Origin of the sequence: Pseudomonas sp. HR96, from assembly GCF_034059295.1 — a bacterium.
Classification (GTDB): domain Bacteria; phylum Pseudomonadota; class Gammaproteobacteria; order Pseudomonadales; family Pseudomonadaceae; genus Aquipseudomonas.
The window spans coordinates 57,672-112,275 of record NZ_CP139141.1; the positions used below are offsets into that span (position 1 = coordinate 57,672).

The following is a 54,604-nucleotide window of genomic DNA, read 5'->3' on the forward strand; positions in this document are numbered from 1 at the left end:
CCGGCCTGGTAGTCAGGCCCCGGGGTGTAGACCAGCTTCCAGTTCGGGTTGCCGGTGTCCTGACTCAGCGGCGCCAGGGCGGCCGGGTTGCCGGTCTGGTACAGCGTCTGCGTCGGGCCATTGGCGAACTGTTGCTGCAACTGCCATTGGCCAGCTTGCGGCGGCAGGCTGGACAGCGCGTGCAGCAGGCGCTGCAGGTCGAACACCAGCAGCACGCTGCCGATCACCGACTGGTCGACCGGGTCGTGCACCGCCGCCACGCTGTACACCAGCCAGCGCTGGCCCACCTGCGCGGCTTCGGCCGGTGGGTTCTCGCCGTTTTCCGCGCGGCGCAGCTGGTCGAGGGCGGCGAAGCTGACCGGGGCCGGACCGGCGGCGTTCTGCTCGGCCTGGCCGCGCAGATTGACCCGTGCATCGACCAGGCCATCCCAGACGCGCAGGGAATCCTGCGCCGCTTCCAGCTGGGCGCGGTCCTTGGCCTGCACCGCGCGCAACACCAGCGGGGCGCGGGCGGCAGCCTGGGTGTCGGCGCTCAGCTGGCTGACGGCCTGGCGCAGGCTGCTGGCCTGGCCCAGCGCCAGCGATTGCGCCAGCTGGCTGCGGTATTCCTTTTGCGAGGGCGGCGGCAGCCCCAGCCACACCAGGGCGGCGGCGACGAGCAGCCCGGCAAGCATGACCAGCAGCCCGGGCCTGGAGATCGACGAGGCGGCGGACGGTTCGGCCGGCTTGCCATCGGAGCCTTCCTGCCCCGGTTTACTGCTGCGAGTGAAACCTTTCACGTAGCGTCTCCGCGTCGTTCATCCTGAAAGTCTGGCCGTTACAGCCGGGCTGCCGTCATCGCGTCTCTCAGTGGCTGCCGGAGTGACCGAAGCCGCCGGTGCCGCGCTGGCTCTCGTCGAAGTTCTCGACCAGTTCGAAGTGCGCCTGCACGACGGGAACCAGCACCAGTTGGGCAATGCGCTCGCCCACGGCCAGCTTGAAGGCGGTCTGCCCGCGGTTCCAGCACGAGACCATCAACTCGCCCTGGTAGTCGGAGTCGATCAGGCCGACCAGGTTGCCCAGCACGATGCCATGCTTGTGGCCCAGCCCCGAGCGCGGCAGGATCAGCGCCGCCAGGCCCGGATCGCCGATGTACACCGACAGCCCGGTAGGAATCAGCAGGGTCTGGCCCGGTTCCAGGAGGGTTTCCTCGGGCAGCATGGCGCGCAGGTCAAGGCCGGCCGACCCCGGTGTGGCGTAGGTGGGCAGGGGAAATTCGGCGCCGAGGCGCGGGTCGAGAATCTTTGCTTGGAGAGCGTGCATGGATGAGTTCAAACCTGTTCACGCCTGATTCAGGCGTTGTGCGATGAATGAGATCAGCTGGCGGGCGATCTTGCCCTTGCTGGTCTGGGCGAAGACCGTGGCTTGCAGCTGGCGGTCGATGACGCTGCAGGCGTTGTCTTCGCTGTTGAAACCGATGCTGGGGTTGGCCACGTCGTTGGCGACGATCAGGTCCAGGTTCTTGTCCTTGAGCTTGCGCGCGGCGTAGTCGAGCAGGTGCTCGGTTTCGGCGGCGAAGCCGACGCTGAACGGGCGATCCGAACGGGTGGCGATGGTCGCCAGAATATCTGGATTACGGACCATTTGCAGCAAAAGGCCATCACCGCTGGTGGGGTCTTTTTTCAACTTCTGCGGGGCCACCACCTCGGGACGGTAATCGGCGACGGCCGCCGAGGCGATGAATACGTCACAGGGTATTGCCGCCTCGCAGGCCGCCAGCATGTCCCGTGCGCTGACCACGTCGATACGGGTCACTCGGTCCGGGGTGGCCAGATGCACCGGGCCGGTGATCAAGGTGACCTTGGCGCCCGCCTCCACGGCGGCCTCGGCCAGGGCGAAGCCCATCTTGCCGGAGCTGTGGTTGGTGATGTAGCGCACCGGGTCGATGTTTTCCTGGGTCGGGCCCGCCGTGATCAGCACGTGCTTGCCGGTCAGCGCCAGGTGCTGGAAGCACTCGGCCGCCAGCAGCGCCAACTCGGTGGGCTCGAGCATGCGGCCCAGGCCGATGTCGCCACAGGCCTGGCTGCCTGCGCCCGGGCCGAACACCTTGAGATTGCGCTGTTGCAGCAGCTCGAGGTTGGCCTGGGTGGCCGGGTCGCGCCACATGGCCTGGTTCATCGCCGGCGCCAGCGCCACGGTCGCGTCGGTGGCCAGTACCAGAGTGGTCAGCAGGTCGCCCGCCAGGCCCTGTGCCAGGCGGGCGATCAGGTCGGCAGTGGCCGGGGCGATCAACACCAGGTCGGCCCAGCGTGCCAGCTCGATGTGGCCCATCGCGGCTTCCGCCGCCGGGTCGAGCAGGTCCAGGTGCACAGGGTGCCCGGACAGCGCCTGCATGGTCAGCGGGGTAATGAATTCGGCGCCGCCGCGGGTCATCACCACGCGCACTTCGGCACCCTGTTCCAGGAGTCGGCGAACCAGCTCGGCACTCTTGTAGGCCGCGATACCGCCGCCGACGCCGAGAACGATGCGTTTTCGATACAGCCGCTGCATAGGCCTGCCTTTGTATTCAATGGACGCGCGACGGCGACGACGCTTCCCCAGGCCGGGATCACCGCGCAAAAAGATGGGCTAAGATAGCACCAGCGACCGCGAGGGAACAGCGGCGCCCACTCACATGGAGGTGTTATGAGTATTCGAGACTGGCCAGTGGCCGAACGGCCCCGCGAGAAGCTCCTGCAACAGGGCGCGGCAAGCCTTTCCGATGCCGAGTTGCTGGCGATCTTCCTGCGCACCGGAGTCCATGGCAAAAGCGCTGTGGACCTGGCGCGACACCTGCTGGGCCGTTTCGGCAGCCTGCGCGGGTTACTCGAAGCCGGCGCGGCGGATTGCGCCAAGGAGCTGGGCCTGGGCCCGGCCAAGTTCGCCCAATTGCAGGCCGTGCTGGAAATGGGCCGCCGCCACCTGGCCGAGCGCGTGCGCCGCGACAGCGCTCTGGAGAGCCCGGGGCTGGTGCGCGACTACCTCAAATCCATGCTGCGCCACGAACACCACGAAGTGTTCGGCTGCCTGTTTCTCGACAGCAAGCATCGGGTCCTGTGTTTCGAGGCGCTGTTCCATGGCTCCATCGACAGCGCCAGCGTCTACCCACGCCAAGTGGTCAAGCGCGCGCTGGCGCACAACGCGGCGGCCTTGATCCTCTGCCATAACCACCCTTCGGGGGTCGCCGAGCCGAGCCAGGCCGACCGGGTGCTGACCCGGCGGCTGAAGGAGGCACTGGCGGTCATCGATGTGCGCGTGCTCGATCACATCATCGTCGGTGAGGGGGACCCGCTGTCGATGATGGAGTATGGCTGGCTATAGCTCACTTCTGGACCGTGACTCGAGCAAAATCCTGGCGCCCGAATGGGCTCACTTCATAGCCCTGTACCCCCTTGCGAGCCAGCACGGCGGCGGTCGGGTGGGCCAGCGGCAACCACAGGGCCTGCTGCTGGATCAGCGCCTGCGCCTGCTGGTAAAGCTTGCTGCGCTCGGCCTGACTGGCGCCGGCCTTGCCCTGGGTAATCAGCTTGTCCAGGGTCGGGTCGCAGTAGCGGGCGAAGTTGGTGCCCGACTGCACGGCCGCGCAGGAAAACTGCGGCGAGAGGAAGTTGTCCGGGTCCCCGTTGTCGCCGGCCCAGCCCATGAACAGCAGATCATGCTCGCCCGCCTTGGCGCGGCGAATCAGCTCGCCCCACTCGATGACGCGGACCTGCGCCTTGATGCCGACCTGGGCCAGGTCCGCCTGCAGCATCTGCGCGCCGAGGCTCGGATTGGGGTTGAGCAGGCTGCCCGAAGGGCGGGTCCAGATGGTGGTGTTGAAGCCGTCCTTGAGCCCGACCTTGGCCAGCAGCGCCTTGGCCTTGGCTGGATCGTGGGCGTAGCCGGGCAGGTCCTTGGCGTAGCTCCAGGTGTTGGGCGGGTAGGGCCCGCTGGCGGCCTCGGCAGTGCCTTCGAAAACCGCCTTGAGGTAGTTGTCCTTGTCGAAGGCCAGGTTGATCGCCTGGCGCACTTCGGGCTTGTCCAGCGGCGCATGCTGCGAGTTGATGGCGACGAAGGCGGTCATGAAGGCCGGGGTCTTGATCGCCTGGATATCCTTGTCGTCCGCCACCGAGGCGATATCCAGCGGCTTGGGCGACAGGGTAATCTGGCATTCGTTGGCACGCAGCTTCTGCAGGCGCACGGTGGGGTCCGGCGTGATCGCGAACAGCAGCGGGTCGACGGCCGGCTTGCCGGCGAAGTAGTCGGGGTTGGCCTTGTAGCGCACCACGGCGTCCTTCTGAAAGCGCACGAACACGAACGGTCCAGTGCCGATCGGCTGGGCGTTGAGTTTTTCCGGGGTGCCGGCCTTGAGCAGCTGATCGGCATACTCGGCCGAGTAGATCGAGGCGAAGCCCATGCTCAGAGTGGCCAGGAAGGTTGAATCGGCGTGGTCCAGGGTAAAGCGCACGGTCAGCGGGTCAGGCGCCTCGACCTTCTTGATCAGGCTCGGCAGCTGCATCGACTGGGCATGGGGAAACCCGCTCTGCGCGACCTTGTGCCAGGGGTTGGCCGGGTCGAGCATGCGCTCGAAGGTAAAGACCACGTCGCTGGCCGCCAGGGTGCGGCTGGGTTTGAAATAGTCGGTGCTGTCAAATTTCACCCCCGGGTGCAACTTGAACTCGTAGGTCAGGCCGTCGGCCGACACGCTCCATTTATCCGCCAGGCTGGGCACCACCTTGCCCTGACCGACATTGAACTCCACCAGGCGATTCATCAGCACGTCCGCCGAAGCGTTGGTGGTGGTCAGGGAGTTGTACTGCACCACGTCGAAGCCTTCCGGGCTGGCCTCGGTGCACACCGTCAGTGGCGCGGCCTGGGCGAAAACGGGAAGCAGCAACGGAGCGAGCAACAGCGGCAAAGTAGCAAGACGCATGGGAAGATTCCTTGGCTAGATCGAGGCCCATCTGCCGGCGCAGTCTGGTAGATTCCTAACCCTAGAGCGCATTGGCGCAAATGACTATCCCCTTTTTTACAATTTCCACGACGAGCGGCTGTCCCGGCTGCCTGCCCAGCCCTGCTGGGGCCAGCGCTGGGCTGCAGGACCTGGCAACAGCCGAATGCAATGCGGCTGTTGTTGTGCCCGGGTCTTTCTGGTATAAAGCAGCGCTCTTTTCTAGGGCCCGGTTCCTTTGCTCCACGGCGAGGCCGGTAAGACCCTGAAGAAACGCGGCGCCGTGCGCCAAATGACTGAGAGATAAGCGGCCAACCCATGCCGGGTTGGGCATGTGGTTTTAGAGGGCTGAGGCATGTCGAGAGTCTGTCAAGTTACCGGTAAGGGTCCGGTAACTGGGAATAACATTTCCCACGCAAACAACAAAACCCGTCGTCGTTTCCTGCCGAACCTGCAGCATCACCGCTTCTGGGTCGAGTCCGAGAAGCGTTTCGTGCGCCTGCGCGTTTCCGCCAAGGGCATGCGTATCATCGACAAGCGCGGCATTGATGTCGTGCTGGCCGAAATCCGTCGCGATGGCGGCAAGGTTTAAGGAGCTAAGTCATGCGTGAATTGATTCGTTTGATCTCGAGCGCCGGTACTGGTCACTTCTACACTACCGACAAGAACAAGCGTACTACCCCGGACAAAATCGAGATCAAGAAATATGATCCGGTTGTTCGCAAGCACGTGATCTACAAGGAAGGCAAAATCAAGTAATTGATTTTGGCGACCGCTGCGACACAAAAAGGCCCTTCTCGCGAGAGAAGGGCCTTTTTTATTGGATTGAGGCTGGCTGTGCCCAAGCCTCAGTTGAAGGCGAAGCCATAGATATGGCCAGCACCGTCAACCTGGATGTGCACGCGTTCAGGGTTGTAATCCTTGGTGGACATCTCGTTGGGCCCGACCACCAGCTTGCGCCCGGTGGTCGTAGTGATGTAGGTCTTCAGCGTATCGGCGTATGGCTTGCCGATCATGTGCTGCAGGCTTTCGAGGACTTCTTCGTTGGTCATGGTGGCTCTCCTTGAGCGCTGGTCGTCCGGATGGACGGCCCCATTCTTGCGCCGGCGAAGTCGCCCTGTACGCTACATAACGCTCACTTCTGCTCGAAGGTGACGTAGATCTTGCGGGTCGGCTCCAGCACTTCCCAAGTGCCACTGAAACCGGCCGGAATCACGAAGCGGTCGCCGGCGCGCAGGGTCTTGGCGCCGCCCTCGCGGTCGCGCAGCACCGACACACCCTGGACGATCTCGCAGTACTCATGCTCGCTGTACGACACTGTCCACTGGCCGACCTCGGCTTCCCAGACGCCGGCATTCATCTGCCCGCAAGGGCTGCCATAGTGGTTGTACAGGGCCTGGGCGGGCGCCCCCTTGAGCACTTTCTCCGGCGCCGGGCTGTAACGCTCGGGTTCGACCTGGTTGACGGCAAAATCCACAATCTGTTCGATACTCATACACCTGCCCCTGGTTGGCTGTTAGCTGTTTAATAAAACACACATATCACGACCGAATGCCGCTTACTGTCAAATATATTTGAAACCTGCCGGCACCTGGTTTAGGGTTGCCGGATGCGTCGAGCTCGTTCGACCACAGCCTTTTCGTTCGCGCTGCCTGAACCGCGGCGCCAAACACCTCACTGGAGATTCGCGATGAGCAACCTGACCCGTGCCGACTGGGACCAACGTGCCCAGCAACTGAAAGTGGAAGGCCGCGCTTTCATCGACGGCGAGTACACCGCCGCTGTATCCGGTGCCACCTTCGAATGTATCAGCCCGGTGGACGGCCGCCACCTGGCCAATGTGGCCAGCTGTGACGCCGAGGACGCCCAGCGCGCCGTGGTCAGTGCCCGTGCCGCCTTCGAAGCCGGTGCCTGGTCGCGCCTGGCGCCGGCCAAGCGCAAGGCGGTGATGATTCGCTTCGCCGACCTGCTGATGGACAACGCCGAAGAGCTGGCCCTGCTGGAGACCCTGGACATGGGCAAGCCGATCAGCGACTCGCTGAATATCGACGTGCCCGGTGCCGCCAACGCCCTGCGCTGGAGTGGCGAGGCGATCGACAAGATCTACGACGAGGTCGCCGCCACCCCGCACGACCAGCTGGGCCTGGTGACGCGTGAAGCGGTGGGCGTGGTCGGCGCCATCGTGCCGTGGAACTTCCCGTTGATGATGGCCTGCTGGAAGCTCGGCCCGGCACTCTCCACCGGCAACAGCGTGATTCTCAAGCCATCGGAAAAATCCCCGCTGACCGCCATCCGCGTGGCTCAGCTGGCCATCGAAGCCGGCATTCCCAAAGGCGTGCTCAACGTCCTGCCGGGCTACGGCCACACCGTGGGCAAGGCCCTGGCCCTGCACATGGACATCGACACCGTGGTGTTCACCGGCTCGAGCAAGATCGCCAAGCAGCTGATGATCTATGCGGGCGAGTCGAACATGAAGCGCGTCTGGCTGGAAGCCGGCGGCAAGAGCCCGAACATCGTCTTCGCCGACGCTGCCGACCTGCAGGCCGCCGCCGAGTCGGCGGCCAGCGCCATCGCCTTCAACCAGGGCGAGGTGTGCACTGCCGGTTCGCGCCTGCTGGTGGAGCGCTCGATCAAGGACAAATTTTTGCCGCTGGTAGTCGAGGCCCTCAAGGGCTGGAAACCTGGCAACCCGCTGGACCCCGACACCACCGTGGGCGCCCTGGTGGACACCCAACAGATGAATACCGTGCTGTCCTACATCAAGGCTGGCCATGACGGCGGCGCCAACCTGGTGACCGGCGGCAAGCGCATCCTCGAGGAGACCGGCGGCACCTACGTCGAACCGACCATCTTCGACGGCGTCGACAACGCCATGCGCATCGCCCAGGAGGAGATCTTCGGCCCAGTACTGTCGGTGATCACCTTCGACAGCGCCGAAGAAGCCATCCGCATCGCCAACGACACCCCCTATGGCCTGGCGGCAGCAGTATGGACCGCCGACATCTCCAAGGCGCACCTGACCGCCAAGGCGCTGCGCGCCGGCAGCGTGTGGGTCAACCAGTACGACGGCGGCGACATGACCGCGCCGTTCGGTGGCTTCAAGCAGTCGGGCAACGGCCGCGACAAGTCGCTGCACGCTTTCGACAAGTACACCGAGCTCAAAGCGACCTGGATCAAACTCTAAGCTTCACCACCCGGTCACACGTGGTGTCATGCAGCCGGGCTTTCCCATGGAAAGCCCGGCTGTTTCGTCTTGGCAGCAGGAGTCTGTTAATGCGTTGGGGTACCTATTTCGCCGTGCTCAGTGCCGTATTGAGTGTCGGCCTGGCGCTGGGCGTGAGCATGCCGCTGGTGTCGTTGCGGCTCGAAGCCTGGGGCTACGGCCCGTTCGCCATTGGCGTGATGGCGGCGATGCCGGCCATCGGCGTGTTGTGCGGCGCCGGGCTGTCGAGCCGACTGGCCGCGTTTTTCGGCAGCGCGGCGTTGATGCGCCTGTGCCTCTGGGCCGGCGCGCTGTCGATCGGCCTGCTGGCGCTGCTGCCTAGCTATGCGCTGTGGCTGCTGCTCAGGCTGCTGATCGGCAGCGTGCTGACCATCGTCTTCATCCTCGGCGAAAGCTGGATCAACCAGTTGCTGATCGAACGCTGGCGCGGTCGGCTGGTGGCCCTGTATGGCAGTACCTACGCCCTGAGCCAGCTGGCCGGCCCGTTGCTGCTGGGCGCGCTGGGCACCGACAGCGACTACGGCTTCTGGGCAGGCGCCGGCCTGCTGGTGCTTTCACCCTTGTTGCTGCTGGGCCGCAGCGGTGCGCCGCGCACGCAATCGGCGCATGTATCGCTGAGCGACCTGGCGGGCTTCTGCCGCGGCCTGCCGGTGATTGCATGGGCCATCGCCCTGTTCGCCGCGTTCGAGGCGATGATCCTCACGCTGCTGCCGATCTACTGCGTCAACCAGGGCTACAGTGCCTCGGTGGCGCTGTACATGGTCAGCGCGGTGGTGGTGGGCGATGCCCTGCTGCAACTGCCGATCGGCGCGCTGGCCGACCGCATGTCGCGGCGTACCCTGTTCAGTGGCTGCGCCGTGCTGCTGTTGCTTTCCAGCCTGGCCGTACCGCTGTTGATCGACACGCCGCTGATCTGGCCGCTGTGGGTGGTGTTCGGTGCCAGTGCCGGGGGGCTGTTCACCCTGTCGCTGGTGCTGATCGGCGAGCGCTACCGTGATGACGCGCTGGTGCGCGCCAACGCCCACGTGGCGCAGCTGTGGGGCGTGGGCTGCCTGATCGGGCCGCTGGCGGCGGGGGCCGGGAGCCAATGGCTGACCGGCCACGCGCTGCCACTGTTCATGGCCGCCGGGGCACTGGGCCTGGTGTTGCTGGCAAGGCGCCGTGGGGAGCTGGTGCCGGCGCTGTCTTGAGCGGCACCGGCCTGAGCACCTGTGTCATATCCGCCCACTCACGGCATGTTGTTGAGGACCTGCAGAATCGCCGCGCTTTCGGCGTCCGGCTGGCCATCGTACAGGCGAGCGCGGAAATGCATCTGGAAGGCGCCGAGCACGCGTTGGGTGGTCAGGTCCAGCACACCGCTCTGCGGCACGTTGTAGCCCAGGCGCGCCAGCTGCTGCTGATACCAGCCGATGCTCGGCGGATTGACGTCAAAGCGCGCTTTCTGCTGCGCCACGGCGGCCGGCGCTGGCCAGATGCCCAGGCCGGCATCGGCCAGGCGCTTCCAGGGAAACAAGGGCCCGGGATCGAGCTTGCGCAGGGGGGCGATGTCGCTGTGGCCGATGATGTTGCGCGGCGGGATGTGATGACGCTTGGCAATGTCCGCCACCAAGGCGATCAGCGCCTGGATCTGCGCCTCGGAGTAGGGGTACCAGACTCGCCCGGCCGGCGTGTCGCGGTAGCCCGGGTTGACGATTTCTATGCCGATGGAACTTGAATTGAGCCAGGTGCGCCCTTGCCACTGGCTCTCGCCGGCGTGCCAGGCACGCTGGTTTTCATCCACCAGCTGGTAGACGGTGGCACGCTGGTCGCCGATCAGGTAGTGCGAGCTGACCTCACCGTGGGTCAGCAACGCCAGCGAGCGGGCCTCGGAGGCCGAGGTGTAGTGCAGGATGATGTACTGCGCGCGGCTGTCCTGGTTGACCGAAGGATGCTCGTGATTGATTTTCAACCCGGTGGCACAGCCAGCCAGCATCAAGGACAGCAGCAGGGAAACGATAACTCTCATGGACGAACAGCTCGGCGCGGCGGGCAGGAATGCAACATTGTAACATCAAGCGCCGCCCCGCACAGGCATGCGCCGCCATGACGACGGTGCTGATCACCCGGCCTCGATGCGATTGCGGCCGTTATCCTTGGCGCGGTACAACGCCTGATCGGCGCGTTTGAGCACCAGATCACTGTTTTCCCCGACCTTGAACGCAGTGACGCCCATGGAAACGGTGATCGTCACCCGTTGCCCCTTGAAATGAAATGGGCAAGCTGCCACTGCCACGCGCAGGCCTTCAAGCAGCGCGGCGCCCTCCGTCCACTGGGTGGCGGGCATCAGCAGGACGAATTCCTCGCCACCGAAACGGGCAATGAAATCTTCCGGGCGCAGGCGCTTGCGCAGCTGCGTGGCGATGATCTTCAGCACTTTGTCGCCGGCCAGGTGGCCGTAGTTGTCGTTGATCGATTTGAAATGGTCGAGGTCGAGGATGCCCACCAGCAGGCCGCGATCATGGCTGGCTTGGCTGGCGATCTCGTGCTCCAGACGCTCCGACCAGGCGGCGCGATTGGGCAGGCCGGTGAGCGGGTCGATGAGGGCCTTCTGCCGCTGTTCTTCGAGGTGCACGCGGTAGTCCTGCGCCTCGCGCTCCATGCTGACCACACGCTCGGACAGACTCTGCAACCGCGCGGCGATCTCCTGCTCGCGCTGGTCACGCTGTTGCTGGTGGGCGTCCATGGTACCGAGCAGGCCCTCGAGGCGGTGCTCCAATACGGCCTTGAGGCTGTCGACGTCGGCGGCACCGGCCACGCTGCTCTGCAGGCCGCCGACTTGTTCGCGCAGCTGTGTGTCCAGCTCTCGGGCAGCGCTGCGGTTGTCGGCGTGGCCTTCGCTGGCAGCTTGCAGGTTGCCCTGAAAAGCGTCCAGCCGCTCGTTGAGCTGCTGCAGGTAGCTTTCGAACTCGTGCTGGCCGCTGTCGTTGATGGCCAGGGTCAGCACGGCCAGGTCGTCCAGAATCGGCAGCAGTTCGTACCAGTTCAGCCCGTGCTCCAGGCGCAGGCGCATCGAGTCGGCCTGGGGCTGATGGCGCTCAGGCAGGCTGAGGTTGTCGAGCAGCCCCAACAGGGTGTCTTCGATGTGGCTGGCGACCGAGCTGTAGGAGGGCTCGGGCGACTCGGGCAGGGCGTAGAGCACATCGTGCTCGGCATCTTCCGGGTCGATGGCGGCGATTGCCTCAGCCATCACCGGCGGCAGCGGCAGGCTGTCGAGATAGACCGGCGCAGCGGGCCGCGCCGCCGCGACCGGCTCGGCAGGCGCGAGGGCAGGGGGCTCTACAAGTGCGGTGGCGATCGGCTCGGCAGCCTCGGCCGGCTGGGGGGCTGGGGCTGGGGCTGGGGCTGAAGTGTGTTCAGGTGCCGGCGGCGCCGGCTCGTCCAGCGGTTGCGCACTGGCGACGGGCGTTTCATCAGGCACGGGCGCGACGTGCAGCGTCTGGACCGGTTCCGGCCTGGCCTCTGCGGGCTGGGGTTGTGATGGCTCGGGCGCTATCGGACCGGGCGCCGCCTCGCTCTCGTCGAATTCGTCTGCCGCTCCAGCGGTCGCAACAATGGCGGCGTCGGCGGGCGGCGCTGCTGCCGGCTGTTCGTCAGGGCCACCGAACAGCCGCTGCAGCAGCCCCGGCCTGGCAGCCTGTGCCGGCTTTTCGACCAGGGTCAGGGCCTGACTCTGCAAGGCACTGAGCTCGGTGAGCAGCAGCGGGATTTCCCGGGACTGGGCAGCCCGCTCCTCGACTTGTTTGGCGAACTTCTTCAGCGGTCCGCGCACCTCGCGCGGCAGTGCCAGGCCTTGCAACTGCGCAACCAGGGCATTGAGCGCGGAGCCGATCTGGCTGCCCCGGGTTTCGCGGCGCTGCTCGGAGTCGAGCACGGCCTTCTCCAGGCGCGGCAGCAATGCCGACAGCTTGGCGTCCATCTCGTCGGTGCGCACCACCTCGCGCATTTCCTTCATGCACTGGTCGACCGCACGATCATTGCCTTCGGCCGCCAGCGTGCTGCGCACCAGGCCACGGCGTAGCAAGTCGACCCGCGCGTTGAAGCGCCGTTCGAGTTTTTCCTGCTGTTCGAGGCTTTTCAGGTACTTCTCTTTCCAGCGCTCGGCTTCTTCGCTCATGCCAGGGGTCCGGTCGGTATGGGGCTGGGCACCGGCAGCGTATCGGCAACAAGCGCATCAGGCAGGCGGATTTCCACCGCCACCGGCAGGTGATCGGAAATCGGCTGAGCCAGTACCTGGACCCGCTCCAGGGTCAGGCTGGGGCTGAGCAGAATGTGATCGAGGCAGCGCTGCGGGCGCCAGCTGGGAAACGTCGCCTCGACCTGTGGCGCCAGCAGCCCGAGGTCGCGCAGCGGCGAGGACAGCAGCAGGTCGTTGGCATGGGTGTTCATGTCGCCCATGAGAATCTGATGGCGATAACCGCCGATCAGCTGGCGAATGTAGGCCAACTGCAAATTGCGTGTCTTGGTGCCCAGGGCCAGATGCATCATCACCACCGCCAGGGCGTTGTCACCCTCGCCGAAGCGCACCAGGATCGCCCCGCGCCCAGGAGGGCCGGGCAGCGGGTGATCTTCGATGGAGGTAGGCCGCAGGCGGCTGAGCACACCGTTGCTGTGCTGGGCGAGACGCCCCAGGTTGCGGTTGAGCTGCTGGTACCAGAACGGGAAACCGCCGAGGTGGGCCAGGTGCTCGACCTGATTGACGTAGCCGGAGCGATGGCTGCCGCCGTCGACCTCCTGCAGGGCCACCAGGTCGAAGTCCTGCAGCAGCCGGCCGATCTTCTGCAGGTTGCCGGCGCGCCCCAGGTGCGGCAGCAGGTGCTGCCAGCTGCGGGTCAGGTAATGGCGGTAGCTTTCGGTGCTGTTGCCGACCTGGATGTTGAAGCTGAGCAGGCGCAGCCGCCCTTCATGGGCGAGCCCGCCCGCCTGGCAAGTCTCGTTGACCTGCGGGTCGTGCAGGCCGACGACTCGTTGCGATCTCCAGCGCTGCATGCCCTTGCTCCGTTTACTGAGCGGCGCCCCCTTTGTTGGCGGCGCGCTCCTTGGCGATCAATTGATCGGCAACGTTGAGTGCCTGTTCCTCGCCACCGGCGGAGCCGACGTCAAAGCGGTATTTGCCGTTGACGATCAGGGTTGGAACGCCCTGGATGCCGTATTTTTGAGCCAACTGCTTGTCGTGGGCCACTTTGCCAGTCACCGCGAAAGAGTTGTAGGTTGCAAGGAACTCGGCCTTGTCGACACCCTTGTCACTTAGGTAATCGGCCAGCTCCTCGGGAGTCTTGAACATTTTGTGCTGTTTGTGGATGGCGTCGAACACGGCGGTGTGTACCTGCTTCTCCACGCCCATGACTTCGAGGGTTTCGAACATCTGCCCGTGAACGTCCCAGATGCCGCCGAACATGGCCGGAATGCGCTTGAAGTTGACGTCGGCCGGCAGTTTGGCGACCCATGGGTTGATCACCGGCTCGAAGGCGTAGCAGTGCGGGCAGCCATACCAGAACATCTCCACCACTTCGATCTTGCCTGGCTCGGAGACCGGCACTGCAGGCGTGATCTCAGTGTAGGTCTTGCCAGCCTCCAGGGGCACGTCGGCAGCCTGGGCTGTCATCCCGAACACACTGGCGGCAACCAGAGCGGCGCTGAGAATCAGATTACGCATGCTTTACTCCTGAGCAGATAGGGATCGCCTTGGCGCGAACCACGATGGGACTCGGCAGCCAAGGTTGAGTTCGCTAGTGTAACGGCAGTGGCGTTAAAATTGCGCTGACCGGCGGTGGCAATTCGGGGCCAGCGGGCAAATTTCACGTTGCAGGACATGTCCGGCAAGCGGTCAGCCACACACATGCGGCAGGGCATCATATACTTGGCCTTTTACGACGCCACGGCAGTCGCGCCCCTACCGGATATCCCATGCAAGTCAAAAACCCGATTCTTGGTCTGTGCCAGCAGGCTACCTTTTCGCTCAGCGCCGCCAAGGTCGAGCAATGCCCGGACGACGAAGGCTTTGAAGTGGCCTTCGCCGGGCGTTCCAACGCCGGCAAGTCGAGCGCGCTGAACACCCTGACCCACGCCAGCCTGGCGCGCACCTCGAAAACCCCGGGGCGCACCCAGTTGCTCAACTTCTTCGCCCTGGACGACCAACGCCGCCTGGTCGACTTGCCTGGTTACGGCTACGCCAAGGTGCCGATCCCGCTCAAGCTGCACTGGCAGCGCCACCTGGAGGCCTATCTGGGCAGCCGGGAGAGTCTCAAGGGGTTGATCCTGATGATGGACATTCGCCATCCGATGACCGACTTCGACGTGCTGATGCTCGACTGGTCGATCGCCAGCCACATGCCGATGCACATTCTGCTGACCAAGGCCGACAAACTGACCTATGGCGCGGCCAAGAACACCCTGCTCAAGGTCCAGGCCGAGATCCGCAAGGGCTGGGGCGATGCCGTTTCCATCCAGCTGTTTTCCGCGCCCAAGCGCATGGGCCTGGAAGACGCCTATGCAGTGCTGGCCCGCTGGATGGACCTGCCGGATAAAGTCGAGGCAGCGGCGCAGGGCGAGTAGACGCCAGGCAAAAAAAACCCCGGACTTCATGTGGGGAGGGGAAGTCTGGGGCTCAAGTTCCGAACCACCAGGGGCGGGGGTTCGGATATCTGCCAACACTTAACACAACATAGGAGCATCGAACGGCTTGCTCAGCCATTCGTGACATCAGAGTCGGTTTTCAGGGGTTAAGTTCCTGATCGAACTGACGTTTCATGTCAGCCTCAGGGTTGTTTATGTAACTGGATGTTGGGGGCGTGGCGTTCCCCGCCCCCAACATCCTCAATGCGCTTCGTCCCAGTTGTTGCCCACACCCACCTCGACCAGCAATGGCACGTCCAGCTGCGCCGCCCCGCTCATGTGCGGGCGGATCTGCGCGCTAACCTGCTCGACCAGCTCTTCGCGCACTTCCAGCACCAGTTCGTCGTGGACCTGAAGGATGACCCGCGCGTCCAGCGAGGAGAGGCCAAGCCAGCCGTCGACCGCGACCATGGCGCGCTTGATGATGTCCGCTGCGGTGCCCTGCATCGGCGCATTGATCGCCGTGCGCTCGGCGCCCTTGCGCAGCGCCGGGTTCTTCGCGTTGATGTCCGGCACGTACAGGCGCCGGCCGAACAGGGTTTCGACGAAGCCCTGCTCGGCGGCCTGGGCGCGGGTGCGCTCCATGTAGTCGAGCACCCCGGGGTAGCGAGTGAAGTAGCGGTCAATGTAGTCCTGGGACTGCTTGCGGTCGACCCCCAGCTGTTTGGCCAGCCCGAACGCACTCATGCCGTAGATCAAGCCGAAGTTGATCGCCTTGGCGCTACGGCGCTGGTCGGTGGTCACGGCCTCCAGTTCGACGCCAAAGACCTCGGCGGCGGTGGCGCGGTGCACGTCCAGGTCATTGCGGAAGGCATGCAGCAGGCCCTCGTCCTGGGCCAGGTGGGCCATGATGCGCAGCTCGATCTGCGAATAGTCCGCCGCCAGCAGCTTGTAGCCCGGCGGCGCGACAAAGGCCTGGCGAATGCGCCGGCCCTCGGCGGTGCGGATCGGGATGTTCTGCAGGTTCGGGTCGCTGGAGGACAGCCGGCCGGTGGCTGTCACCGCCTGATGATAGGACGTATGGATGCGCCCGGTGCGCGGGTTGATCTGCTCCGGCAGGCGGTCGGTGTAGGTGCTTTTGAGCTTGCTCATGGAGCGATACTGCATGAGCACCTTGGGCAGCGGGTAGTCCTGTTCGGCCAGCTCGGCCAACACCGCTTCGGCGGTGGAGGCCTGGCCTTTGGCGGTCTTGCTGATGATCGGCAGGCCGAGCTTCTCGTAGAGGATCACCCCCAGCTGTTTGGGTGAGCCGAGGTTGAACTCCTCGCCGGCGATTTCGAAAGCCTCGCGCTCGAGGGCGACCATCTTCTCGCCCAGCTCGACGCTCTGTATACCGAGCAGCTTGGCATCCACCAGCGCGCCCTGGCGTTCGATCTTTGCCAGCACCGGCACCAGTGGCATTTCGATGCCGTCGAGCACCGAGTCGAGTGTCGGGATCGCCGCCAGCTTGCCCTGGAACAGCTGATGCAGGCGCAGCGTCACGTCGGCATCCTCGGCGGCGTAAGGACCGGCCTGCTCCAGGGAGATCTGGTCGAAGGTCAGCTGCTTGGCGCCCTTGCCGGCGATGTCCTCGAACTTCACCGTGGTGTGGTTCAGATACTTGTAGGCCAGGCTGTCCATGTCGTGGCGGGTGGCAGTGGAGTCCAGCACGTAGGACTCGAGCATGGTGTCGAACTTCACGCCCTGCACGCGGATGGCGTTGTCCGGGTCACCGCCGATGGCGCAATTGGCGAGGATGTTGATGTCGTATTTGGCGTTCTGGCCAATCTTCGCTTTCAGCGGATCTTCCAGCAGCGGCTTGAGCGCCAGCAGCACCTGGTCGCGGTCCAACTGCTCCGGCACGCCCATATAGGAGTGGGTCAGCGGGATATAGCAGGCCTCGTGGGCCGCTACAGCGAAGGACAGGCCGACCAGTTGCGCGCGTTGGGCGTCCAGGCCGGTGGTCTCGGTGTCGAAGGCGAACAGGTCGGCCTGGCGCAGCTTCTCCAGCCAGACGTCGAAACGCGCCTGATCGAGCACGGTTTCGTAGTTGACGGGCACCTCGACGATCGGCTCGACCTCGGCGATGACCTCGCCTTCACGCTTGGCCTCGCGCTGAACATCGTCGACCCAGCTGCGAAATTCCAGATCAGTGTAGAGCTCGAGCAGCGCCTGGTGATCCGGCTCGGCGCACATCAGCTGGTCGACCTGCACGTCCAGCGGCACGTCGATCTTGATGGTGGCCAGTTCGTAGGACATGAACGCCGCTGCGCGGTGCTCCTCGAGCTTGGCCGCCAGGTTCTTCGCGCCACGAATCGGCAGGGCAGCCACCTTGTCGAGGTTGGCGTAGAGTTCGGCGAGGCCGCCGCCGATGCCCACCAGAAGGCCCACGGCGGTTTTTTCACCCACGCCCGGCACGCCGGGGATGTTGTCGACCTTGTCGCCCATCAATGCCAGGTAGTCGATGATGTGCTCTGGGCCGACACCGAACTTTTCCTTCACCCCGGCGATGTCCAGCACGCTGCCGGTCATGGTGTTGACCAGGGTGATGTGGCCATCGACCAGCTGCGCCATGTCCTTGTCGCCGGTGGAAATCACCACCGGACGGTCGGCAGCGGCACTGCTGCGCGCCAGGGTGCCGATGACGTCGTCGGCCTCGACGTTGTCGACGCACAGCAACGGGTAGCCGAGGGCCCTGACGGCGGCATGCAGCGGCTCGATCTGCACGCGCAGGTCGTCGGGCATGCTCGGGCGGTTGGCCTTGTACTCGGCGAACAGCTCGTCGCGAAAGGTCCCGCCCTTGGCGTCGAAGACTACCGCGAACGGGCTGTCGGGGTACTGCCGGCGCAGGCTCTTGAGCATGTTCAGCACGCCCTTCACCGCACCGGTGGGCATGCCCTTGGAGTTGGCCAACGGCGGCAGGGCGTGGAACGCCCGGTACAGATAGGACGAACCGTCCACCAGAACGAGGGGTGCGTGGCTCATGTGCAGAATCAACCTTTTCGCTGGGCCCGGCGGTAGAATGGCCGGATCATTGACGACAAAGGGACAAGGTTATCATGCGATCAGGCAATCGCTGTCCCGATGATCGCGACTGGCGCAGTGGGAAATTTGCCCCTGGAAGATGGCTTTCCCACATTTTTCTTCAACCGGGCTCCGCCGACGGCGGCGCCAGTATGGGCACTCTTCGAACATGTCTGTGTTTACTCCGCTGACCCGGCCGCAGCTTGAAACCTTCATCGCGCCCTATGGCCTGGGCCGTCTGCGTGATTTCCAGGGGATTGCCGCTGGCACCGAGAACAGCAATTTCTTCGTCAGCCTGGAGCACGGCGAGTACGTGCTGACCCTGGTGGAGCGCGGCCCGGTGCAGGACCTGCCGTTCTTCGTCGAGCTGCTCGAAGTGCTGCACCAGGCCAACCTGCCGGTGCCCTATGCGCTGCCGACCACCGACGGCCAGGCCCTGCGCGAGCTGGCCGGCAAGCCGGCGCTGTTGCAACCGCGGCTGGCCGGCAAGCACATCAGCCAGCCCAACAGCCAGCACTGCGCCCAGGTCGGCGACCTGCTCGGGCACATCCACACCGCCACCCGCGAGCAGATCCTCGAGCGCAGGACCGACCGCGGCCTGGACTGGATGCTGGAAGAAGGGCGCAAGGTCGGCGCGCAGTTGAGCACCAGCGCCAACGCATTGCTGACGGCCGCGCTGGCCGAGATCGAGCAGCACAAGGCGCGCATCCTCGCGCTGCCGCGGGCCAACCTGCATGGCGATCTGTTTCGCGACAATGTGCTGTTCGAAGGCACGCACCTGACCGGCGTCATCGATTTCTACAATGCCTGCTCGGGGCCGATGCTGTATGACCTGGCAATCACCGTGAACGACTGGTGCAGCAGCGCCGACGGCGCGCTGGATGCACCCCGGGCGCGGGCGCTGCTGGGCGCCTACGCGACCTTCCGGCCGTTCACTGCCGCCGAGGCCGAGCTGTGGCCGGTGATGCTGCGCGTGGCGTGCGTCAGGTTCTGGGTCTCGCGGCTGATCGCGGCCCAGGCATTCGCCGGGATGGACGTGCTGATCCACGACCCGGCGCAGTTCGAAGAGAGGCTGGCGCGGCGCCAGGCGGTGAATGTGGCTCTGCCATTTGCGCTGTAAGGTCAGGATGGGTTACAGCGACTCCAGGCAGCCCGCCAGATCATTGCCCAGCTTCTCGATGAGCAGCTCATAACCGGTCGAGGTGGCTTCGTTGTAGCCGCCCAAGGCATCCAGCTCGGCCAGTTTCACCGGCAGGCCGGCAGTCAAGGTCTCGGCCAGGCGTGGGCGCATCGGTGGTTCGCTGAACACGCAGGTCTTGCCTGCTTCCTGCAGGCGCGCGCGCATGGCCGCGACGTGCTGGGCACCCGGCTGGACTTCGGCGGCGACACTGAACACGCCGGTGTGCTTGAGCCCGTAGGCGTCCTCGAAATAATCGAAAGCCTCGTGGAAGACGAAATACGGCTTGCCCTTGATCGCATCGACGCGCGCCTGTATGCGGCTGTCGACGCCATCGAGGCGGTCGCCGAAGGCCTTGGCGTTGCTCTGGTAGCGCGCCGCGTTGGCCGGGTCGGCCGCAGCAAGGTCGGCGGCCATGCGCGCGGCGATCACCCGCGCATTGAACGTCGACAGCCACAAGTGCGCATCCAGCGAACCTGGGCGGTGATCGTGGTCGTGCTCGTCCGCATCATCCGCATGCGACTGGCTGTCCTGGGCAAAACGTCGCAGCTTGAGGCCAGGCAAGTCCTGCACCGCCACGGTGGTCTTGCTGCGGGTTTTCAACACCCGCGGCAGGAATCCTTCCATGTCCGGACCGATCCAGTACAGCAGGTCGACTTCGCCGACCTTGCGCACATCGGACGGCCGCAGCGCGTAGTTATGCGGCGAAGCGCCCGGTGGCAGCAACACATCGGCAGTGCCCACACCGTCCTCGACGGCAGCCGCTATCAGCTGCAACGGCTTGATGCTGGTGAGCACCGTGACTTGGGCCTGGGCAGGCAGGGCTGCGGCCATGCTGAGCAAAAAACCGACCGAAAGGGCTGAAAGACGAGTCACGGCGACCACTCTGATGGGTTGGAAACAGGTAATATAATAACGTCTCCAAAGGAAGCCGTCTCCGCTCATGACTCTTACGCCACTGGCCAGCCGTCCTCACGACCACTCCCACTGCGTGCACAGCGCCCTGTCCGAGGCCGATGTGATCTGCGCGCGCCAGGGGCTGCGCCTGACCGCACTGCGCCGCCGCGTGCTGGAGCTGGTGTGGCAGAGCCATAAGCCGCTGGGTGCCTATGACATCCTAGCCGTGCTGAGCGAGGAAGACGGCCGCCGCGCGGCGCCGCCGACCGTGTACCGGGCGCTGGATTTCCTCCTGGAAAACGGCCTGGTCCACCGGATCGCCTCACTCAACGCCTTCATGGGCTGCAACCGCCCGGAGCATGCCCACCAGGGCCAGTTCCTGATCTGCCGCAACTGCCATGTGGCGGTCGAGCTGGAAGACAAGGCCATCAGCAGCGCCATCGTCGAGGGCGCTCAACAGGTCGGCTTCAGCGTCGAGGCGCAGACCGTGGAAATCGTCGGCCTGTGCGCCAACTGCCGGAGCACGGCATGAGCGACGCGCTGATTCGCCTGGAGCGGGTCAATGTCACGCTGGCCGGGCAGAACATTCTCAGCGACATCCAGCTGAGCGTACGCCCAGGCGAGATCGTCACCCTGATCGGCCCCAACGGCGCCGGCAAGACCACCCTGGTGCGCGCCGTGCTCGGCCTGTTGCAACCCGACAGCGGCAGCGTCTGGCGCCAGCCGAAGCTGCGCATCGGCTACATGCCGCAGAAGCTGCACGTCGACCCGACCCTGCCGCTCTCAGTGCTGCGCTTTCTGCGTCTGGTACCCGGGGTCGATCGCTCGCGGGCGCTGGCGGCCCTGGCTGAAGTCGGTGCCGAACAGGTGATCGACAGCCCGGTGCAGATGATCTCCGGCGGCGAGATGCAACGCGTGCTGCTGGCCCGTGCGCTGCTGCGCGAGCCGCAACTGCTGGTGCTCGACGAGCCGGTACAGGGCGTCGACGTGGCCGGCCAGGCCGAGCTGTACGGGCTGATCACACGGCTGCGCGACCGTCACGGCTGCGGCGTGCTGATGGTCTCCCACGACCTGCACCTGGTGATGAGCACCACCGACAACGTGGTCTGCCTGAACCGCCACGTGTGCTGTTCCGGGCATCCCGAGCAGGTCAGCGGCGACCCGGCCTTCGTCGAGTTGTTCGGCAGCCACGCGCCGAACCTCGCCGTGTACCACCACCATCACGACCACGCCCACGACCTGCATGGCGCGGTCGTCGCCGACGCCCCGGCGCGGCTCAAGCCCTACACACCTCACGTCCACGGAGACGACTGCACGCATGGCTGATTTCCTGTTGTATGCCCTGCTTGCAGGCCTGGCGTTGGCGATAGTGGCCGGGCCCCTCGGCTCGTTCGTGGTGTGGCGGCGCATGGCCTACTTTGGCGACACCTTGTCGCATGCCGCGCTGCTCGGCGTGGCGCTGGGTTTTCTGCTCAACGTCAGCCCGACCCTGGCGGTCACCGTCGGCTGCCTGCTGCTGGCCATTGTCCTGGTGACCCTGCAGAACCGCCAGCCACTGGCCTCGGACACCTTGCTGGGCATTCTGGCGCCGAGCACCCTGTCGCTAGGGTTGGTGGCCTTGAGCTTCATGCACGACGTGCGCATCGACCTGATGGCCTATCTGTTCGGCGACCTGCTGGCCATCAGCCCGACCGACCTCTACTGGATTCTCGGTGGCAGCGCCGTGGTGCTGGCGTTGGTACTGAGCCTGTGGCGGCCATTGCTGGCGATCACCGTGCACGAGGAATTGGCGCGGGTCGAGGGGCTGCCGGTGGCGACCCTGCGCATGACCCTGATGCTGCTGATCGCCATTGTCATTGCCGTGGCCATGAAGATCGTCGGCGTGCTGCTGATCACCTCGCTGCTGATCATCCCTGCCGCTGCGGCCCAGCGCCACGCCCGCTCGCCGGAGCAGATGGCCCTGGGCGCCAGCCTGCTGGGGGTCATCGCCGTGTGCGGCGGCCTGGCACTGTCCTGGTTCAAGGACACCCCGGCCGGCCCCTCCATCGTGGTTTGCGCCGCCTTGCTGTTCCTGCTCAGCTTCGCCCTGCCACGGCGCTGAGCGCACTATATGGCGCCGGTCGGGTCTGTTTGGGCGAGGGATATTTTCCCGGGGCCCGTGCGGGTGTAGACTTGCACGTTTTTTGGGCAAACAGAGAGTTGCAGGAATGAAGCCGTTCGCCTCCCGTTATCTGCTCCTTGCCGTGTTTTCCGTGCTGATCTGCGCATGCCAGAGCAAGCCGGTGGAGCCCGCGCCGGCGCCCGCGCCCGACGCGTGGCAGCAGCTGCAGCAGAACATCGCCAGCAACGAGCTGGCCACCGCCGAGGACCAGCTGAATGCGCTACAGGCGCAATCGGCAGATGACCCGCGCCTTGAACCCTTGCAGCGCCAGCTGGCCGAGGCCTATCTGGAGCGCAGCAAGGTGGTGCTGCAAAAAGGTGACGTCAACGCCGCCGCCACGGCCCTGAGCCGCGCCCGTGCCTTGATGCCCAAGGCGCCGGCGCTCACCGGCGGTGTCAATGGCGCCATCGCCCAGGCGCGCAAGGCCGAACTGGACAAGACCGAAGCGGCCCTCAAGCGCGCCGAGTCACGCCCTCCGGCCAAGGTGCTCGACCCCAGCGTGTCGGTTTCCTACATTCCACTGGTCATGACCAGCGGCCCACAGCTGCGCGCGCAGATGGGCGATATCGCCACCGACGTGGTGAATTACCAATGCGATGTGATCGTGCAAGTGGCGCAGCCCGGGGAGTATCGGCGGTTGGCCAAGCTGTTGAAAGCGCGAGTGGATGGCATCCAGCCTGACCTGCAATGGAAAATCGGCCGCCGTGTAGAACACGGACAGCCGACTCAGGTAATACTGATTCCACGGCCGCTGTAAAAGCTGCGACCAAGGCGCGCGGGACCGGGCAAACCCGGCCCCGCCAACCCATCAGGCTGGAATGGCCTTGGCCTTCGGCTCACGAGCCCACACCCGATGCTGGGCAATGACGGCGATAAAGGCCTTGTGGGCCTTCGCATCGTCGCCAATGATCAGCCCGGCGTCCGCCTCCAGATGCAGCGTATCAAGCAGGGTCTTGGCATCGCTGCTGGCACCGATCGCCTTGAGGTGCTTGTAGGCCTCAAGCAGGAAGTGCAGCGCCACGCCGTTGCCGCTCAGCGCTTGGACCGAAGCCTTGCCGCCTGGTACCCACACCGCATCGAACGCAATCGACGGCATGCCTTCAGCCGAGGCATCCACGGGCAGCGATTGGCCGTCGGCGGTCTTCACCGGTGCCGAAGTCGGGCCCAGCACCTTCACATGCGCGCCTTCGGCCTGGATGGCCTTCTTCAACGCATCCACTGCTGCTGCATCGACGCCATCGGCGACCAGCACGGCAATCTTGCGGGTCTTGATGTCGCCCGACAGCAGGTTGACCTGGCTCAGCGCTGGCGAAGCCTTGAGCGTCATGGACGGCGTTTCCACAGTGCCAGCTTTCGGCACGGGCAGGCCGAGGTTGGTGGCCACGCGTGCAGCCAGCTCCAGGTCGATGTTGGCGAGGATCTCGTTGACCTGACGGGCACGGATGTATTCGCGGTCGACTTTACCCAGCTCGAAGCTGTAGGCGGCGATGATGTGTTCCTTCTCCGGAGTGCTCATGCTCTGGAAAAACAGCCGCGCCTGGGAGAAGTGGTCGTTGAACGACTCGCTGCGCTGACGGATCTTGTGCGCCTCGATGCGCTCCGGGTAGCTCTCGAAGCCGCCATCAACCGGGCCTGGTGGCGTTTCCTTGGGCCAGCCACCATCGATCGAGTTGGGCTCGTAGGAAGCGCGACCCTTGGCGATGGTCATGCGGTGCGCCGCATCACGCTGGTTGTTGTGGTTCGGCGCGACCGGCCGGTTGATCGGCAACTCGTGGAAGTTCGGCCCGCCAAGACGGCTGATCTGCGTGTCGGTGTAGGAGAACAGACGGCCCTGCAGCAGCGGGTCGTTGGAGAAGTCCAGGCCGGGCACGATATGGCCAGGGCAGAAGGCGACCTGCTCGGTCTCGGCAAAGTAGTTGTCCGGGTTGCGGTTGAGCACCATGCGTCCCAGCGGGGTGACGGGCACCAGCTCCTCGGGGATGATCTTGGTCGGGTCGAGGATGTCGAACTCGAACTTGTGCTCGTCTTCCTCCGGCACGATCTGCACGCCGAATTCCCACTCGGGGTAGTCGCCCATCTCGATCGATTCCCAGAGGTCACGACGGTGGTAGTCGGTGTCCTTGCCCGCGAGCTTCTGCGCCTCGTCCCACAGCAGCGAGCAGACGCCCTGCTTGGGCTTCCAGTGGAACTTGACGAAGGTGCCTTTGCCTTCGGCATTGACGAAGCGGAAGGTGTGGATGCCGAAGCCCTGCATGGTGCGCAGGCTTTTCGGGATGGCCCGGTCGGACATCGCCCAGATCACCATATGCGCCGATTCGGGCTGCAGCGAGACGTAGTCCCAGAAGGTGTCGTGGGCGGAGCCGCCGGTAGGGATCTCGTTATGCGGCTCGGGTTTGACCGCGTGCACGAAGTCCGGAAATTTGATCGCGTCCTGGATGAAGAACACCGGCATGTTGTTGCCGACCAGGTCGAAGTTGCCTTCGTCGGTGTAGAACTTCACAGCGAAGCCGCGCACGTCGCGCACGGTGTCACCCGAACCGCGCGGGCCCTGCACGGTGGAGAAGCGGACGAACACCGGGGTTTTCTTCGCCGGGTCCTGCAGGAAGCCGGCCTTGGTCAGCGCGGCGTGCGATTCGTAGGTTTCGAAATAGCCGTGGGCGGCAGTGCCGCGGGCATGGACGATACGCTCGGGAATGCGCTCGTGGTCAAAATGCGTGATCTTCTCGCGCATGATGAAGTCTTCAAGCAGCGACGGCCCGCGAGCACCCACTTTCAAGGTGTTCTGGTTGTCGCTGATCTTCACGCCCTGGTTGGTGCGCAGGGCCTGGCCAGTGGCGTCGGAGCGGAACTGCTCGAGGCTGTCGGTCTTGGCATTATGGTTGGCGCGGTCCGGGGTGTCGGTGCCGGCGGCCTGGCTTGGGGTGTTGGCAGGTGGCTTGGTCTTCATCGAGATCATTCCTCATTCAGTGCGGCTGCCCCGTTTATATGGGCTCGTTTGGCGATCCCCCGAGCACGGTCCGGGGACGACGGATGCCTACAAGTGACTGGTGCTGCGTGGCAGCCGTTCCTTTTTTTTGCGCCGCACATACCGCGACTGCGCTAGCCGTCGCAGCACCGGGTGGGGTCCGCTCGCGGTCCTTATGTCGAAAACACAGGCAAGTGACCAAATAAATGCTAAAAGCCTCCAATACGACAGGCTAAAATGCGCGCCCGGCCAAACGCCGAGCCCTTTTTCATTGCGCCCCACAAGGTTCGCTACGTGATCGAGTTTCAACAGGTACACAAGACCTACCGGGTTGCCGGTAAGGAAATCCCCGCCCTGCACCCGACCTCCTTCAAGGTCGAAAACGGTCAGGTCTTTGGTTTGATCGGCCACTCCGGCGCCGGCAAAAGCACCTTGCTGCGCCTGATCAATCGCCTGGAAGCCCCCAGCGGCGGGCGCATCATCGTCGACGGCGAAGACGTCACGGCGTTCGACGCCCAGCACCTGCGGCGCTTCCGCCAGCAGGTCGGGATGATCTTCCAGCACTTCAACCTGCTGGCCTCGAAAACCGTGGCCGACAACGTGGCACTGCCGTTGAGCCTGGCCGGCGAGTTGTCGCGCAAGGAAATCGACCGGCGCGTGGCCGAACTGCTGCAACGCGTCGGCCTGTCCGACCACGCCCGCAAATACCCGGCACAGTTGTCCGGCGGGCAGAAGCAGCGGGTGGGCATCGCCCGCGCGCTGTCCACCAACCCCAAGGTGCTGCTGTGCGACGAGGCGACCAGCGCCCTCGACCCGCAGACCACCGCCTCGGTCCTGCAGCTGCTGGCCGAGATCAACCGCGAGCTGAAGCTGACCATCGTGCTCATCACCCATGAAATGGATGTGATCCGCCGCGTGTGCGACCAGGTCGCCGTGATGGACGCCGGCGTGATCGTCGAGCAGGGCCCGGTGGCCCAGGTGTTTCTGCACCCCGAGCACCCGACCACCAAACGCTTCGTCCAGGAAGACGAGCAGATCGACGAAAGCTCCCAGCGCGACGACTTCGCCCATGTACCCGGGCGCATCGTGCGCCTGACCTTCCAGGGCGACGCCACCTATGCGCCGCTGCTGGGCACCGTGGCCCGCGAGACCGGCGTGGACTACAGCATCCTGGCCGGACGTATCGACCGGATCAAGGACACGCCTTATGGCCAACTGACCCTGGCGGTCACCGGCGGCGACATGGAGGCGGCGTTTGCCCGCTTCACCGCAGCCGACGTGCACATGGAGGTACTGCGCTGATGGACCTGCTCAACTACTTCGCCAATGTCGACTGGAGCGAGATCTGGCAGGCCAGCCTCGACACCGGTGTCATGCTCGGCGCCTCGCTGCTGTTCACCATCCTCCTGGGGTTGCCGTTGGGGGTGCTGCTGTTCGTCTGCGGGCCGCGTCAGCTGTTCGAGGAAAAGCGCCTGTACGCCTTGCTGGCCCTGTGCGTGAACGTGCTGCGTTCGCTGCCCTTCATCATTCTGCTGATCGTGTTGATCCCGGTGACCGTGCTGATCACCGGCACCTCACTGGGCGTGGCCGGCGCCATCCCGCCGCTGGTCATCGGCACCACGCCATTCTTTGCCCGCCTGGTGGAAACCGCGCTACGCGAAGTCGACCGCGGCATCATCGAGGCCACCCAGTCGATGGGCGCGACGCCCTGGCAGATCATCGTCCGCGCGCTGCTGCCCGAAGCCCTGCCGGGCATCATTGCCGCCATCACCGTGACCTCCATCACCCTGGTCTCCTACACGGCCATGGCCGGCGTGGTCGGGGCAGGGGGGCTGGGCGACCTGTCGATCCGCTTCGGCTACCAGCGCTTCCAGACCGACGTCATGGTGGTCACGGTGATCATCCTGGTGGTGCTGGTGCAGGTGCTGCAAACCATTGGTGACAAATTGGTTGTGCACTTTTCGCGCAAGTAAGCGTTCTTAATCAACGAAGGGCCCGCCTCCGACAAGGGCCCTCATCAGGAGCCCATTCAATGAAACGCCTTTTCGCCGCCCTGGCCGCTGTGGTCGCCTTCAGCGCCCAGGCCAACGACACGCTGACCGTCGCCGCCACCGCCGTACCCCACGCCGAAATCCTCGAGTTCGTCAAACCGACCCTGGCCAAGGAAGGCGTCGACCTTCAGGTCAAGGTCTTCACCGACTACGTGCAGCCCAACGTGCAGGTCGCGGAAAAACGCCTGGATGCCAACTTCTTCCAGCACCAGCCGTACCTGACCGAATTCAACAAGAACAAGGGCACCGACCTGGTAGCTGTCGCCGGCGTGCACCTCGAACCCCTGGGCGCCTACTCGAGCAAGTACAAGAAGCTTGACGAGCTGCCAGGGGGCGCCACCGTGGTGATCCCCAACGACGCCACCAACGGCGGTCGCGCACTGCTGTTGCTGGAGAAGGCTGGGCTGATCAAGCTCAAGGACAGCAGCAACATCCTCTCCACGGTCAAGGACATCGCCGAGAACCCCAAGGACCTGAAAATCCGCGAACTGGAAGCCGCCACCCTGCCGCGGGTGCTGACCCAGGTCGACCTGGCGCTGATCAACACCAACTACGCCCTGGACGCGAAGCTGGACCCGAACAAGGACGCGCTGATCATCGAAGGCGGTGAATCGCCTTATGTGAACATCCTGGTGGCCCGCCCGGACAACAAGGATTCGGACGCCATGCAGAAACTGGTCGCGGCGCTGCACAGCCCGCAAACCCGCCAGTTCATCACCGACAAGTACAAGGGCGCGGTGGTGCCGGCGTTCTGATCGGTCATCGCTGCAACGCAAAAGCTCGGGGGCCTGGCTCCCTCCCACCAGCATCGTGGGAGGAAGCCAGGCCCCCGAGCTTTTTCAATTGCCGCTGAGCAGGCCTGGCAGCACTGCCAGCACCTTCTCTGTATTGAACGGCGCGCGGATCAGCCCGCGCTGCGTGCCGTCGGGCCCCAGCAAGGCCATGTTGCCCGAGTGCTGAACGCTGTAGTTGGGCTGGCGGGTATCCGGCGCGATATAGGGAATACTCAGGCCATTGGCCAGTTGCTCCAGACTCTCGGGCGTGCCCACCAGCCCGGTGAACGCCGGGTCGAAGTACCCCAGGTATTGCTTGAGCTGGCCCGGCGAATCGCGCTGTGGATCGACGCTGACGAACACTACCTTCAGGCGCGCGCGGCTGGCTGCGGGCAGCCGGCTGTCGATCTGGCGCAGCTGGGCGAGGGTGGTGGGGCAGATATCCGGGCAGAAGGTGTAGCCGAAGAACACCAGGGTCCAATGGCCGGTGAGCTTGTCGAGCCGCACCTGGCTGCCGTCCTGGTCGCTCATGCTCACCGCGGGCACGCCACGCGGCTCCTTCATCAGCAGCACCCCGGCCTCGGTCATGGCCGGGGTCTGCGCCGGGCTGCGGCTGCTTAACAGCAGCCACAGGCAAGCGCCTACCCCCACCATCAATATGGCCGCCAGGGTGAAGACAATCTTCTGGGTACGGTTCATGGCTGGGGTGCACTCATGCATTCGGTCGGGGCATTGAGCCATCATTGCCAAAGTGGTCTACGCTGGCTGCAGGATGATGGCACTTCGATATAGCGGGCGTTCATAAGTCGACCGGGATTATTACCAATCCGTCTTAACCCGCTGGTCAAGACAGCTATCGTACATCCTTCCGTTTGTCAGCGCCCCAGCCTGGAGAATTCATGAACACCGCCGCATTGCGCGAGCAGATCCAACGTGCCCACGAGCATGAAGCCAAGACCGACCAGCTCAAGCAACAGCTTGGGCAACAGCTGCCTCACCTGCACCCCAGTATCAGCCTGCCCAGCGATGCCCAGGGCGCACTGATTCGCTTCGTCGGCGCCTATATCGATCAGGTTCCCGACCTGCTGGAGGCGGCCAATTCGGTGGCGCGCGAAGCCGGCATCGAATCGCAGATTCGCCCGGTGCTGAAAATTGCCGAACAGTATTTCATCCAGCCGCCGGTGATGCTGGCCGATCATGTCGGCCTCGACTGCCTGCTGGACGAAGCCTACTTGGCGCACCGCCTGGTGGAAGAGGTGAACGACCTCTACATCAAGCATTTCAGCCAGCCACTGATTCCCCTGGACATGACCGTGGCCAACCTCATCGCCCATCAGCTGATCGGCGAGGAATTCGCCAACCAGTTGGATGAGGCCGTCCACCACTCGGTTGACCAGATGCTCGACGAAGACAGCTTTGCCCTGGAATCCGTGGAGACGTACCGCCAGCAGTTGCTGAGCCCGAATACCGGCGCGGCCTGGAGCCGCTGGCCGTGCCTGTCGCGGCAGCTGGGTGTGGATATCGCTTCACCGGTGTGAACGGGCACCCCAGGTTCAGCCCCATCGCGCTCGGTATGAAGCGCGATGAGGCGGCTGAGCCGCAGGTGTGGTACGGCATTACATACTACGTAATACGATATCAAATCGTCCGAGCCAGCCCCTTAAAAGCGTCCTTTGGGCGTAGCGCTTGGCGTCGGGTAGTTACCGTCCAGCGGGACGAAGCGATCCTGCCCAGCGTCATAGGCCTTGATCTCACTGGTTTCGATGCTGTAAACCCAGCCATGGATAAAAAGCTGGCCACTTGCCATGCGCGAGGCCACTGATGGGTGTGTGCGCAGGTGGTGCAATTGGGCAATGACGTTTTCTTCGGTCAGCACCTGCATGCTCTCGCCTTCATTGGCGCAACTGCAGTTGTCCTGCACGACGGTGCGGGCCACTTCGGCATGACGCAGCCAGGCCGAAACGGTGGGCATTTTCTTCAGGCTGTCTGGGTTCAGTACCGCGCGCATGGCGCCGCAATCCGAGTGCCCGCAGACGATGATGTGTTGCACGCCCAAGGCCAGCACGGCGTATTCGATCGCCGTCGACACCCCGCCATTCATTTGCCCGTAGGGCGGTACCACGTTGCCAACGTTGCGCGTGACAAACAGGTCGCCTGGCGCGCTTTGGGTGATCAATTCCGGAGCGACTCGCGAGTCGGCGCAGGTGATGAACATCGCCCGAGGGTTTTGCGCGGTCGCCAGCTTCTTGAACAGCTCCTGCTGCTGCGGGTAGACGTCGTGGCGAAAATGTAGGAAGCCGTCGACGATGTGCTTGAGGGCGATGTCGGCGCTCGACTGTCCGTTTTCCGGCAGACTGCCAGACTGCTCGGCACTTGCCGGGTTGCGCGTCGGTGAGTTGTTGTCGCTCATGAGTCATCCTCAGGTCAAAGTACAACTATGAACCTAGTCCAGATAACTTAATTCAAGCTGAAAGGCCCCTCGACGCAAGCGCCGAAGGGCCTTCCAGTGGACAGGCGCTGCCTAGAGGCGGGCGCGCGCCTGCTCGGCCACGGCCACGAAGCGCTGCAAAGGCAGCTCGGGAATCTGCAGGTTAGCCAACACTTGTTGCAACAGATCGACCAGGCCGGTGAAATCCAGCGCATAAGCTGCACGCCGGGTTTCCAGCTCGGCGCCCAGCTCAAGGCAAGCCAGGCGTTTTGCGAGGCTGGCCAGTTGGGTTTGCAGATCATTGCGCTCAGTACGCAGCGAGGCCAACTGTCGGTCGAGGCGCCGCTGTTGATCGATCAGATCTCGGGTGGTCAGCGCCTCTTGCAAGGCGGCCGCCTGCTTTTTCATGAATTCACCGGCGATGCGCAATTTTTCCGCCTTGTCGGGATTCTTGATCAGCTCGATGCTTTGCTTGATGTCGTCGATGATTGATGTTGCCAGCTCTTCGAGGTCCAGCTGCGCGAGGATCTCCAACGCATCGTTGACGATCTTCAATTGCCCCTCGATGGTTGCGATGCGAGCGAGCGCGTCATCAAGGGTGATCTGCAACGCGTTGCGTACGGTCGCTGATTCAGCGATGAGGGCGTCAAGGGAGGGCAGCGGTTGGCCGACGGCCCGTAGCCGAATCTGCTGCTGGAGGTGTTGAGCCTTGATCTCGGCGACCAGTTTGGCCTGCTCAGCCTTGATTTCAGCTTCCACGGCGCCTGCCTCGGCGGGGTGTAGCACGGCGTCTTGATGAGCTTCACGGATGCTGGTCAGCGCGCTCCTGATCACCTGCTTGAGCCTGGCCATGTCGTCGGAGCACTTGAAACAGTCAGTCAGGGTGCGCGCGAGGTCGTGGGCGTTGTCCGCCAGAGCGCGCAGATCACCCTGCGCAGTGGCCTGTGCACGAACTCTCATTATCAGCTCTTGGATCTGCTTGCCGCTGGCCTGCAAAGCTGCGAGATCCACAGTGGGCAGCGTGAGGGAAGGGTTGAGTGCGGTGACGCTAGGGGTATGGGTCATGACAGTGTCCTTACTGGTCGTAGTACTTCTTGATGTCCTTGTCGGCCTTGTCGAAAGCGGCCAGCAGCAAAGCGCTGGTCTGGCTGACATCCAGCCACGGCTTGGTGACTCGGGTGAACTTGCGCTTGAGGGTCAGCAACGAATCGACATCGGCGATGGTGCCAGCGGCAGCGGCGGATTCGTCGATGCTCAACGCCAGGGACTGCCATACGAACCGCAGGTTCTCAAGCGCCACGCTGGCGTCGTTGACGACTATTTGCAGATTCCCCAACCGATACATCACGCTGACCAGCGCGGTTTGCACGCCCTTCACCGCACTCAGCTGATCGAGCTCGCGCTCCTGGACCTTCATCAGCTCGTTGCGCTCCTTGCGCAGCTTGTCGGCCTTTACGCCGCCCACGATCCCGCCAATCGGGCCGAGCCAGGCGACTTTCTTGATCGCGCTGTTGACGGCAGCCCGATAGGCATTGTCCTTGGCCTTGATCTGCTCGGCGCGCTCGTCGATCGAAGTTTGCAGCGCCGCCAGCCCGGGCTCGGCGATCTTGTCGACCACCAGCTGCTTCTTGAGGGCAATCGCTGGCTGCACGTCATCGTTCAAGTCGTCGGTATAGTCGGTCACCCGCCGCAGCAGGTCCTGGGTGGTGCGCTGCTGGCCCTCGATGCTGGTTTTGAGCTCCCTCAGCATCTGCGTCAGCTCACCTTGGGTGTGCGCTTGCGACCAGGCTTCCATGCGCAACTGCGGGTGACGTTCCAGATTGAAGTTGTACCCTTCGGCGGAGAGCGCCTTGAGGGTCGCAGGCTTTCGCGAGGGATTGTCGGCGAAGCGCACATTGACCTCGTCGAGGATGTCCAGCAAGGACTCCTGGAACGTCGCCATGGTCCCGGAAAACAGCTGCAGCCCGCTTGCAGTAGAGCGGATATCGCGCCTGAGGGGCGCCCAGCCGCCGGCGTGCGCATGAATCATCTGGAAGGTCGCCAGGAAGTCCGCAGGCATCAGCCCGGGACCTGCATTGACGGCCTTGCCGAGGTACGCGTTGACGCTGGCAGGGGTCACCGGCAAAGCCCGCGCCGCCAGTTCGTATTTGCGAAAATTGACGATCTGCTGGGCCGTGAGGATCAGGCCCGGAGTATCGTCTTCAGTGATATCGACCCCTTCCAATGACCCCTGCAGAAACAGGGCGCTGCTGAAATAGGCGTTGTCCTCGCTGCTGGGGGGGCCGGGCAGCAGGTCGAATTCCTTGATTGTGCCATGCAACATGAGCGTTACCTTCCGTGGTGCGTTTGTGGAAGGACGATCATTGCGCGGCGGGGTCGAGGCCCCCATCGGACTGATTCTGCGGCGCGTGTAGGAAAAAGCCCGCGCTACAGTAGGCTCATCTGTTGGCCCGGCGGTGCGAACAGCGAGCAGTCAAGGTTGTAACCTTCGCGTTTTTGCAGGTCGTGCTTGCGCAACGCGCGGGAGAAACGCTGCGCCAGCAGCTCGGCGAAAATACCCTCGCCGCGCATGCGCACGCCGAAACGGCTGTCGTAGAGCTGGCCACCACGGCTCTGGCGCACCAGGCTGAGCACATGCTCGGCTCGCTGAGGGTAATGGGCATGCAGCCATTCCTCGAACAGCGGCGCCACCTCCAGCGGCAGGCGCAGCATCATGTAGTTGGCACTCTGCGCTCCTGCCGCGCTGGCCTCGGCCACCAGGTGCTCGAGCTCATGGTCGTTGATCATGGGAATCATCGGCGAGCACAGCACACCCACCGGCACCCCAGCCTCGCTCAGCACTCGCACGGCCCGCAGTCGCGCCCTGGGCGCCGCCGCACGCGGCTCGAGGATGCGCTTGAGCTCGTCGTCGAGGGTGGTCAGGCTGATCATCACCTTGACCAGGCGCAGCCGGGCCAGCTGCACCAGCAGGTCGAGATCACGTAGCACCAACGAGCCCTTGGTGACGATGGTCACCGGGTGGCGATAGCGCAACAGCACCTCCAGCAACCCACGCGTCAGCCTGTGTTCGCGCTCGATCGGCTGGTAGGGGTCGGTGTTGGCGCCGAGGTTGATCGGTGCGCACTGGTAGCCACGCTTGCTCAGTTGCTCCTCGAGCAGGCTGACGGCATTGGTCTTGGCGATCAGTCGGGTTTCGAAGTCCAGGCCGGGGGACATGTCCCAATAGGCATGGCTGGGCCGGGCAAAGCAGTAGATACAGCCGTGTTCACAGCCGCGGTAGGGATTGATCGAGCGATCAAAGGGGATATCCGGGGAAGTGTTGCGGGAAATGATGCTCTTCGCCGTTTCCAGGATCACCTCGGTGCCCTGGGTCAAAGGCACCTCCTGAAACCAACCGTCGTCTTCGGCCACCGAACGCTGGGCAACGAAGCGATTGTGCGGGTTGCTGGCGGTGCCGCGACCACGTGGCGGGAGTGGCGAAGACATGACGGCGAGCCCTTGATAGCTGTATTTATATACAGTACAGCAGCTCGCCCAGTTTGCCTAGTGACCTTGGTCAGCGCACAGGTGTCGCGATGCCGAAAGTTTGCAGCAGAGCCTGGCTGTCAGGCCTGGAGCGGGTGAATGATTCGATAAGGTCAGCGACCGGTCGCGTCCCTCCCGGCGCCAGAATCAGTTCGCGCAGCTGCATGCCGGCCTCGGCCGACAGCACACCCTCGCGCCTGAAGCGCTGGAACAGATGCTCAGCCAGCACCCGGGACCAAACATAGGTGTAATACCCGCCGGCGTACTCGTCGCTGGAAAACAGATGCGCGAAGCGCTGGATATGCTGAACATAGGCAGGCGTACCCAGTACCTCGACAGGTGCCAGCACCGCCTGGGCTAGCTCGGCGGGATCGAAGGCGTCGCTGCGCGCGTGCAGCCGATAGTCGAGCAGCGCGAGCTGCAGCTGCTGCAAAAAATCCATGGCGCTGAAGCGGCTTTCGGCCGTCACTGCTTGGCTCACTGCAGCGCTGTTCGAAGCTCCGCTGAACAGCACCAAGCTGTCGGGCAACAGCGCCCATTGCTCGAACAAGGTGCTGGTAAACTCGATTGCGTCCTCGGCCAGGCCCTTACCGCCGGCCACGCTGCCATAATCCACGCGGGTAAGGACATGCTGCAACCCATGACCAAACTCATGCAAAAGCGACTTCAGCTCGCGCAAGCCAAGGGAGGTGGGGTACAGCTCGCTGCCGCCGAGCAACTCGCAGCTGAGGAGGGCGGCCGGCAGTTGCAGGCGACCGTCGGCAAAGCGGTGGCGGTCGCACAAGGCTTCCATCCAGGCGCCCGGTCGCTTATCGGCCCGGGCCAGGAGGTCGAAGTAGAGGTGGCCAAGGGATTCGCCTCCCTCTATCAGCTCATAGACCAGAACATCGCTGTGCCAGACCGGCACGTCTGGACGTGGCAATAGTTCCACGTGGAACAATCTCAAGGTAAGCGCCTGCACACCTTCAAGCACTTGGGTCAGGGGAAAGAATTGACGCAACGCGCGATCGGTGAAGCCGTAATGGGCCTGGCAATACTTCTCCTGGTAGTAGTCCAGGTCCCAAGGTTGCAGCGGCGGCGCGCCAACCCATTCTGCCAGCTCGGTCAGTTCATCGAGCTCCTCGATGGCGACCGGGCGAATCTGGGCAATCAGCTCCAGTAAAAAGCTTTCGACCTCTTCATGGCTGTCAAACATGCGCGTGACCATGGCCCTGGAGGCGTAGTGCGCATGACCGGAAAGTGTCGCCAGCTCGCTCCTTAACCGCAGTACTTCGCGGACCACTGGAGCGTTATCCCATGGTGGCGTGCAGGCTTGGAAATGCCAGGCGCGATAGATCTCTTCACGCAGCTGGCGATTGTGCAGCTGTTGCAGCAGTGCCTGTACCTGGGGGAATTCGAGTGTAATCAGCCAGCCATCCCGGCCCTGCAGGCGTGCATTTTCCGCCAGGGTGAACAGCATTGCCGGTGACGCCCCGGCAAGCGCGGACGCATCGCTGACATGCCGGGTCCAGGCGCCTTGAGCTTGAGTCAGGTTGTAGCCGTATTGGCGGTACTGGAGATCAAGGTGGTGTTCGATCTGCAGCTGACGGCGTTGCAGGGCGGCATCGAAACCTATCCCGGCCAGACGCGCATCGCGCAGTGCCAGCTCCAGGGCTGCCCGCTGGGTCGGGTCGAGATCCCCAGCGGCCACCTGCTGCAGGCGCAGCAAGGCACCGTGCAGGCTGTTGTTGTGTCTGAGGGCCAGTTGATAGGACTGCAGCCGCTCGTTGCACTGCTGATACTGCTCGGCAAAGGCCTCGTCAGCGTCGTTGGCCAGGCGATAGATCGTTTGTTCCACGTTGAGCAGGCGCTGGTGCATGTCTTCCAGCGGCTGCATGAGGCCGGCGAAGGTGGGGTGAGCGAGTTGCCCGGGAAGGAAGCCGGCGAGCTGGCGCAGGTTGGCTTCCAGCACATGGGTGATAGCCGGCACCACATGTTCGGGGCGAATGGCGTCATAGGGTGGCAGCACCCAAGGTTGGAGCAGGGGATTGTCGTTCATCGTGATACCGCAGAAAGCGTCGGGGAAGAGGCCATTCTCACGGTGCCAACTGGCGCGCACGGCATAAGCATGTAGCGCAATGCGAAACCCCGTCAGGCGACGGGGTTTCGGGACTCACTCGGTGGGCTTTTTCAACTTCGGGTTGGGGAAGAACTGCACCGTCTGCACCTTGGGGTCGGCGACCCGGGGCGCCGCGTGGTTGACCCGCGTGATCAGCTCGCTGGGCACTGACTGACCCTGGGCGTTGAGCGTGTCGCTATAACCACAGGCCACGCATTGACGGTGCGGCACGTCGTCCACACTCCACATCATCAGCTTGTCCGGCTCACTGCACGCTGGGCAGACCGCCCCGGCGATGAAGCGCTTCTTGGTCACGACGGGGCCACTCATGCTGCCGCGTCCTCACTCAGACCGCTGTGGCGCAGCAGCGCATCAATCGAAGGCTCGCGGCCACGGAAGTCGACGAACAGCACCATCGGGGCCTGGGACCCACCGCGCGCCAGAATCGCCTCACGGAAGGCCCGGCCAGTGTCGCCATTGAGCACGCCGTCTTCCTCGAACTTGGAGAAGGCATCGGCAGACAGCACTTCGGCCCACTTGTAGCTGTAGTAGCCCGCCGCATAGCCGCCGGCAAAGATGTGCGCAAAGCTGTTGGGGAAGCGGTTGTAGGCCGGTGGGCGCATCACCGAGACCTCGTCGCGCACGCCTTCGAGCACCTGCAGCGCGGTACGGCCATCGCCATGGGTGGCGTGCATCTCGAAATCGAACAGGGAGAATTCGATCTGCCGCACCATCATCAGACCGGACTGGAAATTCTTCGCCGCGAGCATTTTCTCCAGCAGGTCCTGGGGCAGCGCCTCGCCGGTTTCATAGTGTCCGGAGATCAGCGCCAGGCCTTCGGGCTCCCAGCACCAGTTTTCCATGAACTGACTTGGCAGCTCCACGGCATCCCAGGCCACGCCATTGATGCCCGACACGCCGGCGTGCTCGACTCGGGTCAGCAGGTGATGCAGGCCATGGCCGAACTCGTGGAACAGGGTGGTGACCTCGTCGTGGGTGAGCAGGGCGGGCTTGCCGGCATCGGCCGGGGTGAAATTGCACACCAGGTTGGCCACCGGGCTTTGCAGCACGCCGTCGGCCGTGCGCCGACGATCGCGGGCGCCGTCCATCCAGGCGCCGCCGCGCTTGTTGGCGCGGGCATAGAGGTCGAAGAAGAAGCGGCCGACGTGTTGGCCGTTTTCCTTGATCTCGAACAGGCGGACATCCGGGTGCCAGCTGTCGAAACCCTTCTGCTCGGTGATCTCGATGCCATACAGGCGCTGCACGATGGCAAACAAACCGCCGAGCACCTTGTCGATCGGGAAGTAGGCGCGCAGTGCCTCCTGAGAGACGCTGTAACGCTGCTCACGGAGTTTCTCCCCGTAGAAGCCGCTGTCCCAGCTCTGCAAGTCGGCGCAGCCCTGTTCGGCGGCATAGATGCGCAGCTGCTGCAGGTCCCGGGTGGCGAATGGCTTGCTGCGCTGAGCCAGGTCGCGCAGGAAAGTCAGCACCTGGGTGCTGGACTCGGCCATCTTGGTGGCCAGGCTGAGCTCGGCGAAGTTGGCGAAGCCCAGCAGCTGCGCCAGCTCCTGGCGCAGGTCGAGGATTTCGTTCATCACCGGGCCGTTGTCGTTCTGCCCGGCATTGGGCCCCTGGTCCGAGGCACGGGTGCAGTAGGCGGCATAGACTTCTTCGCGCAGCGCGCGGTCGGTGGCATAGGTCATCACCGCGTAGTAGCTGGGGAATTCCAGGGTGATCAACCAACCACCGAGGCCCTTGGCCTGGGCGGCCACGGCCATCTGCGCCTTGGCCGATTCGGTCAGGCCGAGCAGGGCGGTTTCGTCGGTGACGTGCTTGGTCCAGGCCTGGGTGGCGTCCAGCAGCTGGTTGGAAAAGCGGCTGCCCAGTTCCGACAGCTTGCTCTGCACTTCGGCATAGCGCTTCTGCTGCTCGGGAGGCAAGTCAATGCCGGACAGGCGGAAATCGCGCAGCGAATGCTCCAGAATAGTCTTTTGGCCGATGTCGAAGCTTGCTGCCTCAGGGCTGGCGGCCAGGGCTTCGAACGCCTGGAACAGCGCACGGTTCTGGCCCATCTCGGTTGAATAGGCGCTCAGCGCGGGCAGGCAGGCCTCATAGGCGCTGCGCAGCTCGGCGCTGTTGCACACCGCGTTGAGGTGGCTCACCGGGCTCCAGGCAGCGCCCAGGCGGTCATTGAGCTCGTCCATGGCCAGCACCAGGCCAGCCCAGCTAGGCTGCTGGCCCTGGGTTTCGAGCAGGCGGGCAATGGCCGCGCGGTTGTCGGCAAGGATCTGTTCGATAGCCGGCTGCACGTGCTCGGCACGGATCGCCGAGAAGGGGGGCAGGTCATAGGACTGCAGTAGCGGGTTGTTCGCGCTCACGGTTACGCACCTTGGCTTGGAGAAACACTGAGACATCTTAATTACAATCGACTCTGACCGCAGCTATCAGTGCCAATGAGGAAAACTATTGTGGCAATTCGCAGCTTCCAGCAACACACCCCCATCCTCGGTGAACGGGTGTTCGTCGATCGTTCGGCCGTGGTGCTCGGCGATGTCGAGCTCGGCGCCGACAGCTCGGTGTGGCCGCTCACCGTCATTCGCGGCGACATGCAGCGCATCCGCATCGGCGCCCGCACCAGCGTGCAGGATGCCAGCGTGCTGCACATCACCCACGCCGGGCCGTTCAACCCGGACGGCTTTGCGTTGCTGATCGGCGACGACGTGACCATAGGCCACAAAGTCATGCTGCACGGCTGCACCCTGGGCAGCCGTATCCTGGTCGGCATGGGCAGCACGGTCATGGACGGCGCGGTGGTGGAAGACGACGTGATCATCGGTGCCGGCAGCCTGGTGCCGCCGGGCAAGCGCCTGCAAAGCGGTTTTCTGTATGTCGGCAGCCCGGTCCGGCAGGCGCGCGCCCTGACCGACAAGGAGCGAAGCTTTTTCACCTACACTGCCGGCAACTACGTCAAGCTCAAGGACCAGCATCTGGCCGAAGGCTTTCACCAGGGACAGGATTGAGCCATGCATCATGAAAACATTCTCTTCGACCTCGACGGTACGCTGACCGACCCGCGCGAGGGCATTACCCGGTCGATCCAGTATGCGTTGAGCAAGCTGGGCATCGACGAGCCGGACCTGGTCAAGCTTGAGCACTTCATCGGCCCGCCACTGCTAGAGGCCTTCATGCAAGCCTACGGCTTCGACGAGGCGCGCGCCTGGCAGGCGGTGAATTTCTACCGCGAGCGGTTCAAGGTCACCGGTCTGTATGAGAATGAGGTGTTCGAAGGCGTCATCGAACTGCTCGACCTGCTGCAACAGCAAGGCCGCCACCTGTATATCGCCACCTCCAAACCCTGGGAGTTTGCCCGCGAAATCGCCCGCCATTTCGATTTCGCGCGGCATTTCAAGATGATCTACGGCAGCGAGCTGGACGGCACCCGCAGCAACAAGGTCGAGCTGATTCGTCACCTGCTGGCGCAGGAGGGCCTGGACCCGGCCGAAACGCTGATGATCGGCGACCGCAAGCACGACCTGATCGGCGCGCGGCTCAACGGGCTGGACTGCGTAGCGGTGGGTTACGGGTTTGGTGACCGCAACGAACTGGTGGCCGAGACCCCGACCTGGCACTTCGACACGGTGGAGCAGCTGCGCTCGGCGTTCATGCTGGAAATGTAAGCGGGTTGCACGCCCAGGGTCGACGGGGCAGTGGCAACGGCGCCCCAGCTTTCAGCTCCCCATCAACCCCTGCAATACCTGATGCCTTTGCTGCGCTGGCATCCGCCCGATTCTTTCTACCTCGGCAAAGAACGCCACCCAGTCGCCGTTGACCTGCTTGAACAGCGCCGCGAAGGCCGGCACCCAGAGGTCGTAAAGGCCGAACGGCAGCAGCTTGGCATTGTTGATCGGCGTGTCCACCCAGTGGTCGAACACCCCCTGGCCATGCCATTGCTGGTCCTTGAGCTGCCGATATTCGCCGCGCAGCCGTTCGAATTCAGCGGCCTTCGCCGCGCGCATGGCGGCAGGCGTCAACGGCTGCCGGTACAGGCTGACAAGGCGCTCGCGGGTGGCCAGTACCAGCCGGGTGAATTGGTCCAGCTGGGCGCTGAAATCGCCGTCCGCCGCCGGCAGCCCGCGGGCAACGCGCCATTGCCGGGTGCCTTCCTGCTCGACGAAGTTGGCGTAGGACTCGTTGAATTGCGAGTCGTCCTTCACGTAGAAGCGCTGGTGCGCCAGCTCATGGAAAATCAAGGTGGCCAGGCGCTCGTCGCCCCAGTGCAGCATCGAGTTCATGATCGGGTCGTCGAACCAGCCCAGGGTCGAATAGGCCTCGACGCCGCCGATGTATACGTCCATGCCCGCCAGCTTCTGCACCGCCGCTTCGCCGCGGGCGGCGGACTGGTTGTAGTAACCGCGGTAGGCCACGCAACCGGCGACGGGAAAGCAGTGAGTCTGCGGGTCCAGGGAAAACTCCGGTGTCACGAACACGTTCCATACCACGTAGGGACGATGCAGGTCCGCGTACAGCCGATAGCTGTTGTTGTCCGGCAGGTGCAGATGCTCGCTGGCGAATTTCCTCGCGGCCTGCGACTGGCGCAATTGCTCGCGCAGCTTCGGGTATTGCGCCGGATCGGCGATCACCTCGGCCACCGGCCGGCGGGCATGCAGCAGGCGCCATTGGCCATCGACCAGCTGGCTGTAATAGCTCAGGCTGGAGCAACCGCTCAGCAGCGCGAGGGCGAGCAGGGGAACCAACCGCTGTTTTCGGCGGTCGAGTGCCCCGGGGCGTGCGCGCCACGCTCGAATCATTCGAATAACTCCTGGAAAAGGAACGGCCAATGCGTGGATCACTGATGGTTACCTGCCTGGCGCTCGCCAGTCTGGCTGGCTGCGCCGGCCTGCCCAGGCCCGACCCGAATCAGGCCTGGGTCGACTTGCATGCCAGGCAGGATAATTCATTGCACGCGGTACAAGTCGATGAACAGGCCTGGCAGGATAATCGCTATTTCGAAGTCCCGCCCGGTAGCCATGAGCTGACCGTGCGCCTGCAGTTCCCGGTCAGCGCCAGCAATATTGGCCCCGATGCGCAACCCCTTTGGCGCGATTGCCAGATGAATCTGGTGTTCAAGGACTTCGGCGCCGGCCAGCGTTATCAGCTGGAGGCGGGCAATACCGGTTTCAGGCCGTGGGCACGACTGTACGATGACCAGCACAATCTGGTCGGCAAGGCGCAGCCAGCGGGGTGTTCGCGGGTTTGATCTCGCTCCAGGCCGCACGTCGCTGTAGGCTAGGCTGATTCGTACCTCACACCTGGAGCAATCCCATGCGTCACCTGCTGGCTTTGGTCGTAGTCATGGGCAGCCTGGCCATCAGCGGATGCGTGACGACGCCGATCCCCCCTGTCGATCCAGCCAAGGCCTGGATCGACCTGACCATGACCGATGGCAAAGTGATCATGGCAGAAGACCTCGACAAGGTTCGTCTGAATGATGGCCGCTACTTCCAGGTCACCCCGGGCGCCCACGAACTGCTGGTGCGCTTCGATTTCGACATCTACGCCGGCAGCGGCGGGAGCCTCGATTTCCTGGGGGCCGAGCGAATCTGCTACCTGACCGTGCGCTACGAGGGCTTCAAGGCCGGCGAGCGCTACCGCCTGGAGGCGCGCAGCCTGGGGATGATGCCGATGGCGAGGCTGTATGACAGCCATAAGCAGAAGGTCGCCGAGGACAGTGACATCCACTGCCTGCTTTAGCGGTCGTTCTTCTGATAGATGATTCGCTTGCGCCCGTAGTCGCAGGTGCCAACCACCATGTTCTGATCGTGGACTTCGTCCTTGCTGACGATTTCCAGGGTGTAGGAGGTGACGGCCCGCGCCTGGATCTTCGCTTCGATCTCGTTCTTCAGTTCTTCGCAACTCTTGGGCGCTGCCCAAGCTGTCGGCATCAGGGCAAAGCACAACGCGCCGACCAGGATTCTGTTCATCTTGACCTCGCTACGACCGGCCCGCCCCGCAGGGGGCGGCGGTCAAGGACCATTAGCTCTGCAGGGTCGCGTCCAAGGTGATCTTGGCACCGCCCTTGAGCAGTTTCGAAACCGGGCAGCCTTCCTTCGCGGCGTTCGACAATTCTTCGAACTGCTGCTGGGTCGCACCGGGGATTTTCGCGCTCATGATCAAGTGCACGGCGGTGATCTCGAAACCTTCACCGACCTTGTCCAGGGTCACTTCGGCCTTGGTCTTGATCTCGTCGGCCTTGAGGTTGGCGCCGCCCAGGATCATCGAGAAGGCCATGGAGAAGCAGCCGGCATGCGCAGCGCCGATCAGTTCTTCAGGGTTGGTGCCCGGGCCGTCTTCGAAGCGGGCCTTGAAGCCGTAGGGGGCGTCCTTGAGTACGCCGGTTTCGGTGGAAATGCTGCCGAGGCCGGTCTTGAGGTCGCCTTTCCAGACTGCGGATGCTGTCTTTTTCATGAATTTCTCCCTGAGGTTCAGGCGCGAAATCGCGCGAGGGTTGGACCCTTGTCATGCAGCACAAGGGCCATCAAGTCTGATGGCCGGTTGGCTGCCAAGTTCAGACTCATTACAGCCTTGGCCATTGAAACTCGAGTCCGCGCCCATACTCACAGTTATAGCGCGGGGAGGCGTGAGGCGGTGCAAACGCAGTAGCGGGCCGCCATAACGATTGCAGAGGTAAGACAAAGCTTATGAAACGACTGAGCGACATCAAGATTTCCGCCCTGGACCTGGTGCCCGTGCGTGCCGACAAGGGGCCGGCGCAATCCTTGCGCAACTCCCTGGACCTGGCCCAGCACCTGGAGCGCTTTGGCTACAACCGTTTCTGGGTGGCCGAGCACCACAACATGGACGGCATCGCCAGTTCCGCCACTTCGGTGCTGCTGGGCTACCTGGCCGGCGGCACTTCGACCATCCGCGTCGGCTCCGGCGGCATCATGCTGCCCAACCATGCGCCATTGGTCATCGCCGAACAGTTCGGCACCCTGGCCAGCCTCTATCCTGGGCGCATTGACCTGGGCCTGGGCCGTGCGCCCGGTTCCGACCAGATGACCGCGCGCGCGCTGCGCCGCGAGCGCTCGGGCAGCGCCGATGACTTTCCGGATGACGTTGAAGAACTGATCGAATACCTCGGCCCGCGCTTTCCTGAACAGAAGGTCATCGCCGTGCCGGGCAGCGATACCAATGTGCCGATCTGGTTGCTCGGCTCCAGCCTTTTCAGTGCGCAGCTGGCCGGCATGCGTGGCTTGCCGTACGCCTTTGCCTCACATTTCGCGCCACGCCTGATGCACGAGGCGATTCGCGTGTACCGCAACCATTTCCGTCCTTCGGCGGTGCTCGACGAACCCTACGTGATGCTCGGCGTGCCATTGGTCGCTGCCGACACCGACGAGCAAGCCAACTACCTGGCGACCACGGTGTACCAACGTATTCTGAACCTCATGCGCGGCCAAAGCCTGATGCAGCAACCGCCGGTGGACAGCATGGAAGGGCGCTGGCTGCCCCACGAGAAGGAAGCGGTGGCCAGCTTCCTCGGCCTGGCCATGGTCGGCAGTCCGGAGAAGATCAAGGCCAAGCTGGAAGTGCTGATGGAGCAGACCCAGGCAGATGAACTGATCTTTACCTGTGACCTGTATGAACATGCCGACCGGATTCATTCCTATCAGCTGCTGGCGGACACTGTTCTGAACCGTTGAAGATCGAACCGGCCTGGCGGTCTCTCGGGGGCTTTTGCCCCCGAGCTTTTCCGGCGCAACTCAGCCGCGCTTGTACACCAGCTCCTTGCTGCCACCTTCGCAGGTGCCGACCACCTTGCCGTCGGACGCGCTGCCTTTCTCCACTGCCTGCAGCGAGTAGTGCGCCACGCCCTTGTCCTTGAGCTTCGCGTCGATCTCTCCTTTCAATTCATCGCAGGACTTGCCGGCCGCCATCGCGGAACCTGCCATCGCCAACAACCCAACTGCCAACAAGACATTTTTCATCGGTCACATTCCTTGGTTGATCGAACATAAAAAAGGCACATCTCCGCGGTCGGGTCATGCGCCTGGACTTTCCAAACCTCAGTGATCTTGTATCGCAACGGCGGCGAAACGGCCAGTGGCCGTTACCTGCCGCACAACATCAGCTCTTCTCGATGCGAAAGCCTACGTTGATGGTGACCTGGAAGTGAGCAGCCTTGCCGCCTTCGATATGGCCGCGGGTCTCCAGCACTTCGAACCATTCCAGATGCTTGATCGTCTTGCTGGCTTCGGCCAGAGCGTTATTGATCGCATCTTCGATGGTGGTCGTCGACGAACCTACCAGTTCGACCTTCTTGTAGGTGTGATGATCGGACATGAAACGTCTCCTTAAGGTGGTGGCAGCTCGTTGGCCGCCTACATCTGTGGGCTTTTTTGCAGCAAAAGTTCACCACGACCGCGCTTTCCCCCTCCATCGATCGCACTTTCCGCAAGCGGTGCAGTCCGAACCTACACACGCAACTCACCCCGAAGGAGAGATACCAATGGCCAGCAATTCCCTACGCAAAGCCTCGCTGCAAAGCATGGAATCGGAAATCGAGAGCCTTCTGCGCTCGCTGGAAAGCTTGAAGGGCGATGCGACGGACGAGTCGTTGAAAACCCTGAAGTCGCTGAAAAGCAACGCCGAGAGCGCGCTGAAAACCTCGCGTCACCTGCTCAGCGACCTCTACGACGACGTCAAGGTCAAGACTCGCGAAACCAGCATCGCCACCCGCGACTACGCCCAGGAGCACCCATGGACCACTGCCAGCGTCGCCGTCGGCGCCCTGGGCCTGCTGGCTGCCTACCTGCTGTGCAAGCGTGACTGAGTGATTGCCTTGATTGGCAAGCCGCTCAGCTGTTCTGGCGCGCCAGCTCAGCTTTGAGCCAACGCGCCAGCTGCACCGCGCGCCCATCTGCGGCGCGTCGCGGCACCCAGAGCGCCAACCGCGCCGGGGTTTCACTGAAGCCCCACGGTGCGGCCAGGCGCCCTGCCCGCAGGTCGTCACTGACCAGTGGTTGCGGCGCAATTGCCACCCCCAGGCCGGCCACGGCCGCCTCCAATAGATAATACAGATGCTCGAACCCCTGACCGTAGGCCAAAGCCTCGGGCGCCAGGCCGTTATGCCGTGCCCAACTTGGCCACGCCTGAGGCCTGGAGCTGGTGTGCAGCAGTTTTTCCTCGGCCAGCACCTGCACAGGCTGGCCGCGCAGGCGCTCGAAGCCCTCATACAACGGGCTGAGCACCGGGCCGATGCGCTCGCTGGCCAGCGTGTGCACGGTCATGTCGGCTGGCCACGGCGGCTCGGCGAACACCAGCAGGGCATCGAGCCCCGGGCGCCGTGGATCGAGGTCGCCTTCGCCGGCGGAAAGGTGCAGGCGCAAGTCCGGCAAGTCGGCATTGAGCCGCCCCAGGCGGGGAATGAACCAGCGTGCCAGCAAGCTGCCCGAGCAGCCGAGTACGAAGGGCGCATCGCTGCCGACCTGGCTCAATTCGGCACAGACACTGCGCAGGCGCTCGAAGGCATCACTGCTGGCATCGCGTAGACGCTGGCCGGCATCTGTGAGTTTCAGGCCTCGGCCTTCCTTGCTGAACAAGGCCACGCCCAGGTGTTCTTCGAGCAACTTGAGTTGTCGGCTCACTGCCCCATGAGTGACGTGCAGCTGCTCCGCCGCCTGGCTGACACTATTAAGTCGGGCAGTCGCCTCGAAGGCGCGCAAAGCGTTCAGGGGGGGAAGATCGTGGCTCATGGGATCTGTGAGTTTTCCTGACAGGTTGACGCAATCTTATCGGTTTTCATCGCCTCCTGTCGTGGGTAGAGTAGGTCCATCGTCGCCTGCACCACCGAGCGCAGCCGACCTCACCGTTTTTCCTGGAGCGACCCATGACCCAGACTCAATTTCGCAGCGGCCCCGACGCCAACGGCCTGTTCGGCGCGTTCGGCGGGCGCTATGTCGCCGAAACCCTGATGCCCCTGGTGCTCGACCTGGCCCGTGAATACGAAGCGGCCAAGCAGGACCCGCAATTCCTTGAGCAACTGGCCTATTTCCAGCGCGACTACATCGGCCGGCCCAACCCGCTTTACTTCGCCGAGCGCCTGACCGAGCACTGCGGCGGCGCGAAAATCTACTTCAAGCGCGAAGAGCTCAACCACACCGGCGCGCACAAGGTGAACAACTGCATCGGCCAGGTGCTGCTGGCCAAGCGCATGGGCAAGAAACGCCTGATCGCCGAGACCGGCGCAGGCATGCACGGCGTGGCCACTGCCACTGTCGCCGCGCGTTTCGGCTTGCCGTGCGTGATCTACATGGGCGCCACCGACATCGAGCGCCAGCAGGCCAACGTGTTCCGCATGAAGCTGCTGGGTGCCGAGATCGTTCCAGTCACCGCCGGCACCGGCACCCTCAAGGACGCCATGAACGAAGCGCTGCGCGACTGGGTAACCAACGTCGACGATACCTTCTACCTGATCGGCACCGTGGCCGGCCCGCACCCGTACCCGGCCATGGTCCGCGACTTCCAGTCGATCATCGGCAAGGAAACCCGCGAGCAGCTGCAGGAGAAGGAAGGGCGCCTGCCCGACAGCCTGGTGGCCTGCGTCGGTGGCGGTTCCAACGCCATGGGCCTGTTCCACCCGTTCCTCGATGACGCCAGCGTGCAGATCATCGGCGTCGAAGCCGGCGGCCACGGCGTGACCACCGACAAGCACGCCGCCAGCCTCAACGGCGGTGTACCTGGCGTGCTGCACGGCAACCGCACCTACCTGCTGCAGGACAGCGACGGCCAGATCACCGACGCCCATTCGATTTCCGCCGGCCTCGACTACCCGGGCATCGGCCCTGAGCACGCCTGGCTGCACGAGGTCAAACGCGTCGAATACGTCAGCATCACCGATGACGAAGCGCTCGCCGCGTTCCACAGCACCTGCCGCCTGGAAGGCATCATTCCGGCGCTGGAAACCGCCCACGCCCTGGCCGAGGCCATCAAGCGCGCGCCAACGCTGCCGGCCGACCACCTGATGGTGGTGTGCCTGTCGGGCCGCGGCGACAAGGACATGCAAACCGTCATGAGCCACATGGCCGCCCTTCAAACGCCTACGGAGACACTGGCATGAGCCGCCTCGAAACCCGCTTTGCCGAACTCAAGGCCGAAGGCCGCGCCGCCCTGGTCACCTTCGTCACCGCCGGCGACCCCGGCTACGAAGCCTCGCTGGCGATCCTCAAGGGCCTGCCGGCGGCCGGTGCCGATGTGATCGAACTGGGCATGCCGTTCACCGACCCGATGGCCGATGGCGTGGCCATCCAGCTCGCCACCCTGCGCGCCCTGCACGCCGGGCAGACGCTGGCGAAAACCCTGAAGATGGTTCGCGAATTTCGGGTCGACAACAGCACCACGCCCATCGTGCTGATGGGCTACTACAACCCGATCCACCGCTTCGGCGTCGAGGCCTTCGTCGCCGAGGCGAAAGAGGCGGGCGTCGATGGCCTGATCATCGTCGACCTGCCGCCCGAGCATGACGCCGAGCTGGCCAGCCCGGCCCAGGCCGCCGGCATCGACTTCATCCGCCTGACCACGCCGACCACCGACGACGTGCGCCTGCCGCGGGTGCTCGAGCGCAGCTCCGGGTTCGTCTACTACGTGTCGGTGGCCGGAGTGACCGGTGCCGGCTCGGCCACCGCCGAACACGTCACCACTGCCCTGGAGCGCCTGCGTCGGCACACCGACCTGCCGATCAGCGTCGGCTTCGGCATCCGCACCCCCGAGCAGGCGGCCGCCATCGCGCGCCTGGCCGAAGGGGTAGTGGTGGGTTCGGCGCTGGTCGACAAGATTGCCAAGGCGCAGCACCACGATCAGGCGGTCGACGATGTGCTGACCCTGTGCAGCCAATTGGCCGAAGGCGTACGTCAGGCCCGGGTCAAGCAAGGGTAAAGTTCCTGATACAAAGGAATTAGACCGGCAATTCAGGGACTAACAGGCAAGAACAGGGCAATCGAAAGCACGTTTCGGTTGCCCTTTTTTGTTGTGTATCCCCCAAGGAATCAAAGATGAAATTGCCAAAATCGCTGATCGCCGGTGTCGGTATCCTGATGGTAGGCGTGACCCCGTTGCTGCAGGCCGCACCTGGGCCGGACGATCAACATCAGGAGCGTGGCGGTCAGCAGCAGGGACCACAAGGCGGTCAGCACGACCAGCGCGGCCCGGGTGGCGATCACGGCAACCAGGGCGGCCAGCAGGCCAACCGTGGCGGCGGCCGGCCACCGCAGGACTTCGGCCCGGTGCGCCAGACCATCCAGCAGCATCGCGAAGTGTTCGCCCGTGGCAACCCGCCGCCACCCAACGTGCACATCGAACGTGGCCACCCGCTGCCCCATGGCTACGGCCGCCGCCTGGACAGCCGCGCCCTGGAACAACTGCCGCGCTATGACGGCTATGAATGGCGCCGCGTAGGCACCGACGTGGTGCTGGTGGCGATCGGTACCGGCCTGGTGTACGAGATTCTGGATAACGTCCTGAATTGATGCCTCTGCAGGACCGGGTGAGCCCGGTCCTGCAGAACCGCTCACGGCAACCATTACTCGAAGATCGACAGCTTCAAAGGCCGCACCGCCCCCATCCAGATCGCATAGTCACGGTGATCGACCAGCTGGTCGTCCGTCACCGGATGCGTGAACACCACCAGCCCCCGCCGATTCATCGCCAGCCATGGCAACACCTCATTGAGCAGATCAGGCCCGAAGGCCAGCTGGCAGCTCCAGTCCGGATGCGGTCCTACCGGCCTTTCGTGGACCCGGCCCATCTGCAGGGGAAATCTGCGCGCGGCTTCCTCGCACAGGCTGCGGGCCTGCTCCAGGGTATCGGCGTCGAAGTAGACGTGGGCGTGATAGCCGTGAATGTCAGTCATGATCCGTCTCGAGAAAAGGCCTGAAGAAAAACTAGCACGGGCCGCTGCCTCGCTGCTCGTCCATGATCCAGCGCAGGAACCGCTCGATCATCTCCCCGCGCCGTTTGCGCTGCGGCACCACCACGTAATAGCCCATGCTCGACACGGCCGATTCGGCGATGGGCCGGCACAGCAGGTTCTGCTCCAGCAGTGCGTCCACCAGGTGCCGCCAGCCGATGGCCACACCCTGGCCGGCGATGGCGGCCTGGATCAGCAGGGTGTAGTTGTCGAAGCGCAGCTGGCCGGGGGCGGGGGCATTGGGTAGCTCCAAGGTGCGGAACAGGCCTGCCCAGTCGAACCAGTGGCTACTGTTTTCCCCGCGCAGGTGCAACAGCGGCAGGCTTGCCAACGCGCTGGCCGGTAGCGGCGCGGGGCGACCCAGCAGGCGCGGGCTGCACACCGGGAAGACTTCCTCGCCAAACAGGAAATGGCTTTCGCCCTGCTTGAAGCGCCCATCGCCGAACAGCACAGCTACGTCGATATCCGGCCGCAGCATGGCGTGGCTGCGTTCGCTGGTAACCAGGCTGACGTCCACCTGCGGCCAGGCCTGGTGAAAGCGATGCAGGCGCGGCATCAGCCAGTAGGCGGCGAAGGCGAAATCGGTGGCCACCTGCAACACCTCGTGGCGGGTGTGAGCGGTCACGGCGCTGAGGCCCTGATCGATACCCTGCAGCGCTGTGCTCACCGCTTCGTGCAGCAGTGCGCCGGCGTCGGTCAACGCGATGCCACGATAGATGCGGTCGAACAGGCGGGTGGCCAGCTGCTCTTCGAGCCGCTTGATCTGCTGGCTGATCGCCGGCTGGGTGGTGCCCAATTCATTGGCTGCGGCGGTGAAGCTGCGCAGTCGGGCTGCGGCTTCGAACGCGCGCAGCAGGTCCAGGGACAACTGACCGAGGCTTTCATACATAAGCAGCGCTAATCCTAGACATTGCCGGCCATGGGCTTTACCGCAGGCAGCATGGGTTCCATTCTCGACCTGAGCAATGTCGCATAAATTTTCACTATGGAATGCCGCGATTACATGAAGCGCAAGAATATTCTCTTCATCATGGCCGATCAGATGGCCGCGCCCATGCTGCCTTTCCACGCACCGAGCGCTTCACCGACCCAGGCGGCGTCGCCGCTCAAGCTACCCAACCTCAGCCGCCTGGCCGCCACCGGCGTGGTCTTCGAATCCGCCTACTGCAACAGCCCCCTCTGCGCGCCTTCGCGCTTCACCCTGGTCAGCGGCCAACTGCCCAGCCGCATCGGCGCCTACGACAACGCCGCGGACTTTCCTGCGGACGTGCCGACCTACGCCCATTACCTGCGCCGCCTGGGTTATCGCACGGCGCTGTCGGGCAAGATGCACTTCTGCGGCCCCGATCAGCTGCACGGCTACGAAGAGCGCCTGACCAGCGACATCTACCCGGCCGACTACGGTTGGGCGGTCAACTGGGATGAGCCGCACGTGCGCCCCAGCTGGTACCACAACATGTCGTCGGTGCTGCAGGCCGGTCCGTGCGTGCGCACCAACCAGCTGGATTTCGACGAAGAGGTGGTGTTCAAAGCCCAGCAGTATCTGTTCGATCACATTCGCGAGGACGGCGACCAGCCGTTCTGCCTGACGGTGTCGATGACTCACCCCCACGACCCCTACACCATTCCGCGGCCGTTCTGGGACCTGTATCGCGACGAGGACATCCCGTTGCCGCGCGACGTGCCGGCCGAGGCCGAGCAGGACCCGCATTCGCAGCGCCTGCTCAAGGTCTACGACCTGTGGGACAAGCCGCTGCCCGAGCAGAAGATCCGCGACGCCCGCCGTGCCTATTTCGGCGCCTGCAGCTACATTGACAGCAACGTCGGCAAGCTCCTGCAGACCCTCGAAGACTGCGGCCTGGCCGATGACACCATCGTGGTCTTCTCCGGCGACCACGGTGACATGCTCGGCGAGCGGGGCCTGTGGTACAAGATGCACTGGTTCGAGATGTCGGCGAGGGTGCCGTTGCTGATCTGCGCACCGGGGCAGTTCGCCCCTGGCCGAGTCAGCGCCTCGGTGTCCACCGCCGACCTGCTGCCGACCCTGGTCGAGCTGGCCGGCGGCAGCGTCGAGGCACACCTGCCGCTCGATGGCCGTTCCCTGCTCGGTCACCTGCAAGGGCAGGGCGGCCATGACGAAGTGTTCGGCGAATACATGGCCGAAGGCACGGTGGGGCCGCTGATGATGATTCGTCGCGGCCCATGGAAATTCATCTACAGCGAGGACGATCCTTGCCTGCTGTTCGATGTGCTCAGCGACCCGCTGGAGCGCCGCGAGCTGAGCCAGTGCGCGGAGCATGGCGAGGTTTTCTCGGCGTTCCTGGCCGAGGCCCGGGCCAAGTGGGACGTCGCGCACATCCGCGAACAAGTGCTCGCCAGCCAGCGCCGTCGGCGTCTGGTTTTCGAAGCGCTGACCTGCGGTAAGCTGAAGAGCTGGGACCACCAGCCGCTGGTGGACGCCAGTCAGCAGTACATGCGTAACCACATCGACCTCGACGATCTGGAGCGCAAGGCCCGTTATCCGCACCCTGCCAATAACTAGCAAACTGAACTGGAAAAACCAGGGGGAAGATTTGATGAAGATATCGATCGCATTGGTCGCCGCTGCAATCACCATGGCCAGCGTTGCGGCCGTCGCCGACGACGCCAGCTGCAGCACGGTTAAAATGGCCGATCCGGGCTGGAGCGACATTGCCGCGACCAATGCCCTGACCGGTTTCGTGCTCGACGGCATGGGCTACACGCCCAAGGTCAGCACCCTGGCGGTGCCCATCGCCTACGGCGGCCTCAAGGACGGCCAGGTGGATGTCTTCCTCGGCAACTGGATGCCGGCGCAACATGGCTTCCATGACAAGTTCGTCGCCACTGGCGACGTGGTGCAAGTGGCGAAGAACCTCGATGGCACCGAGTTCACCCTGGCCGTGCCCAAGTACGTGTACGACGCCGGGGTGCACAACTTCGCCGACCTCAACAAGTTCGCCGACAAGTTCGGCAAGAAGATCTACGGCATCGGCGCCGGCGCGCCGGCCAACCAGTCGATCAGCGAGATCATCAAGAAGAACGAGTTCGACCTCGGCCAGTGGAAGCTGGTGGAATCGAGCGAGCAGGCAATGCTTTCGGAGGTCGCCCGCGCGGTGAAGAAGGATCAGTTCGTGGTCTTCCTCGGCTGGACCCCGCACCCGATGAACGTGCAGTTCAAGATGAACTACCTCAAGGGTGGCGAAGCGTATTTCGGTGACACCGGCAGCGTCTACACCCTGGCCCGCAAGGACTACGCCCAGACCTGCCCGAACGTGACCAGACTGCTGACCAACCTCAGCTTCACCCAGGACATGGAGAACGGCATCATGGCCGAGGTGGCCAACAGGAAGGTCACCAATGCCGACGCCGCCAAGGCCTGGCTGAAAGCCAACCCGGCCGTGCTGGACAAGTGGCTCGATGGCGTCAAGACCCTGGACGGCAAGGATGCGCTGGGGGCGGTGAAGGCCAAGTTGTAAGTATCGCGATCAAGCCGGCCGGCGGCCTCAGCGGGGCAGAGTGCCCAGGAGGCCGCAGGCCGGTTTCAATGGAAAAAGCCCACCGAGCGCTGCATGCCCAGGCCAACCCGCCAACAACTGTTCCCCTTCCTCGCCTGGCTACCGCGCCAGACCCGCGCCAGCGTGTCGCGCGACCTGCTGGTCGGCCTCAGCGGCGCGATCCTCGCCCTGCCGCAGTCCATCGCCTACGCCCTGATCGCCGGCCTGCCTGCCGAATACGGCCTGTACGCGGCCATCGTGCCGGTGCTGATCGCCTGCCTGTTCGGCTCGTCCTGGCACCTGATCTGCGGCCCGACGGCGGCCATCTCCATCGTCCTGTACGCCAGCGTCAGCCCGCTCGCGGTGCCGGGCAGCGCGGACTATGTGAGCCTGATCCTGCTGTTGACCTTTCTGTGCGGCATCTTCCAGTGGGTGCTGGGGATGCTGCGCTTCGGCGCGCTGGTCAATTTCGTTTCCCATTCCGTGGTGCTCGGCTTCACCCTCGGAGCCGCAGTGGTGATCGCCATCGGCCAGCTGCCGAACGTCCTCGGCCTGGACCTGCCAAGCCAGGCCACTGCCTTGAAAAGCCTCGGCTTGCTGCTCGGGCAACTTCCCAGGAGCGATCTGCCGTCGCTGGCGCTGGGCCTGGCCACCCTCCTGCTGGGCCTGGCGTTGAAGGCGCTGGTGCCGCGCTGGCCGACCTTGCTGCTCAGCCTGGTCACGGTCAGCGTCGTGGCCTGGGCACTGCCGGGGCTGTTCGGCCAGGTGCCGCGGGTGCATCCCTTCGTCGGCCGCCTGCCACCGTTGAGCCCGCTGCCTCTGGATCTGGATTTGGTGCTGCGGCTGCTGCCCAGCGCGGTGGCAGTGGGCATGCTCGGGCTGGTCACCAGCCTGTCGATCGCCCGCTCGCTGTCTGCGCGCTCGCAGCAGATGCTCGACGCCAACCAGGAAGTGCGCGGCCAGGGCCTGTCCAATATCGTTGGGGCGTTCTTCTCGGGCTCCTTGTCGGCAGGGTCCTTCACCCGCTCCGGGCTCAGCTACGAGGCCGGGGCCTGCTCGCCGCTGGCCGGCATCTTCTCGGCGCTGTGGGTGGCCCTGTTCGCCCTGTGCGGGGCCGGGCTGATCGCCCAGGTGCCGCTGCCGGTGATGGCCGGCAGCATCCTGCTGATCAGCTGGGGTCTGGTGGACCGGCGTGGCATCGCCGCGTTGCTGCGCGTCAGCCGCTCCGAGTTCGTGGTCATGGCCCTGACGTGCCTGGCGACCTTGCTGCTGGAGTTGCAGACGGCGATCTACGCCGGCGTCCTGGTGTCGCTGTTCTTCTACCTCAAGCGCACCTCGCAACCCCGGGTGCAGACCTGGCGCGACGGCGAGGCGCAGGTGATGCGGGTCGGCGGCTCGATTTTCTTCGGCGCCAGCCATTACCTGCAGCTGCGCCTGCAACAACTGCCCGGCTGCGAAGTGGTGGTGGAGGCGCAGCAGATCAACTTCATCGACTACTCAGGGGTCGAGATGCTGCATCAGGAGGCGCGGCGCCTGCGGGCCCTGGGCGGCAGCCTGACGCTGCAGCACGCTCGGCCGCAGGTGATCGAGGAGCTGCGCAAGCTGGAGGGGGCCGAACACTGCCCCGTGCGCTTCACGCCCTAGCGGGCCAGTTGTTCACGCAGCGCCTTGAGCACCGGCGCGGTGTCGGGGCGCACGCCGCGCCAGAACTCGAACGCCACCGCCGCCTGCTCCACCAGCATGCCGAAGCCGTCCAGGGCGGCCGCCGCGCCATGCTCGCTGGCCCAGCGCATGAACGGGGTCGGCTCCTTGCCGTACATCATGTCGTAGCAATGGGTCACGCCCGGCTTGATCAGGCTGGCGGCAATCGGTGGCAGGTCGCCGGCCAGGCTCGCCGAGGTGGCGTTGATGATCAGATCGAAGGGCTCGGTCAGTTCCTCGAAGCCGGCTGCGGTCACCGGCCCCAGCTCGGCGAAGGCCTGGGCCAGCAGCTCCGCCTTGTCGAGGGTGCGGTTGGCGATCACCAGCGCCGCCGGGCCTTGTTCCAGCAATGGTTCGAGCACGCCGCGCACAGCGCCGCCGGCGCCCAGCAGGAGGATGCGCTGGCCGGCCAGCTGCAGGCCGTAGTTGACGGTCAGGTCGCGCACCAGGCCTTCGCCGTCGCTGTTGTCGCCCAGCAGGGTGCCGTCATCGAGCTTGCTCAACAGGTTGACCGCGCCGGCGCG

56 protein-coding genes (1 of these 56 running past the window's edge) are annotated in these 54,604 nt (G+C 64.2%); 27 read left to right on the top strand and 29 right to left on the bottom strand.

Going from position 1 to position 54,604, the window contains the following annotated elements; translation table 11 throughout:
• Positions 1–846 precede the first annotated feature (846 nt).
• Together dut and coaBC are read right to left on the bottom strand one after the other, a co-directional pair.
• Positions 847–1,302, bottom strand: a complete 456-nt coding sequence (dut, locus tag SFA35_RS00260; protein WP_320573911.1) for a dUTP diphosphatase — start codon at positions 1,300–1,302, stop codon at positions 847–849.
• Between the two features lie 18 nt (positions 1,303–1,320).
• Positions 1,321–2,529: a bifunctional phosphopantothenoylcysteine decarboxylase/phosphopantothenate--cysteine ligase CoaBC gene (gene coaBC / locus SFA35_RS00265; RefSeq protein ID WP_320573913.1), complete on the bottom strand. Its 1,209-nt coding sequence runs from the start codon at positions 2,527–2,529 to the stop codon at positions 1,321–1,323.
• Between the two features lie 135 nt (positions 2,530–2,664).
• Between coaBC and radC the strand changes: the two genes are divergently transcribed.
• Positions 2,665–3,339 (top strand): RadC family protein, encoded by a 675-nt coding sequence (gene radC, locus SFA35_RS00270; protein ID WP_320573916.1) that lies wholly within the window; start codon positions 2,665–2,667, stop codon positions 3,337–3,339.
• A gap of 1 nt (position 3,340) precedes the next feature.
• Here radC and SFA35_RS00275 read toward each other — a convergent pair whose 3' ends face one another.
• The gene (locus SFA35_RS00275; protein ID WP_320573919.1) at positions 3,341–4,930 is read right to left on the bottom strand and encodes an ABC transporter substrate-binding protein; all 1,590 of its coding nucleotides are present in this window, start codon (positions 4,928–4,930) and stop codon (positions 3,341–3,343) included.
• Between the two features lie 373 nt (positions 4,931–5,303).
• Here SFA35_RS00275 and rpmB point away from each other — a divergent pair, with 373 nt between their 5' ends.
• Positions 5,304–5,540 (top strand): 50S ribosomal protein L28, encoded by a 237-nt coding sequence (rpmB, locus tag SFA35_RS00280; protein ID WP_011064219.1) that lies wholly within the window; start codon positions 5,304–5,306, stop codon positions 5,538–5,540.
• An 11-nt stretch (positions 5,541–5,551) separates the two neighbouring features.
• The gene (rpmG, locus tag SFA35_RS00285) at positions 5,552–5,707 is read left to right on the top strand and encodes a 50S ribosomal protein L33 (RefSeq protein ID WP_003177274.1); all 156 of its coding nucleotides are present in this window, start codon (positions 5,552–5,554) and stop codon (positions 5,705–5,707) included.
• Positions 5,708–5,796: 89 nt separating this feature from the next.
• Here the strand turns inward: rpmG and SFA35_RS00290 are convergent, their stop codons facing one another.
• Complete coding sequence (locus tag SFA35_RS00290; RefSeq protein ID WP_320573946.1) at positions 5,797–6,000, bottom strand: I78 family peptidase inhibitor; 204 nt, start codon at positions 5,998–6,000, stop codon at positions 5,797–5,799.
• Between the two features lie 83 nt (positions 6,001–6,083).
• The gene (locus tag SFA35_RS00295; protein WP_320573948.1) at positions 6,084–6,443 is read right to left on the bottom strand and encodes a cupin domain-containing protein; all 360 of its coding nucleotides are present in this window, start codon (positions 6,441–6,443) and stop codon (positions 6,084–6,086) included.
• A 195-nt stretch (positions 6,444–6,638) separates the two neighbouring features.
• On the opposite strand from SFA35_RS00295, the gene SFA35_RS00300 reads away from it, so the two are divergent.
• Complete coding sequence (locus tag SFA35_RS00300; protein WP_320573951.1) at positions 6,639–8,132, top strand: aldehyde dehydrogenase; 1,494 nt, start codon at positions 6,639–6,641, stop codon at positions 8,130–8,132.
• Positions 8,133–8,221: 89 nt separating this feature from the next.
• On the top strand, positions 8,222–9,361 hold the full coding sequence (locus SFA35_RS00305; RefSeq protein WP_320573952.1) for an MFS transporter: 1,140 nt from the start codon (positions 8,222–8,224) through the stop codon (positions 9,359–9,361).
• A 38-nt stretch (positions 9,362–9,399) separates the two neighbouring features.
• Here the strand turns inward: SFA35_RS00305 and SFA35_RS00310 are convergent, their stop codons facing one another.
• From SFA35_RS00310 to SFA35_RS00325, 4 genes are all read right to left on the bottom strand, one after another.
• Complete coding sequence (locus SFA35_RS00310) at positions 9,400–10,176, bottom strand: N-acetylmuramoyl-L-alanine amidase (RefSeq protein WP_320573953.1); 777 nt, start codon at positions 10,174–10,176, stop codon at positions 9,400–9,402.
• Between the two features lie 93 nt (positions 10,177–10,269).
• Entirely contained in the window at positions 10,270–12,324 is a 2,055-nt protein-coding gene (locus SFA35_RS00315) for a diguanylate cyclase (RefSeq protein WP_320573955.1), read from the bottom strand.
• Positions 12,321–13,196, bottom strand: a complete 876-nt coding sequence (locus tag SFA35_RS00320; protein ID WP_320573958.1) for an endonuclease/exonuclease/phosphatase family protein — start codon at positions 13,194–13,196, stop codon at positions 12,321–12,323. Before SFA35_RS00320 ends, SFA35_RS00315 begins: the two co-directional genes overlap by 4 nt.
• Before the next feature lie 13 nt (positions 13,197–13,209).
• Positions 13,210–13,863, bottom strand: a complete 654-nt coding sequence (locus SFA35_RS00325) for a thiol:disulfide interchange protein DsbA/DsbL (protein ID WP_320573960.1) — start codon at positions 13,861–13,863, stop codon at positions 13,210–13,212.
• A gap of 251 nt (positions 13,864–14,114) precedes the next feature.
• Between SFA35_RS00325 and yihA the strand changes: the two genes are divergently transcribed.
• On the top strand, positions 14,115–14,762 hold the full coding sequence (gene yihA, locus SFA35_RS00330) for a ribosome biogenesis GTP-binding protein YihA/YsxC (RefSeq protein WP_320573962.1): 648 nt from the start codon (positions 14,115–14,117) through the stop codon (positions 14,760–14,762).
• 261 nt (positions 14,763–15,023) lie between these two features.
• Here yihA and polA read toward each other — a convergent pair whose 3' ends face one another.
• Complete coding sequence (polA, locus tag SFA35_RS00335; protein ID WP_320573964.1) at positions 15,024–17,786, bottom strand: DNA polymerase I; 2,763 nt, start codon at positions 17,784–17,786, stop codon at positions 15,024–15,026.
• A 208-nt stretch (positions 17,787–17,994) separates the two neighbouring features.
• On the opposite strand from polA, the gene SFA35_RS00340 reads away from it, so the two are divergent.
• The gene (locus SFA35_RS00340) at positions 17,995–18,945 is read left to right on the top strand and encodes a homoserine kinase (RefSeq protein ID WP_320573966.1); all 951 of its coding nucleotides are present in this window, start codon (positions 17,995–17,997) and stop codon (positions 18,943–18,945) included.
• A gap of 12 nt (positions 18,946–18,957) precedes the next feature.
• On the opposite strand, the gene SFA35_RS00345 is transcribed toward SFA35_RS00340, so the two are convergent.
• Positions 18,958–19,836, bottom strand: a complete 879-nt coding sequence (locus SFA35_RS00345; protein WP_414058570.1) for a zinc ABC transporter substrate-binding protein — start codon at positions 19,834–19,836, stop codon at positions 18,958–18,960.
• A 109-nt stretch (positions 19,837–19,945) separates the two neighbouring features.
• Between SFA35_RS00345 and zur the strand changes: the two genes are divergently transcribed.
• From zur to SFA35_RS00365, 4 genes are all read left to right on the top strand, one after another.
• On the top strand, positions 19,946–20,431 hold the full coding sequence (zur, locus tag SFA35_RS00350; protein ID WP_320573970.1) for a zinc uptake transcriptional repressor Zur: 486 nt from the start codon (positions 19,946–19,948) through the stop codon (positions 20,429–20,431).
• Complete coding sequence (znuC, locus tag SFA35_RS00355) at positions 20,428–21,225, top strand: zinc ABC transporter ATP-binding protein ZnuC (protein WP_320573972.1); 798 nt, start codon at positions 20,428–20,430, stop codon at positions 21,223–21,225. Before zur ends, znuC begins: the two co-directional genes overlap by 4 nt.
• Positions 21,218–22,000: a zinc ABC transporter permease subunit ZnuB gene (znuB, locus tag SFA35_RS00360; RefSeq protein WP_320573974.1), complete on the top strand. Its 783-nt coding sequence runs from the start codon at positions 21,218–21,220 to the stop codon at positions 21,998–22,000. The genes znuC and znuB overlap by 8 nt, the downstream gene beginning before the upstream one ends.
• Positions 22,001–22,106: 106 nt before the next feature.
• Entirely contained in the window at positions 22,107–22,817 is a 711-nt protein-coding gene (locus SFA35_RS00365) for a PA5502 family lipoprotein (protein WP_320573976.1), read from the top strand.
• Between the two features lie 51 nt (positions 22,818–22,868).
• On the opposite strand, the gene katE is transcribed toward SFA35_RS00365, so the two are convergent.
• Entirely contained in the window at positions 22,869–25,007 is a 2,139-nt protein-coding gene (gene katE / locus SFA35_RS00370) for a catalase HPII (protein ID WP_320573979.1), read from the bottom strand.
• A gap of 312 nt (positions 25,008–25,319) precedes the next feature.
• Here katE and SFA35_RS00375 point away from each other — a divergent pair, with 312 nt between their 5' ends.
• The 3 genes from SFA35_RS00375 to SFA35_RS00385 are packed head-to-tail and all read left to right on the top strand — an operon-like array spanning position 25,320 to position 27,831.
• Positions 25,320–26,327: a methionine ABC transporter ATP-binding protein gene (locus SFA35_RS00375; RefSeq protein WP_320573980.1), complete on the top strand. Its 1,008-nt coding sequence runs from the start codon at positions 25,320–25,322 to the stop codon at positions 26,325–26,327.
• Positions 26,327–26,998 (top strand): methionine ABC transporter permease, encoded by a 672-nt coding sequence (locus tag SFA35_RS00380; RefSeq protein WP_320573983.1) that lies wholly within the window; start codon positions 26,327–26,329, stop codon positions 26,996–26,998. The genes SFA35_RS00375 and SFA35_RS00380 overlap by 1 nt, the downstream gene beginning before the upstream one ends.
• A 59-nt stretch (positions 26,999–27,057) precedes the next feature.
• Positions 27,058–27,831 (top strand): MetQ/NlpA family ABC transporter substrate-binding protein, encoded by a 774-nt coding sequence (locus SFA35_RS00385; RefSeq protein WP_320573986.1) that lies wholly within the window; start codon positions 27,058–27,060, stop codon positions 27,829–27,831.
• 84 nt (positions 27,832–27,915) lie between these two features.
• Here the strand turns inward: SFA35_RS00385 and SFA35_RS00390 are convergent, their stop codons facing one another.
• Positions 27,916–28,548, bottom strand: a complete 633-nt coding sequence (locus tag SFA35_RS00390) for an SCO family protein (protein ID WP_320573987.1) — start codon at positions 28,546–28,548, stop codon at positions 27,916–27,918.
• 200 nt (positions 28,549–28,748) lie between these two features.
• Here SFA35_RS00390 and SFA35_RS00395 point away from each other — a divergent pair, with 200 nt between their 5' ends.
• On the top strand, positions 28,749–29,387 hold the full coding sequence (locus tag SFA35_RS00395; RefSeq protein WP_320573989.1) for a hypothetical protein: 639 nt from the start codon (positions 28,749–28,751) through the stop codon (positions 29,385–29,387).
• 122 nt (positions 29,388–29,509) lie between these two features.
• Here SFA35_RS00395 and SFA35_RS00400 read toward each other — a convergent pair whose 3' ends face one another.
• The 7 genes from SFA35_RS00400 to prlC all read right to left on the bottom strand — a co-directional run bounded on the left by SFA35_RS00400 (position 29,510) and on the right by prlC (position 38,278).
• Positions 29,510–30,259, bottom strand: a complete 750-nt coding sequence (locus SFA35_RS00400; protein ID WP_320573991.1) for a carbonic anhydrase — start codon at positions 30,257–30,259, stop codon at positions 29,510–29,512.
• Between the two features lie 111 nt (positions 30,260–30,370).
• Positions 30,371–31,342 carry a hypothetical protein gene (locus tag SFA35_RS00405; protein WP_320573993.1) on the bottom strand — a complete coding sequence of 324 codons (972 nt, stop codon included), beginning with the start codon at positions 31,340–31,342 and terminating at the stop codon, positions 30,371–30,373.
• Positions 31,343–31,352: 10 nt separating this feature from the next.
• A complete protein-coding gene (locus tag SFA35_RS00410) occupies positions 31,353–32,600 on the bottom strand; it encodes an alpha-xenorhabdolysin family binary toxin subunit A (protein ID WP_320573995.1) in 1,248 nt (415 codons plus the stop codon).
• Between the two features lie 104 nt (positions 32,601–32,704).
• On the bottom strand, positions 32,705–33,763 hold the full coding sequence (locus SFA35_RS00415; RefSeq protein WP_320573997.1) for a PA0069 family radical SAM protein: 1,059 nt from the start codon (positions 33,761–33,763) through the stop codon (positions 32,705–32,707).
• Positions 33,764–33,833: 70 nt separating this feature from the next.
• On the bottom strand, positions 33,834–35,840 hold the full coding sequence (locus SFA35_RS00420) for a M3 family metallopeptidase (RefSeq protein ID WP_320573999.1): 2,007 nt from the start codon (positions 35,838–35,840) through the stop codon (positions 33,834–33,836).
• Positions 35,841–35,954: 114 nt separating this feature from the next.
• A complete protein-coding gene (locus tag SFA35_RS00425) occupies positions 35,955–36,230 on the bottom strand; it encodes a YheV family putative zinc ribbon protein (RefSeq protein ID WP_320574005.1) in 276 nt (91 codons plus the stop codon).
• Complete coding sequence (gene prlC / locus SFA35_RS00430; protein WP_320574007.1) at positions 36,227–38,278, bottom strand: oligopeptidase A; 2,052 nt, start codon at positions 38,276–38,278, stop codon at positions 36,227–36,229. The genes SFA35_RS00425 and prlC overlap by 4 nt, the downstream gene beginning before the upstream one ends.
• Positions 38,279–38,368: 90 nt before the next feature.
• Here prlC and SFA35_RS00435 point away from each other — a divergent pair, with 90 nt between their 5' ends.
• Complete coding sequence (locus SFA35_RS00435; RefSeq protein ID WP_320574009.1) at positions 38,369–38,920, top strand: gamma carbonic anhydrase family protein; 552 nt, start codon at positions 38,369–38,371, stop codon at positions 38,918–38,920.
• A gap of 3 nt (positions 38,921–38,923) precedes the next feature.
• Positions 38,924–39,577, top strand: coding sequence for an HAD family hydrolase (locus SFA35_RS00440; RefSeq protein ID WP_320574012.1), 654 nt, complete (start codon positions 38,924–38,926; stop codon positions 39,575–39,577).
• 51 nt (positions 39,578–39,628) lie between these two features.
• Here the strand turns inward: SFA35_RS00440 and SFA35_RS00445 are convergent, their stop codons facing one another.
• Positions 39,629–40,708 carry an aminopeptidase gene (locus tag SFA35_RS00445; RefSeq protein ID WP_320574013.1) on the bottom strand — a complete coding sequence of 360 codons (1,080 nt, stop codon included), beginning with the start codon at positions 40,706–40,708 and terminating at the stop codon, positions 39,629–39,631.
• 29 nt (positions 40,709–40,737) lie between these two features.
• On the opposite strand from SFA35_RS00445, the gene SFA35_RS00450 reads away from it, so the two are divergent.
• A complete protein-coding gene (locus SFA35_RS00450) occupies positions 40,738–41,157 on the top strand; it encodes a hypothetical protein (protein ID WP_320574016.1) in 420 nt (139 codons plus the stop codon).
• Positions 41,158–41,222: 65 nt separating this feature from the next.
• Complete coding sequence (locus SFA35_RS00455) at positions 41,223–41,651, top strand: hypothetical protein (RefSeq protein WP_320574019.1); 429 nt, start codon at positions 41,223–41,225, stop codon at positions 41,649–41,651.
• On the opposite strand, the gene SFA35_RS00460 is transcribed toward SFA35_RS00455, so the two are convergent.
• Positions 41,648–41,881: a DUF1161 domain-containing protein gene (locus tag SFA35_RS00460; protein WP_320574023.1), complete on the bottom strand. Its 234-nt coding sequence runs from the start codon at positions 41,879–41,881 to the stop codon at positions 41,648–41,650. The two genes, SFA35_RS00455 and SFA35_RS00460, sit on opposite strands and share 4 nt — an antisense overlap.
• Positions 41,882–41,933: 52 nt before the next feature.
• Positions 41,934–42,365 carry an OsmC family protein gene (locus SFA35_RS00465; protein ID WP_320574025.1) on the bottom strand — a complete coding sequence of 144 codons (432 nt, stop codon included), beginning with the start codon at positions 42,363–42,365 and terminating at the stop codon, positions 41,934–41,936.
• A 233-nt stretch (positions 42,366–42,598) separates the two neighbouring features.
• On the opposite strand from SFA35_RS00465, the gene SFA35_RS00470 reads away from it, so the two are divergent.
• The gene (locus SFA35_RS00470) at positions 42,599–43,603 is read left to right on the top strand and encodes an LLM class flavin-dependent oxidoreductase (protein WP_320574028.1); all 1,005 of its coding nucleotides are present in this window, start codon (positions 42,599–42,601) and stop codon (positions 43,601–43,603) included.
• Between the two features lie 60 nt (positions 43,604–43,663).
• Here the strand turns inward: SFA35_RS00470 and SFA35_RS00475 are convergent, their stop codons facing one another.
• Positions 43,664–43,888 carry a DUF1161 domain-containing protein gene (locus SFA35_RS00475; RefSeq protein WP_320574030.1) on the bottom strand — a complete coding sequence of 75 codons (225 nt, stop codon included), beginning with the start codon at positions 43,886–43,888 and terminating at the stop codon, positions 43,664–43,666.
• 139 nt (positions 43,889–44,027) lie between these two features.
• Positions 44,028–44,243, bottom strand: coding sequence for a dodecin (locus tag SFA35_RS00480; RefSeq protein WP_320574033.1), 216 nt, complete (start codon positions 44,241–44,243; stop codon positions 44,028–44,030).
• A 166-nt stretch (positions 44,244–44,409) separates the two neighbouring features.
• Between SFA35_RS00480 and SFA35_RS00485 the strand changes: the two genes are divergently transcribed.
• Positions 44,410–44,733, top strand: a complete 324-nt coding sequence (locus tag SFA35_RS00485) for a DUF883 family protein (RefSeq protein ID WP_320574035.1) — start codon at positions 44,410–44,412, stop codon at positions 44,731–44,733.
• Between the two features lie 25 nt (positions 44,734–44,758).
• Here the strand turns inward: SFA35_RS00485 and SFA35_RS00490 are convergent, their stop codons facing one another.
• On the bottom strand, positions 44,759–45,655 hold the full coding sequence (locus tag SFA35_RS00490) for a LysR family transcriptional regulator (RefSeq protein WP_320574037.1): 897 nt from the start codon (positions 45,653–45,655) through the stop codon (positions 44,759–44,761).
• Positions 45,656–45,789: 134 nt separating this feature from the next.
• Between SFA35_RS00490 and trpB the strand changes: the two genes are divergently transcribed.
• The 3 genes from trpB to SFA35_RS00505 all read left to right on the top strand — a co-directional run bounded on the left by trpB (position 45,790) and on the right by SFA35_RS00505 (position 48,424).
• Positions 45,790–47,019, top strand: a complete 1,230-nt coding sequence (gene trpB, locus SFA35_RS00495) for a tryptophan synthase subunit beta (RefSeq protein ID WP_320574039.1) — start codon at positions 45,790–45,792, stop codon at positions 47,017–47,019.
• On the top strand, positions 47,016–47,834 hold the full coding sequence (gene trpA / locus SFA35_RS00500; RefSeq protein WP_320574040.1) for a tryptophan synthase subunit alpha: 819 nt from the start codon (positions 47,016–47,018) through the stop codon (positions 47,832–47,834). Before trpB ends, trpA begins: the two co-directional genes overlap by 4 nt.
• A gap of 116 nt (positions 47,835–47,950) precedes the next feature.
• A complete protein-coding gene (locus tag SFA35_RS00505; protein ID WP_320574042.1) occupies positions 47,951–48,424 on the top strand; it encodes an anti-virulence regulator CigR family protein in 474 nt (157 codons plus the stop codon).
• Between the two features lie 53 nt (positions 48,425–48,477).
• Here SFA35_RS00505 and SFA35_RS00510 read toward each other — a convergent pair whose 3' ends face one another.
• Positions 48,478–48,807, bottom strand: a complete 330-nt coding sequence (locus SFA35_RS00510) for a DOPA 4,5-dioxygenase family protein (protein WP_320574045.1) — start codon at positions 48,805–48,807, stop codon at positions 48,478–48,480.
• A gap of 31 nt (positions 48,808–48,838) precedes the next feature.
• Positions 48,839–49,753, bottom strand: a complete 915-nt coding sequence (locus SFA35_RS00515) for a choline sulfate utilization transcriptional regulator (RefSeq protein ID WP_320574047.1) — start codon at positions 49,751–49,753, stop codon at positions 48,839–48,841.
• Positions 49,754–49,867: 114 nt separating this feature from the next.
• Between SFA35_RS00515 and betC the strand changes: the two genes are divergently transcribed.
• The 3 genes from betC to SFA35_RS00530 all read left to right on the top strand — a co-directional run bounded on the left by betC (position 49,868) and on the right by SFA35_RS00530 (position 54,023).
• Positions 49,868–51,406 carry a choline-sulfatase gene (gene betC / locus SFA35_RS00520; protein ID WP_320574049.1) on the top strand — a complete coding sequence of 513 codons (1,539 nt, stop codon included), beginning with the start codon at positions 49,868–49,870 and terminating at the stop codon, positions 51,404–51,406.
• Positions 51,407–51,479: 73 nt separating this feature from the next.
• On the top strand, positions 51,480–52,361 hold the full coding sequence (gene choX / locus SFA35_RS00525) for a choline ABC transporter substrate-binding protein (protein ID WP_414058571.1): 882 nt from the start codon (positions 51,480–51,482) through the stop codon (positions 52,359–52,361).
• A gap of 93 nt (positions 52,362–52,454) precedes the next feature.
• A complete protein-coding gene (locus SFA35_RS00530) occupies positions 52,455–54,023 on the top strand; it encodes a SulP family inorganic anion transporter (protein WP_320574054.1) in 1,569 nt (522 codons plus the stop codon).
• Here the strand turns inward: SFA35_RS00530 and aroE are convergent.
• Positions 54,020–54,604 carry the 3' portion of a shikimate dehydrogenase gene (gene aroE, locus SFA35_RS00535; protein WP_320574055.1) on the bottom strand. Its footprint extends 237 nt past the window's final position, so 585 of the gene's 822 nt are visible here — the last part of the coding sequence; its start codon lies off the right edge, out of view; the stop codon is at positions 54,020–54,022. The two genes, SFA35_RS00530 and aroE, sit on opposite strands and share 4 nt — an antisense overlap.

Excerpts from the sequence above, each read along its gene's own strand:
- dut (WP_320573911.1), bottom strand. The coding sequence starts at position 1,302 with ATGCACGCTCTCCAAGCAAAGATTCTCGACCCGCGCCTCGGCGCCGAA.
- coaBC (WP_320573913.1), bottom strand. The coding sequence starts at position 2,529 with ATGCAGCGGCTGTATCGAAAACGCATCGTTCTCGGCGTCGGCGGCGGT.
- radC (WP_320573916.1), top strand. The coding sequence starts at position 2,665 with ATGAGTATTCGAGACTGGCCAGTGGCCGAACGGCCCCGCGAGAAGCTC.
- SFA35_RS00275 (WP_320573919.1), bottom strand. The coding sequence starts at position 4,930 with ATGCGTCTTGCTACTTTGCCGCTGTTGCTCGCTCCGTTGCTGCTTCCC.
- rpmB (WP_011064219.1), top strand. The coding sequence starts at position 5,304 with ATGTCGAGAGTCTGTCAAGTTACCGGTAAGGGTCCGGTAACTGGGAAT.
- rpmG (WP_003177274.1), top strand. The coding sequence starts at position 5,552 with ATGCGTGAATTGATTCGTTTGATCTCGAGCGCCGGTACTGGTCACTTC.
- SFA35_RS00290 (WP_320573946.1), bottom strand. The coding sequence starts at position 6,000 with ATGACCAACGAAGAAGTCCTCGAAAGCCTGCAGCACATGATCGGCAAG.
- SFA35_RS00295 (WP_320573948.1), bottom strand. The coding sequence starts at position 6,443 with ATGAGTATCGAACAGATTGTGGATTTTGCCGTCAACCAGGTCGAACCC.
- SFA35_RS00300 (WP_320573951.1), top strand. The coding sequence starts at position 6,639 with ATGAGCAACCTGACCCGTGCCGACTGGGACCAACGTGCCCAGCAACTG.
- SFA35_RS00305 (WP_320573952.1), top strand. The coding sequence starts at position 8,222 with ATGCGTTGGGGTACCTATTTCGCCGTGCTCAGTGCCGTATTGAGTGTC.
- SFA35_RS00310 (WP_320573953.1), bottom strand. The coding sequence starts at position 10,176 with ATGAGAGTTATCGTTTCCCTGCTGCTGTCCTTGATGCTGGCTGGCTGT.
- SFA35_RS00315 (WP_320573955.1), bottom strand. The coding sequence starts at position 12,324 with ATGAGCGAAGAAGCCGAGCGCTGGAAAGAGAAGTACCTGAAAAGCCTC.
- SFA35_RS00320 (WP_320573958.1), bottom strand. The coding sequence starts at position 13,196 with ATGCAGCGCTGGAGATCGCAACGAGTCGTCGGCCTGCACGACCCGCAG.
- SFA35_RS00325 (WP_320573960.1), bottom strand. The coding sequence starts at position 13,863 with ATGCGTAATCTGATTCTCAGCGCCGCTCTGGTTGCCGCCAGTGTGTTC.
- yihA (WP_320573962.1), top strand. The coding sequence starts at position 14,115 with ATGCAAGTCAAAAACCCGATTCTTGGTCTGTGCCAGCAGGCTACCTTT.
- polA (WP_320573964.1), bottom strand. The coding sequence starts at position 17,786 with ATGAGCCACGCACCCCTCGTTCTGGTGGACGGTTCGTCCTATCTGTAC.
- SFA35_RS00340 (WP_320573966.1), top strand. The coding sequence starts at position 17,995 with ATGTCTGTGTTTACTCCGCTGACCCGGCCGCAGCTTGAAACCTTCATC.
- SFA35_RS00345 (WP_414058570.1), bottom strand. The coding sequence starts at position 19,836 with ATGGCCGCAGCCCTGCCTGCCCAGGCCCAAGTCACGGTGCTCACCAGC.
- zur (WP_320573970.1), top strand. The coding sequence starts at position 19,946 with ATGACTCTTACGCCACTGGCCAGCCGTCCTCACGACCACTCCCACTGC.
- znuC (WP_320573972.1), top strand. The coding sequence starts at position 20,428 with ATGAGCGACGCGCTGATTCGCCTGGAGCGGGTCAATGTCACGCTGGCC.
- znuB (WP_320573974.1), top strand. The coding sequence starts at position 21,218 with ATGGCTGATTTCCTGTTGTATGCCCTGCTTGCAGGCCTGGCGTTGGCG.
- SFA35_RS00365 (WP_320573976.1), top strand. The coding sequence starts at position 22,107 with ATGAAGCCGTTCGCCTCCCGTTATCTGCTCCTTGCCGTGTTTTCCGTG.
- katE (WP_320573979.1), bottom strand. The coding sequence starts at position 25,007 with ATGAAGACCAAGCCACCTGCCAACACCCCAAGCCAGGCCGCCGGCACC.
- SFA35_RS00380 (WP_320573983.1), top strand. The coding sequence starts at position 26,327 with ATGGACCTGCTCAACTACTTCGCCAATGTCGACTGGAGCGAGATCTGG.
- SFA35_RS00385 (WP_320573986.1), top strand. The coding sequence starts at position 27,058 with ATGAAACGCCTTTTCGCCGCCCTGGCCGCTGTGGTCGCCTTCAGCGCC.
- SFA35_RS00390 (WP_320573987.1), bottom strand. The coding sequence starts at position 28,548 with ATGAACCGTACCCAGAAGATTGTCTTCACCCTGGCGGCCATATTGATG.
- SFA35_RS00395 (WP_320573989.1), top strand. The coding sequence starts at position 28,749 with ATGAACACCGCCGCATTGCGCGAGCAGATCCAACGTGCCCACGAGCAT.
- SFA35_RS00400 (WP_320573991.1), bottom strand. The coding sequence starts at position 30,259 with ATGAGCGACAACAACTCACCGACGCGCAACCCGGCAAGTGCCGAGCAG.
- SFA35_RS00405 (WP_320573993.1), bottom strand. The coding sequence starts at position 31,342 with ATGACCCATACCCCTAGCGTCACCGCACTCAACCCTTCCCTCACGCTG.
- SFA35_RS00410 (WP_320573995.1), bottom strand. The coding sequence starts at position 32,600 with ATGTTGCATGGCACAATCAAGGAATTCGACCTGCTGCCCGGCCCCCCC.
- SFA35_RS00415 (WP_320573997.1), bottom strand. The coding sequence starts at position 33,763 with ATGTCTTCGCCACTCCCGCCACGTGGTCGCGGCACCGCCAGCAACCCG.
- SFA35_RS00420 (WP_320573999.1), bottom strand. The coding sequence starts at position 35,840 with ATGAACGACAATCCCCTGCTCCAACCTTGGGTGCTGCCACCCTATGAC.
- SFA35_RS00425 (WP_320574005.1), bottom strand. The coding sequence starts at position 36,230 with ATGAGTGGCCCCGTCGTGACCAAGAAGCGCTTCATCGCCGGGGCGGTC.
- SFA35_RS00440 (WP_320574012.1), top strand. The coding sequence starts at position 38,924 with ATGCATCATGAAAACATTCTCTTCGACCTCGACGGTACGCTGACCGAC.
- SFA35_RS00445 (WP_320574013.1), bottom strand. The coding sequence starts at position 40,708 with ATGATTCGAGCGTGGCGCGCACGCCCCGGGGCACTCGACCGCCGAAAA.
- SFA35_RS00450 (WP_320574016.1), top strand. The coding sequence starts at position 40,738 with ATGCGTGGATCACTGATGGTTACCTGCCTGGCGCTCGCCAGTCTGGCT.
- SFA35_RS00455 (WP_320574019.1), top strand. The coding sequence starts at position 41,223 with ATGCGTCACCTGCTGGCTTTGGTCGTAGTCATGGGCAGCCTGGCCATC.
- SFA35_RS00460 (WP_320574023.1), bottom strand. The coding sequence starts at position 41,881 with ATGAACAGAATCCTGGTCGGCGCGTTGTGCTTTGCCCTGATGCCGACA.
- SFA35_RS00465 (WP_320574025.1), bottom strand. The coding sequence starts at position 42,365 with ATGAAAAAGACAGCATCCGCAGTCTGGAAAGGCGACCTCAAGACCGGC.
- SFA35_RS00470 (WP_320574028.1), top strand. The coding sequence starts at position 42,599 with ATGAAACGACTGAGCGACATCAAGATTTCCGCCCTGGACCTGGTGCCC.
- SFA35_RS00475 (WP_320574030.1), bottom strand. The coding sequence starts at position 43,888 with ATGAAAAATGTCTTGTTGGCAGTTGGGTTGTTGGCGATGGCAGGTTCC.
- SFA35_RS00480 (WP_320574033.1), bottom strand. The coding sequence starts at position 44,243 with ATGTCCGATCATCACACCTACAAGAAGGTCGAACTGGTAGGTTCGTCG.
- SFA35_RS00485 (WP_320574035.1), top strand. The coding sequence starts at position 44,410 with ATGGCCAGCAATTCCCTACGCAAAGCCTCGCTGCAAAGCATGGAATCG.
- SFA35_RS00490 (WP_320574037.1), bottom strand. The coding sequence starts at position 45,655 with ATGAGCCACGATCTTCCCCCCCTGAACGCTTTGCGCGCCTTCGAGGCG.
- trpB (WP_320574039.1), top strand. The coding sequence starts at position 45,790 with ATGACCCAGACTCAATTTCGCAGCGGCCCCGACGCCAACGGCCTGTTC.
- trpA (WP_320574040.1), top strand. The coding sequence starts at position 47,016 with ATGAGCCGCCTCGAAACCCGCTTTGCCGAACTCAAGGCCGAAGGCCGC.
- SFA35_RS00505 (WP_320574042.1), top strand. The coding sequence starts at position 47,951 with ATGAAATTGCCAAAATCGCTGATCGCCGGTGTCGGTATCCTGATGGTA.
- SFA35_RS00510 (WP_320574045.1), bottom strand. The coding sequence starts at position 48,807 with ATGACTGACATTCACGGCTATCACGCCCACGTCTACTTCGACGCCGAT.
- SFA35_RS00515 (WP_320574047.1), bottom strand. The coding sequence starts at position 49,753 with ATGTATGAAAGCCTCGGTCAGTTGTCCCTGGACCTGCTGCGCGCGTTC.
- betC (WP_320574049.1), top strand. The coding sequence starts at position 49,868 with ATGAAGCGCAAGAATATTCTCTTCATCATGGCCGATCAGATGGCCGCG.
- choX (WP_414058571.1), top strand. The coding sequence starts at position 51,480 with ATGGCCAGCGTTGCGGCCGTCGCCGACGACGCCAGCTGCAGCACGGTT.
- SFA35_RS00530 (WP_320574054.1), top strand. The coding sequence starts at position 52,455 with ATGCCCAGGCCAACCCGCCAACAACTGTTCCCCTTCCTCGCCTGGCTA.